Source organism: Clostridium sp. Marseille-Q7071 (assembly GCF_965112025.1).
Map to the genome: position 1 here is coordinate 2285274 of NZ_CBCOPR010000001.1, position 57671 is coordinate 2342944.

The following is a 57671-nucleotide window of genomic DNA, read 5'->3' on the forward strand; positions in this document are numbered from 1 at the left end:
GTAAAAAATGGTGCACAACCAACAGATACAGTAAAAAGACTTTTCAACAATGCTGGAATAAAATAGTAAGTTGTTGATTTGAATGGAGGAGCATTCCATGAAAAAGTTACTTGAAGTTATTGCTAAATCTTTAGTTGACAATCCCGATGCCGTAGTAATAAATGAAGTTGCTAGTGACCATTCTATAATATTAGAATTAAAGGTTGATAAGGCAGATATGGGAAAGGTAATTGGAAAGCAGGGAAGAATAGCAAAGTCTATTAGAACTGTTGTAAAAGCAGCGGCTGTTAAAGAAAATAAAAGAGTTGTTGTAGAAATAATAGAAACATAAGAGTTAGGGTATCCTAACTCTTATTTTATAATTACAATTAATTATGACAATAAATTATAGGGATTTCATATAAAAACTTAAAAGAATATATGCTAAAAAGCTCCGAAGGGCTTGAAAGTGGAGTTTAAATCATAATTTTTAAATTCCCATTTATAGATAAAAATTTTTTTATGAAAATTGAAATATTGTATAAATTAAATTTTGATTTGGGAACCCTATAATAAAATTCTAGGAGGAGCTTTTAAAAATGAAAGAGTTTATGAGCATAGGGCAAATAACTAAACCTCACGGAGTTAGAGGAGAGGTAAAAGTTTTTTCACTGGCAGATAGTTTGGAAGAATTTACAGTGTTAAAAAAAGTATATATAGATGGGGTAGAGAGAGAAATTACTTCTTGCAAGCTGCAAAGTGATAGAGCAATACTTAAAATTGAAGGTATAGACTCTATGGATGAAGCTGAAAAATATAGAAATAAATATTTAAAAATCCATAGAGAAGATGCCAAAGAGCTACCAGAAGACAGTTATTATATAGCAGATTTAATTGATTGTAAAGTCTTTGATACTGAAGGAGAAGAATTAGGCACAATATATGATGTTATTGAAACAGGAAGCAATGATGTATATTGGGTTAAAGGAGAAAAAGAAGTTCTTATTCCCGCTTTAAAAGATATTGTGGTTAAAGTAGATATTGAAAATAATGAAATAACAATAAAGCCTATCAATGTTTGGTCAGAATAATGAAAATACATATATTAACTCTTTTTCCTGAAATGTTTAATGTATTTAATCACAGCATTATAGGAAGAGCACAAAGTGAAAAAATATTAGAAATAAATTGTGTAAATATTAGAGATTATGCAAATAATAAACATAAGAAAGTAGATGACTATCCTTATGGTGGTGGTGCAGGAATGGTAATGACCCCTCAACCTATAGTAGATTGCATAAAGAATGTTAAAGATGTTAATAATGGTAAGGTGATATTTCTAGGACCTAGAGGTAAAACTTTTAATCAAGAAATGGCTAAGGAATTAAGTAATGAAAAAGAATTAATTTTCTTATGTGGTCACTATGAAGGCATAGATGAAAGAGTTTATGATTACATAGATATGGAGCTATCCTTAGGTGATTTTGTGCTAACTGGTGGTGAAATGGCATGTATACCCATTGTAGATAGTATAAGTAGAATGATTCCTAAAGTATTATCTTGCGATGAAAGTTTTATGGACGAATCTTTTTATGATGGATTGCTAGAATACCCCCAATATACAAGACCTTACGACTTTGAAGGAAAAAAAGTTCCAGAGGTTTTAATTTCAGGGCATCATGATAATATAAGAAAATATAGAAGACTTCAATCCTTGCTTATAACTAAAAAAAAGAGAAATGACCTATATAAAAACATTGAACTTACAAAAGAAGATAAAAAATTATTAGAGAATTACTATAAAAGTCAAAAATAGTATTGATATGATATTTTTTATGTGATAAAATGTGTTTTGTGCTAGTACGGGCGGTCCTCTGTCATGATACATGATTATGAACGTCAAATAAAGCTTAGGAGGGAATGCACATGTTAGATATAATAAAAGCTATAGAAGCTGAACAAATTAGAAATGACTTACCAGAATTCAATGTTGGAGACACTGTTAAAGTTCACATCAGAATCAGTGAAGGAAACAAAGAAAGAATTCAGATTTTTGAAGGAACTGTACTTAAAAGACAAAACGGTGGATTAAGAGAAACTTTTACTGTAAGAAGAGTAGCTTCAGGAGTTGGAGTAGAAAAAACTTTCCCAGTTAATGCTCCAGTTATAGAGAAAGTTGACGTTGTAAGAAGAGGTAAAGTAAGAAGAGCTAAGTTATTCTACTTAAGAGATAGAGTAGGAAAAGCTGCTAAAGTTAAAGAATTAATCAAGTAAGAAAATGGGGCTAAAAAGTCCCTTTTTTTATTTTAAAATATAAAAAATAAGTCTTAAAACTCAAAAATATTTTTCAATTATTATAAATTGCTTATTGCCAACTATAAAGAAAAGGAAAGGCGGGTATTTATGAGTATAAATTGGTTTCCGGGACATATGGCAAAGACTAGAAGGCAAATTAAAGAAAGTCTTAAACTAGTAGATGCAGTAATAGAAATAAGAGATGCTAGAATTACAAAATCTAGTGCTAATCCTGATATAGAGGAAATTTGTAAGGATAAACATAGAATTATACTATTGAATAAAAGTGATTTAAGTGAAGACAAAGTAACAAAAGAATGGGTAAAGGCTCTTTCAAATGATTATACTAAGGTACTAACAGTTAATTGTTTAACTGGTACGGGACTTAAAAATATTAAGCCTGCACTAGATGAAATTTTGAAAGAAAAACATGATAGACTTAAAAATAAAGGAGTAGTCAATATTGTTACTCGTGTTATGGTAGTAGGAATACCTAATGTGGGGAAATCTACATTTATTAATAAATTGGCTAAAAATAATATAGCAAAAACTGGAGATAAGCCAGGGGTTACTAAGAGTAAACAGTGGATAAAGACTAAAATAGGTATAGAACTTATGGATACTCCAGGTGTATTATGGCCTAAATTTGAGGATGAAGAAGTAGGACTAAATCTTGCCTTTACAGGAGCCATAAAAGATGAAATTATGGATATAGAAGATTTAGCCTTAAAGCTTATAGAAAGATTGCAGGAGTATTATCCAGAGCGATTAAAAGAAAGATATAAGCTTAATGAATTAAGTGAGAGCGCTCTTGAAAATATGGAGAGTATAGGAAGAAAAAGAGGAGCTGTAATTTCAGGGGGAAATATAGATTATAATAGAGTGGCAGTAATGCTTTTAGATGAATTTAGAGGCGGAAAATTAGGACCTATTTCATTAGAAAGACCTTAAGCCAATTGAGAATTGACGATTGACAACGGGCAATTATGGATACTTCTCTCAAGAGAAGTTTTAAACTTATTTCTTTTAAAGAAATTAATTGTCAATTGTCAATTGTCAATTGTCCATTTTAAATTTTATAAAGAATAGTGGTGATAGTTTTGCATGATTTAAATTTATCTTCTATGAAATATGATGAAATAAAAAACTATGTAAATAAATTTCAATCAGATTATACCATTGATGAATATAATGAATTATTTTTGAAATTAGTAAGCTTATTAGATAGTGATAATAGAAAAAATGTGCAAAAGTTAGGTGAGAAATTAAAAAAATATATAAATGCTTACCATGAAGAAATAATTAGAGTAAAGCATATGTATGATTTTGATAAGAGTTTTGGTGACTATAAATATATTGCAGGTGTGGATGAAGTAGGAAGAGGACCCCTAGCAGGACCTATTGTTTCTGCATCGGTAATATTAGATCTAGATTTTGAAAAAAATAGGGATATGATTTTGTACATTAATGATTCTAAAAAGATATCGCAAAAGTTGAGGGAAGAGTTAGCAGAAAAAATAAAAGAAAATGCATTAAGTTATAATATTTCTATTATTAATAATGAAGAAATAGATGAAAAAGGTATAGGGTGGTGTAATAATGAAGTATTTAAAAAAGCTTGCAATGGGCTTTCTATTACACCAGAGGTAGTTTTATCAGATGGATATTTAATTAAAGGTTTTGATATTAAAAATTATCATGTTATAAAAGGGGACACTAAAAGTGCAAGTATAGCTTGTGCTTCTATACTAGCTAAAGTTTTTAGGGATAAACTTATGGAAGACTATAGCAGAGAATTTTTAAACTATGGCTTTGAAAGAAATGTAGGTTATGGTACAGAAGAACATGTAAAAGCTTTAAAGGTATATGGTGCCACAAAAATACATAGAAAAAGTTTTTTAAAGAATATACTATAAAAAACATGATTTAGGTCATGTTTTTTATAGTTGGCTGTAATTTTTATTAAAAAGTGTTATCTTGCTTATATTAATTGAACAAACTATCATATTCTGAAAGCATCTTTAATTAATTTAATATAAGGAGAATTTTTATTGTTTAATGTAATTTCAATGACATCAAATCTAAAATTAGATTTGTAGAGTTTCTTCTTTAGAATATAAGTTTGAGCAGTTTTATATATTTTATGTTGTTTTAAAGTGGTTATAGATTCGCCAGGAGTTCCGTAGAGGTTTCCATAACGTGTTTTTACTTCTATAAAAGAAATATGATTTTTATCTTTTGCTATTAAATCAATTTCGCCAATTTTGCATACGAAGTTTTTTTCTAATATAACATACCCAATGGATTTTAAATAATCTTCTGCTATGCTTTCACCATAAGATCCAATACTTTTATTTAAAGACTTCATTTAAACATCCTTTCTATAGTTTTAAGTATCTTAATAATTAGTATAATTATTTCCCTTTATAGTATTTCAATTCACAATTCACAATGGAAAATTTACAATTAAGGCTAAAATTAATTCTTTATAAATAATTTTTTTATTAGTAATGTATTACTAGTTCTTTATAAGAAGTGATTATATCACTTTAAAAATAAATAATTTTAAATTTCTCAGCTTTTACTGAGAAATGTCTATAATTGTAAATTGTGAGCTGTACATGGTGAATTCAATAGTTCTAATTATAATACTAAAAAGCACTAATTATTTTTATGTATATTAATTTTAAAATTGGTATATCTATATAGTTAATATATGTTAATTTATTGTCGAATTCAGAATATTACTGAATAATATGGTAATTTAATACAATTAGGATTTAAGCAAAATAATGAATTTAATAAAATAAAATTTATTTATAAGTAAAATTTCTAAAGATAATGTTTATATGAATTTATATTGTCAATAATTACTATATAAAATTATAATAAAGGGTGATTATATGGCAACGCAAATATTATGTGCAACCTTTTTGGGAGTAGAAGGTGTACTTATATCTGTTGAGATTGATATATGTAATGGATTACCTTGCTTTAATATAGTTGGACTAGCAGACACTTCTGTTAAAGAAGCTAAAGATAGGGTAAGAGCAGCTATTGTAAACTCAGGTTATGAATTTCCTGTTAATAAAATTACTATAAATCTAGCTCCAGCAGATATTAAAAAAGAAGGAGCACTATTTGATTTACCTATAGCTATAGGTATATTAATAGGAAGTAATCAAATAAATATACAGGATATACATAAGTATATTCTAATGGGTGAATTATCACTATCTGGAAATTTAAAAAGCGTAAAAGGGGCACTTCCTATAGTAATAGAAGGTGTGAATAGTGGTATTAAAAAATTTATTATGCCCTATAAAAATGCAAAGGAATGCAGCATGATAAAAGATGCAGAAGTTTATCCTATGGATAGCTTAAAACAGGTAGTAGATTTTTTAATATACAAAGATATGTGTCCTTATATTTATAAGAAAGAGGAAAAATCTATTAAAAATGATGTTTTAGATTTTGAAGATGTTATGGGGCAAGAAGCTGCTAAAAGAGCTATAGAAGTAGCTTCATCAGGTGGACATAATTTATTGATGCATGGAGCCCCAGGCTCAGGAAAAACTATGCTAGCTCAAAGGATAAGTTCTATCTTGCCTAAGTTAAATTATGAAGAAGCCTTAGAAGTAACGAAAATTTATAGTGTTTATGGAAGTACAGCATATAAAGGAGGATTAATAGAGGATAGACCCTTTAGAAATCCACATCATACTACTACAGAGGTTGCTCTTGTAGGTGGAGGGAAGTATTTAATGCCAGGTGAAATTTCATTAGCTCATAATGGCGTTTTATTTTTAGATGAAATACTAGAATTTAAAAAGAATTTACTACAGGTTTTAAGGCAACCTTTGGAAGATAGAAAAATTAAAATAACAAGGAATGCAGGAACTGTAATATATCCATCTAGTTTTATGCTTATAGCAGCTTTAAATCCATGTCCTTGTGGATTCTTTGGTACTAATATAAAACCCTGCAAATGCAGTGATTACGAGATTAAGAGGTATTTAGGAAAGCTTTCAGCACCATTATTAGATAGGATAGATATATTCACTTCAGTAAACCCTCTATCATATAAACAGATTAGAAGTACAACGAAAAATGAAAGTTCAGAGGAAATTAGAGAAAGAGTAGAAGCTTGTAGAGAAATTCAAAGAAAAAGGTTTAATAAAGATAATATAAATTGTAATTCAGAGATGAAAGAAAAACACATAAAAAAATACTGTAAAATTGATGAAAATTGTAGTGAAGTCTTAGAAATAGCTTTTAATAAATTTCACATAAGTACTAGGGTTTATAGTAGAATTTTAAAAGTTTCTAGAACTATTGCGGATTTAGATAATAGTGAAAATATAGAAAAAAAACATGTTATGGAAGCGCTTCAATACAGAAAATTTATAAATAATGAAATAATTTAAGGTATATATAGGTGTAAAAATGGATAAGTATAAGTTATGGTTTGCCTCAGTAGAATTGAGTGATCATATAAAAATAAAACTTTTAGAAGAATTAGAAAATGAAAAAAATATATATGATTATGCATTTTCTATGAAAGGGAGCAATAATAAGATTATAGATAGATTATTACATGGTTTTGATCAGAATAAAATAAATTCAATTTATAAAACAATGGAAAGAGATAAGATTAATGCTGTCACTTTTAATGAATCTAAATATCCCCAAAAGCTAATAAATATTGATAATCCACCTTATATACTATTTTATAAAGGAGATATTGAAAGGTTAGAAGATAATAGTAAGAAACTTTCTATAGTAGGATCAAGAAAAGCCACTCACTATGGAAAAAATATAGTTGATATTATTTGTAAAGAACTAAGAAAATATGATGTTCAAATAATAAGTGGCATGGCGAAAGGCATAGATGGTATAGCACATAGGTCATCTTTAGATAATGACATTTATACCTGTGCAATATTAGGAAGTGGCGTAAATGTAATATATCCTAAAGAAAATTTAAAACTATACGAGGACATATTAAATAGAGGAGGATGCATTGTATCAGAGTTTTTACCAGGAAAATCACCAGAAAAACATAATTTTCCTCAAAGAAATAGAATAATTAGTGGTATGAGTGATTTAGTTCTAGTAATAGAAGCTGGAGAAAAAAGTGGATCCCTTATTACTGCTTCTACAGCATTAGAACAGGGAAGAGATGTAATGGCAGTACCAGGTTCGATTTTTTCTATGGAAAGTAAAGGATGTAATAAATTAATTAAAGAAGGAGCATTTATTTTTACATCTGCAGAAGATATAATAAATATACTAAAATTAAATATAATTCGACAAGAAAATGATAAAAAAATTCCTAAGAGTAGTGAAAAAAATGACAAAATATATAATTTATTAGGAGAAAGTCCTATACATATTGATGATATTGTAAGAGCTACTAATATTGACATAAAACAATTATATGGGTTATTATTTGAAATGCAACTAAAAGATGAAATATACTGTTTACATGGTAATTATTATGCTAAAGTAAATAAAAGTATATAGATATCTTATATTAACTTGATTTTAAAATTTAATCTGTGTAGTTAACGTAATAATTAATGACAAGATTACTGGAGGGGATAAGATGGGTCAAAAACTAGTTATAGTTGAGTCACCTGCTAAAGCAAAGACAATAAAAAAATATTTAGGAAAAAATTATATAGTGGAAGCTTCAATGGGACATGTGAGAGATTTGCCAAAAAGCCAATTAGGCGTAGATATAGATAATAATTATGAACCGAAGTATATAACTATTAGGGGAAAAGGAGAGCTTTTAGAAAAGCTTAAAAAAGAGGCAAAAAAAAGTGAGAAAGTTTATTTAGCAACGGACCCTGATAGAGAAGGCGAAGCTATATCATGGCATTTAGCTAAAGCACTTAAAATTTCTGAAGATGAGAAATGTAGAATTGAGTTTAATGAAGTTACGAAAACTGCAGTAAAAGCAGCAATTAAAAACCCAAGACAAATTAATGAAAATGTATTTGATGCTCAACAAGCAAGAAGAGTATTGGATAGACTAGTAGGATATGAAATAAGTCCTATACTATGGAGAAAAATTAAATGGGGATTAAGTGCTGGTAGAGTGCAATCTGTAGCTTTAAAAATAATATGTGATAGAGAAAAAGAAATATCTGAATTTATACCTAAGGAATATTGGACTGTTGAATGTGATGTCTTTAAAGATAGTCAAAAGGAAAGCTTTGTAATAAAATTGCATAGCAAGGATGGAGAGAAGATTGAAATATCTTCAGAAGAAGAAAGTGACAAAATAATTAGTGATTTGCAAAATGGAACCTTTATTGTTAAAAGCATAAAAAATAGTGAAAAAAATAAAAATCCGCTTCCGCCTTTTACTACAAGTACTCTTCAACAGGATGCTTATAGAAAATTAAATTTTCCGACTAAAAAAACTATGTCAATAGCACAACAGCTTTACGAAGGTATTGAAATTAAAGGACATGGATCTATAGGATTAATCACTTATATGAGAACAGATTCTGTTAGAATTTCAGATGAAGCTCAAGAAAATACAAAAAACTTTATCACAGGTAATTTTGGAGAGAAATATTTACCTCAAAGTAAGAGAGTATATAAAGGAAAGAAAAATACTCAGGATGCTCATGAGGCTATTAGACCTACTAATATTGATATAACTCCTGAAATAGCCAAAGAAAATTTAAAAGAACCTCAATATAAATTATATACATTAATTTGGAATAGATTTATGGCAAGTCAAATGGCTTCCTGTATATTAGATAGTACTTCTATAGAAATTAATAATAGAGACTATTCTTTAAAAGCAACTGGCTCTACTGTTAAATTTGATGGATTTACAAAAATTTATAGTAATGAAAACGAGGAAGAAGAAAAGGCTATAAAAATGCCTAAGCTAAATGAAGGTGATGAAATTACACCTAAGAATATAGAAGGTAAGCAGCACTTTACTCAACCTCATGCTAAATTTTCAGAAGCATCTTTAGTTAAGACTTTAGAAGAAAATGGAATAGGCAGACCAAGTACTTATGCACCTACTATATCTACACTTTTAGAAAGAAAGTATGTAGAGAGAAATAAAAAGGTTCTTGAGCCTACAGAGCTTGGTTATATTGTTAATAATTTAATTTGTGAATATTTTAAAGAAATAGTAGATGTAGAGTTTACAGCTGCCATGGAAAATAAGTTAGATAGCATAGAAGAAGGAAAAGAATCTTGGAAAAAAATAGTAGATGAGTTTTTTATACCAGTTAAAAAATCTATAGATATAGCTGAAAAGGAAATTGCTAAAATTACTATTGAAGATGAAGTTACTGATATTGAGTGTGACAAATGTGGAAGAAAGATGGTCATAAAGCATGGAAGATTTGGAGATTTTCTTGCTTGCCCTGGATATCCTGAGTGTAAAAACACTAAACCTTTAGCAGCAGAATTAGATGTACCTTGTCCGAAATGTGGAAGTAAAATATTAGAAAAAAGAAGTAGAAAAGGAAATAAATTTTATGGATGTAGTTCTTATCCAGAATGTGATTTTGTAAGTTGGTTTGAACCTACAAGTGAAAAATGTCCACAGTGCAATGAAATAATGGTTAAAAGATATACAAAAACAAAAGGCGATTATTTAGAATGTATAAATAAAGATTGTAAGTATAAAAAAGAGCAAAATATGCAAAATAATAGTACAGAAGATTAAATTATAAACTCTATTATGTTAAAAAAATGAAGAAATATCCTATGAGCTTCCAAGAATTTTGTCGAATGTGGTAAAAATTTATTGAAATACTAAAAGTTTTATGATATGATAGTCTAGGGAAGAAACAATTCTAAAAATTTAAAATTTTGATGAAAATTTTTAGATAAGTTTTAAAGTGACAACTTTATATCTTTAAATGAGATTTCTTAGGTGTAGTTAGTAACAAGATATATGCTCAATTTAATGTAATGAATTTAGTAAGGAGGAGTAGAAGTGTCGCTATTAGATAAAACAAGAAAACTAAATAGAATATTGCAAAAATCAGGTACTGAGCCAGTAGTATTTGATGATATCTGCAATTTATTAAGCGAAGTATTACAGTGTAATGTATATATAATTAGTAGAAAAGGAAAAATACTAGGCTTTAATTTTGCAGCTGGATTTGAGTGTGATACAGTCAAAGACCAAGTTGTTAAAAATATGAGGTTCCCAGAGGATTACAATGAAAGATTACTGAGCGTTGAAGAAACTAGAGCAAATCTTTCAAGCAAAGGGATATGTGTGTTTGAAGAGCAGAAAGAATGTGGTATAGAAGGAAAGCTTTCCACTATAGTTCCTATAAACGGAAATAGGGAAAGACTAGGAACGTTACTTCTTGCAAGATTTAATAAAGAATTCACAGAGGAAGATTTAGTATTAGCTGAATATAGTGCAACCATAGTTGGTATGGAAATATTAAGAGCTAAAAATGAACAAATTGAAGAAGAAGCTAGAAAAAAAGCTATAGTTCAATTAGCAATAGGAACTTTATCTTACTCAGAGTTAGAAGCAGTTGAACATATATTCAATGAATTAGATGGTACTGAAGGATTGCTTGTAGCATCTAAAATAGCTGATAAAGTTGGTATTACAAGATCAGTTATAGTAAATGCATTAAGAAAGTTTGAAAGTGCTGGAGTTATTGAATCAAGATCATTAGGTATGAAAGGAACACATATAAAGATACTTAATGATAAGTTAATTGAAGAGTTAAATAAACTTAAATAGAGTAATAAAAATAGAGCATATACTTTTGCTCTATTTTTATGTTTTTAAAGAGATAAATGTTTTATAAGTTGTCAGTTAATAAGTATATAGAGTATATATCTTGAATAATGAATTCTATAATATGAATATTACTTATAAAAAATGGAAAACTTAATATTAAAATATAAATTTCCAATTTTGATATATTTTAATATTAAGTATTATTGAAATGAGAAATATATTTTGAAAAGAATTATTAGAATTTTGAATAAAGTTAATATTAATTTATTTACATATAAGATTTATAAGCTGTAAATTTTATATTGAATAGTAATTATAATTATGTTATACTACACAAGTAAGAAAATACACACATTACTGTATTTGTGAAAAGGTGCCTAAATTTAGGTTTTTCATGGACATGAAGGTAATGGAGGTAAAACCAAGGAGGTATATTAAAATGGCAGTTATTTCAATGAAACAATTATTAGAAGCAGGTGTACATTTCGGACACCAAACAAGAAGATGGAACCCTAAAATGGCTCCATATATATTCACAGAAAGAAATGGAATATATATTATCGACTTACAAAAAACAGTTAAGAAAATCGACGAAGCATATGATTTCTTAAAATCTATTGCAGAAGAAGGAAAAGACGTTCTATTTGTAGGAACTAAAAAACAAGCTCAAGAAGCTATACAAGAAGAAGCGGTTAGATCTGGAATGCACTTTGTTAACAATAGATGGTTAGGTGGAATGTTAACTAACTTTACAACTATTAAAAGAAGAATAGGCAGATTAGAAGAATTAGATAAAATGGAAGAGAATGGAATATTTGACGTTCTTCCAAAGAAAGAAGTTATAAAGCTTAAGAATGAAAGAGAAAAACTAGAGAAAAACTTAGGTGGAATCAGAAATATGGATGCAAACAAAATTGGTGCACTATTTGTGGTTGACCCTAGAAAAGAAAGAAATGCTATATCAGAGGCAAAAATATTAGGAATACCAGTTATAGCTATAGTTGACACTAACTGTGACCCAGATGAGGTTGACTATGTAATACCAGGAAATGATGATGCTATAAGAGCTGTAAAATTAATAACTGAAAGATTATCAGATGCTATAATTGAAGCTAGACAAGGTGAGCAATTAGCTGAATAATTTCTATATTTACCTTGACTTTAACATCTGGAATTAAGATGTATGAGCATATAAATTTTTAAGGTAGATGAGAGAAGAAATTCTTTTCATTTACCTTTTAAATTAATTATGAGGAGGAGGAATAACAATGATAACTGCGAGCATGGTTAAAGAGCTTAGAGAAAGAACTGGTGCAGGAATGATGGACTGCAAAAAAGCTCTAAATGAAACAAATGGAGATATGGATAAAGCTATCGAAATATTAAGAGAGAAAGGATTAGCTGCTGCTGCTAAAAAAGCTGGAAGAATAGCTGCAGAAGGACTAGTTGTAACTTATATATCAGAAGATATGAAAAAAGGTGCAGCAGTTGAAGTTAACTGTGAAACAGATTTCGTTGCTGCTAATGAAGAGTTTAAATCATTAGCTAACAATATAGCTAAACAAGTAGTTGAATCAAATGTTAATACAGTAGAAGAACTATTAGAAGAAAAATACATAGCTGATAATGGAAAAACAATTAAAGAAGTATTAACTGCATTAATAGCAAAAATTGGTGAGAATATGTCTGTAAGAAGATTTGAAAAGTTTTCTATAGACAATGGACTAATTCAAAGTTATATCCATGGTGGTGGAAGAATAGGTGTTTTAGTTGAGTTAGCTTGTGAAAAACAAGATGCTGCTTTAGCTCAAATTGCTAAAGATGTTGCAATGCAAGTTGCTGCTGCTAATCCATTATTCTTAGATAAAACATCAGTAGATCAAGACACTTTAGAAAAAGAAAAAGAAATATATAGAGTTCAAGCTTTAAATGAAGGAAAGCCAGAAAATATAGTTGATAAAATGGTTATGGGAAGAGTAAGTAAATACTTAAAAGAAGTTTGTTTAGTAGACCAAATTTGGGTTAAAAACTCTGATTACACTATAACTAAATATCTTCAAGAAGAATCTAAGAAAATTGGAGCAGACATAAAAATTACAAGATTCACTAGATTCGAAAGAGGAGAAGGAATCGAGAAAAAAGAAGATAACTTTGCTGAAGAAGTTCAAAAAATGCAAGGTAAATAATTAAAATTAAAGAGAACCCTGTGTTCTCTTTTTTTCAAATATCTTGTAATTATACAAAATTATGATGTAAATATAATAAATTGGAGGTATAATATATATGGAGGCTGCGAGATACAAAAGGGTTATGCTTAAACTTTCAGGTGAGGCTTTAGCTGCAGATAAAGGATATGGAATAGATTTTGAGGTAGCTAATAAAATAGCATTACAGATTAAGAATTTAGTAGAGATGGGAATAGAAGTTGGTGCAGTTGTTGGTGGCGGAAATATTTGGCGCGGAAGAAGCGGCGAGAGTATGGATAGGACAACAGCGGACTATATGGGAATGCTAGCAACTTGTATAAATGCATTAGCGCTTCAAGATTCCTTGGAAAGCGTAGGAGTACATACTAGAGTTCAAACTGCTATTGAGATGAGAGAGGTTGCAGAACCTTTTATAAGAAGGAGAGCAATGAGACACCTAGAAAAAGGTAGAGTAGTAATATTTGCAGCAGGCACTGGAAATCCATATTTCTCCACAGATACTACAGCAGCGTTAAGAGCAGCTGAGATCGAAGCAGAGGTAATTTTGTTAGCAAAAAAAGTAGATGGTGTATATGATAAGGATCCACATAAGCATTCAGATGCTGTAAAATTTAATAATCTTAATTATATAGATGTACTAGAGAAGGGATTACAAGTTATGGATTCTACAGCTACATCGCTATGTATGGACAATAATATTCCAATATTAGTATTTGGGTTAGATGAACCAGAAAATATAATTAGAGCGATTAAAGGTGAAAAAATTGGTACTCTAGTATCTTCTGATACATGTAAAGGCCAAGTTTAAATGGAGGGAATTCTATGGTAAAAGAAATTGTTAAGACTACTGACGAAAAAATGAACAAGACTATATCAGTATTAAAGAATGAATTAAGTTCAATGAAAGCTGGTAGAGCAAACCCTAAAATGCTTGATAGAATTGAAATTGAATGCTATGGTAGCATGATGCCATTAAATCAAGTTGCTGGTGTATCTGCTCCAGAACCAAGGGTTCTTTTAATTCAACCATGGGATAAAGGTTCAATAAAGGAAATCGAAAAGGCAATCTTAAAGTCAGACTTAGGGTTAAATCCTTCAAGTGATGGGTCTATTATAAGATTAATAATTCCAGAACTTACTGAAGAAACGAGAAAAAATCTTGTTAAATCTATTAAAAAAGTTGGAGAAGAAGCTAAAGTTGCTGTAAGAGCTATTAGAAGAGATGCAAATGATAAGATAAAGGCTCTTAAAAAGGACAATGAGATTAGCGAAGATGAAGCTAAGAAAGCAGAAGAAAATATACAAAAAGAAACTGATAAGTTTGTTAAAGAAATAGATAAAATTCTTCAAGCTAAAGAAAATGAAGTTATGTCAGTTTAATTATATTATTAATAAAACCTGCATTTTTGCAGGTTTTATTAATAATATTAAAAACTTTAAATATATAACTTATTTTATTGTAATACATATGATTTTTACTAATAATAGAATTAGGCATCTTCAAAAAAATAAGTTAGTGTATTAGCCTATTTTGCATAACTAACTGGCTAGTTTCATATTAGATGCCTTAATTGCTAAAGCGAATGGAATGGAGAGATAAGATTGCTAGGATTTTTTAAGAAGAAAAGAAGTGAAAAAGAAAAAGTTAAATTAGATTTAGAGAGAATGCCTGTACATATTGCAATTATAATGGATGGTAATGGAAGATGGGCGAAGCAAAAAGGGCTTCCGAGAGTTATGGGACATAGAGAAGGAATGAAAAGTATAAGAAGAATTGTAGATGAATGTGATAGTTTAGGAGTGAAATTTTTAACACTTTATGCTTTCTCTACGGAAAATTGGAAAAGACCTGAAGAAGAAGTATCTGCACTTATGAATTTAATTGTAGAATTTTTAAATAAAGAATTAGAAGATTTACTTAAAAACAATGTAATTTTTAGGACTATTGGAGATGTGACAAAGTTACCAAAAGTTTGTCAAGATACTATAGATAATGCAAAGATGAAAACCAAAAATAATACTGGATTAACTTTGAACATAGCATTGAATTATGGTGGGCGTGATGAAATAATATTGGCGGTTAAAAACATCTGTAGTAAAGTAAAAAATGAGAAATTAAGTATTTCATCTATAGATGAAGAACTATTTTCAAACTATTTATATACAAAAGGTATGCCAGATCCTGATTTAATAATAAGGCCAAGTGGAGAGCAGAGGCTGAGTAATTATCTTTTATGGCAAAGTGCTTATGCAGAATTTTGGTATTCTGATATAAAATGGCCTGATTTTAAAGAAGAAGATTTACATAAGGCTATATGGGATTTCCAAAATAGAAATAGAAGATTTGGTGGGGTAAAGTAACAAAGGAGGATTTAGAATGGATAAGCGATATATTGGTGCTGCAATAATTGCACCCTCATTATTAATATTCTTTATTGGTGGTATTTACCTTAAATACTTTGTAATGCTTTTAGCCTTACTTGGATTATATGAATTTTATAAGGCATCAAAAAATTGTGGTATAAAACCAATAGCTATAGTAGGTTATGCCCTTTGTTTAGTGCATTTTATTACCTTAAAATCTACATTAGATTTAGAACTATTTTTTTATGTATTAATAATTGCAGTATTTTTACTACTTTGTGTTCCTGTTATCAAAACGGATTATAATTTTATTGATGTAGCAGTGACTGTATTTGGATATTTATATGTAGCTGTATTCTTTAGTTTTATAGTATTAATTGAAAATAAAATACATGGAAGCTACTTAATATGGTTAATATTTATATCATCTTGGGGATGTGATACCTTAGCATATTATAGTGGTAAATATTTAGGAAAACATAAGCTAATTCCTAAAGTTAGTCCTAAAAAGACCATAGAGGGATCTATAGGTGGACTTTTAGGAAGCATAATAGGATGTACCTTATATGGTTATGTGATCAGCAAATATGGGGTTAATATTTCAATATATAATTATGTAATCATAGGAACATTAGGAGGTATATTTGGCCAATTTGGAGATTTAGTGGCATCTTCTATAAAAAGATATGCAAAAGTTAAAGATTATAGTAATCTTATTCCTGGACATGGAGGGATATTAGATAGATTTGATAGCATACTTTTCGTATCAGTTGTAATATACTATTATATAACAATTTTTATGGGGATTTAGGAGTGAAATATAAGGGAATAATTTATTCAGCTATATTACTTATAGTATTTATACTTTTAAGTATACTAATGACTAGTTATATTCAGCCTATAGTAGTAACGGTAGGGCTATTAATACTGTCCTTACCTATACACAAATTAATAACAAAAAATAATATATTTAATTCAAAAACTAGTGCAGTAATTAGCTTGATATTTGTCAATGGATTTTTATTTATAATCATATTGTTTATAGGAAATTTTTTATTTACTCATATAAGAGGTTTTATTAGAAATCAATATGAGGGATTTATCGTGGATTTTGTTAATATGTATAATAGAATTATACCATTTAATAAAATTGATACTTTTACCATAAAAGAGGGATTAAAGGGAGTCTTTCACAATGTATTTAATAGTGGATTTTTAACTAAAGGAGCAGTATATACTACCGAACAGATATTAACATACTTTATAGGTAATATTACTGCTTACTTTATTTTATCTGATACTGTTTCCATTTGTGATTTTATAAAAAAAATAATTACAGAAGAAAATTATTATATACTATCTGAGAAGAGTGTTGAAGTAAAAAAATTATTTAAGATATTATTTTTATCTGTAGGAGTAAATACAATTATAACTATAGCAGGATTCTCAGCATTGTCAGTAGAAAATTCTATAGTTCTTGGAATAGTATGTGGATTATTAGATATAATTCCTTATGTAGGGATATTTATAATTTTTATACCATTGTTTGTATATTATATAACGATAAAGCAATATATTATTGCATTTGGTATAATATTATTATATATTTTGCTTATGGTTAATACTCAAATGATACAAACTAAATTTATGAGTAATAAGCTTCAAATTCATCCTCTTCCTATGGTTCTAGCTCTTTACATAGGAATGAAAAATTTTGGAGTGGTAGGAATGATTATGGGACCATTATATGTTATAACAGTAAATGAATTTATATTGAGGCATCTTCAACAAAATAATAAGCCAGTATGTTAGCCTATTTTCTATCATACTGCGTTGCCAGAACCTGGCCATAGCCCAACTATGATCAGAACCTGACGCCTTGTCTGATATGAGGCATATTCAAAAAAATAACTAGTCAGTATGCTCATCTATTTTGTATCATACTGCGTCGTCAGAACTCCATGATAGCTTAGACTATCATGAAAACCTGTCTCCTTGTCTGATGCAAAATATATGCCCCATCTTTAACTAGCTATTTTATTTCATATGCCTAAAATATGCTAACATCTTTGGGTTATTATTTTATATCAGATGCCTTAAACCTAAATTTGATAAAATTTATGGTGTTAAATAGATTTATGAAGGAGAGATTATTTTGAAGAACATAAGTATATTAGGGGTTACAGGTTCTATAGGAACACAAACCCTAGAAGTAATTAGAAACAGTAATAATGAGTTTAAAGTAGTAGGCATATCTGCTAATACCAGCTGTGATAAAGTAATAGATATAATTAAAGAATTTAATCCTAAATATGTTGCTATGATGGATCATGATAGCTATATAAAAATAAAAGATTATTGTAAAGAAAATAACTTAAAAGTTGAAGTTTGCGAGGGGTTAGAGGGATTAAATAAAATTTCTACTTTAGATGATGTGGAAATGGTAGTTACTTCTGTAGTAGGAATGATAGGTCTCATACCTACAATAAATGCTATAAGAGCTAAGAAGAATATTGCACTTGCTAATAAAGAAACTCTTGTAGTAGCTGGAGAGATTGTAATGAGAGAAGCAAGAGAGAACGGGGTAAAGATATTACCTGTAGATTCTGAACATTGTGCTGTATTTCAATGTATTCAAGGAAATGACCATAAATCATTAAATAAAGTGATATTAACTGGTTCTGGTGGACCTTTTAGAGGAAAAAAAAGAGAGGAACTTAACAACATAAGTCCAGAACAAGCACTAAAACATCCTAAATGGAATATGGGTAGAAAGATATCTATAGATTCTTCTACATTAGTTAATAAAGGATTAGAAGTAATAGAGGCACATTATCTATTTGATATGCCTTATAAAAATATAGAAGTGGTTATACATCCTGAGACCATAATTCATTCAATGGTAGAATATGTAGATGGTAGTGTTATAGCTCAATTAGGTAATACAGATATGAAATTACCTATACAATATGCATTAAATTATCCTGAGAGAAAAACTTCCTTAACAGAAAAGCTAGACTTTTATACTTTAGGAACATTAACTTTTGAAGAACCTGATATGGATACTTTTGGATGCTTGAAACTGGCATATGAAGCAGGAGAAAAAAGTGGTAATATGCCTGCAATCATGAATGCTTCTAATGAAATAGCTGTAGAGCTATTTTTAAAAGGGGATATAGAGTATCTTCAAATAGAAAAAATTATAAGAGAATGTATGAAAACTTTTGAATACATAGAAAAGCCTACTTTGGAAGAAATAATAGACATAGATAGTAAAGTAAGGCATTATGTAATAGAAAAATATAAGTTATAAGGGGTGACTTTTATGGGAGCAATGCTTCAAAATATTTCTTATGTAGTTATGGGGCTTTTAGCCTTTGGACTACTTATAGTAGGCCATGAATTTGGTCATTTTATACTTGCAAAATTAAATGATGTTAGAGTTGATGAATTTTCTATTGGTATGGGACCAAAGCTTTTTGGAATAAAAGGAAAAGAAACTGAGTATATGATAAAAGCTCTTCCGATAGGTGGATATGTAAAAATGTATGGAGAAGATGATGATGTTACCACTTCAGATTCTAGAGCTTATACAAATAAAAGTTCCTGGCAGAAGCTTTCAATAGTATCTGCAGGGCCAATAATGAATATTATTATTGCCATAATATTATTTTCTTTAGTAGGAAAAGTTCAAGGATTTCAAATTCCTACAGTAGATAGAATAGAACAAAATACTCCAGCATATACTGCAGGAATAAGGTCAGGAGATATTATCAAGGAAGTTAATGGTAATAAAATTGTCACATGGGATGATTTTGTAACTAATATTATTACAGGAAAAGGTGAAGAAGTAACTATAACCATTGAGAGAGATGGTATAGTTGAAAATTATCAGGTTAAGCCAGAGTTTAATAAAGAAAAAAATCAGTATTTGGTGGGTATTGGAGGAGCTTTTAAAAAGCCAACTTTTACTGAATCAGTAAAATATGGTGTGGATCAAACTTTAAGTATGGCAAAACAGACTTTTAAATTCTTTGGTCAACTATTTCAAGGGAAAATATCTAAAGATGATGTAGGTGGTCCTATAACCATAATAAAAGTTACAGGAAAGGTTGCAAAAGCAGGTTTAACTACATTAATGTTCTTTATTGCATATTTAAGTGTGCAATTGGCTATATTTAATATAATTCCTTTCCCAGCATTAGATGGTGGATGGATTATGTTATTATTACTTCAAATAATCACTCGAAAGGAATTTAATAAAGAAAAGGTTGCAACAATAAACTATTATGGTTTTATGATATTAATGGCCCTTATGGTGATAGTGCTTATAAAAGATATAGTTAGCCCTATACAGTTTTAGGAGTGAAAGTTATGGATAGAAAAGTTACAAGAAAGATAAAAATAGGAAATACCTATATTGGTGGAGATGCAAAAATATCTGTACAGTCTATGACTAATACAGACACTAGAGATGTTAATTCCACTGTAGAGCAAATTTTAAGATTAGAAAAGGCTGGTTGTGATATTGTTAGATGTGCAGTACCAGATATGGAGGCAGCAGAAGCTATAAAGGAAATAGTAAAGAAAATTAACATACCATTAGTGGCAGATATACATTTCGATTATAGATTAGCTTTAAAATCCATTGAAAATGGAGTTTCTAAGCTTAGAATTAATCCGGGCAACATTGGTAGTGAAAAAAGAGTTAGAGAAGTAGTAAAGGCTTCTAAGGAAAGAGGTATTCCTATAAGGATTGGAGTGAATTCTGGCTCCCTTGAGAAATCTTTGCTTCAAAAATACGGTAAACCATGTCCAGAAGCATTAGTAGAAAGTGCTTTAGGGCATGTAAGAATCCTTGAAGATATGGACTTTCATGATATAGTAATTTCAATTAAGTCTTCTGATGTATTACAAATGATTGAAAGCTACAAAATGATTTCAAGTAAAGTTAACTACCCTCTTCACTTAGGAGTAACAGAGTCAGGAACTCCTTGGAGAGGAACTATAAAATCTAGTGTAGGTATAGGATCATTATTAACTGAAGGAATTGGAGATACTATAAGAGTATCTATAACTGGAGATGTTGAGGAAGAGGTTAAAGTAGGGAGAGAAATTTTAAAATCTTTAGGTTATATAAATGAAGGTGTAAAATTTGTATCTTGTCCTACTTGTGGGAGAACTGAGATTGATTTAATAGGTATTGCAAATGAGGTAGAAAAAAGATTAGCAAATTTAAATAAAAATATTAAGGTAGCAGTAATGGGCTGTGTAGTAAATGGCCCAGGAGAAGCTAGAGAGGCTGATATAGGCATTGCAGGTGGAAAAGGTCAAGGCCTTATATTTAAAAAAGGTGAAGTTATAAAAAAAGTTAAAGAGAGTGAGTTAGTTGAAGAACTCATGAAGGAAATAGAAAAACTTTAAGACTAGGAGGCGAATGAATATGAATTTAAGCCTAGTTGATATTTTAAAAAATCATTTAGATGAAGATGAAGAGATATGCCAATATGATATTAAGGTACTGAGAGTTCAGTACCTTAAAAAAAGCGGAAAATTGAGAATACACATTAAAGGCAATAGCAGCGTAAAAGAAGAAAATAAACCAAGAGTAGAAAAGCTTCTAAAAAACATTTTACCGTCTTTTAATGACTTAGAATTTATATGGTATATAGATATAAAGTCTGCTAATCTTGAAGAGATTTGTTCTATGTATTGGACTGATGTTGTTGCTACTGTAACCTCAAAAAGCCCCGCTCTAAAAACAGTACTTTTGAATTGTAAAAAAACAGTGGAAAATGATACTTTAAATATATTCATTTCAAATAAATTTATTTGTGATTTACTATGTAATAAAAATATGGAACATAATCTTAGGACTACTCTTAAAGAAGTATACGGAATAAATGCTAGTATTAAAGTTCAATATGATACTGATAAAAAATTTGACTATTTTAAAGAAAAAGAAAAAGAAAATATTAACATAATTCAAGAAGTTATGAAAGACAAACCGATGACAGTATCTAAGGAAATTTCAAAGCCTAAACCCTCATCTAACTCAAATCAAGGAGGATACAAAAAAACTAAATTTGAGAGTAGTAAAACAGATATTAAAGACGAAAATGTCATTGTCGGTAGACATGTAAGTGGAGAGATAACTCCTATCGAAGAACTAGATCAAACTTCAGGATTTGTTTCTGTCTGTGGAGATGTATTTAAGGTAGAAATTATTGAAACCAAAACCGGAAGGATAATTCCTACTTTTTATGTAACAGATTATACAAGTTCTATAACTATAAAATGCTTTTTGAAGAATCAAGAACTTGAAAGATTACAGGAAAATTTAAAGGTAGGACTTTATTGTAAGGTCAGTGGTGAAGTTATATATGATACCTATGCTAGAGAGATAGTGATAATGGGTAAGCATATAGTTAAGATGCATAAAATTGAAAGGAATGACACTAGCGAAGAAAAAAGAATAGAATTGCATGCTCATACTACTATGAGTGCCATGGATGGAATAACTTCTGCTTCAAAATTAATCGAAACTGCAGCTAAATGGGGCCATAGTGCTATCGCTATAACAGATCATGGAGTAGCACAAGCTTTTCCAGAAGCTATGGATGCTGCAAAAAAGAATAATATAAAAGTTATATATGGAATGGAAGGCTATTTAGTAGATGATGGAGTTCCAATTGTTTTGAATGGAGAAGGGAAAACGCTAGATGATAGTTTTGTGGTATTCGATATAGAAACTACAGGATTTTCTAGTGAAAATGATAGTATTATAGAAATTGGGGCCGTAAAGATAGAAAATGGGAAAATTATAGATAGATTTAATGAATTCGTAAATCCTAATAGAGCTATCCCCTATGAAATAACAGAACTCACAGGTATTAATAATGATATGGTCAAAGATGCTGAGGATATAGCCTCTATACTTCCTAAGTTTATGAATTTTATAGGTAATAGTATAGTAGCTGCACATAATGCTTCTTTTGATACATCATTTATAATGAAAAATTGTAAAAGATTGGGATTAGAATTTAAAAATCCAATAATGGACACAATACCATTAGCAAAGTTTTTGTTTCCGGATCTGAAAAGATATAAGCTAAACGTGATATGTAAGCATATAGGTATATCTTTAGAAAATCATCACAGGGCAGTAGACGATGCTAAGGCAACTGCGGAGATAGTTTTACATTGCTTTAATATGCTTAGAGAAAGAAATATATTAGATATTAATTCTTTAAATAGCGAATTTTTAGGAAGTTTTGATATAAAAAAAGCAATGACATACCATATAATTATATTGGCTAAAACTCAAGAAGGGCTTAAAAACTTATATAAGCTTATATCCTATTCTAATTTAGAACATTTTTATAGAAGACCAAGGGTACCTAAAAGCCTTATTGAAAAATATAGAGAAGGGCTTATTATAGGTTCTGCCTGTGAAGCTGGTCAAATATATAGAGAAGTACTTCAAGGAAAATCTATAGAGGAAATGGAGAATATAGTAAAGCTTTATGATTATTTAGAAATACAACCCATAGACAATAATAGATTTTTAATACAAAATGGAAATGTTAAAAATGAAGAAGAACTTAGAGATATAAATAAGAAAATTTGTGATTTAGGAGAAAAATATAATAAACCTGTAGTAGCCACAGGAGATGTTCATTTTTTAAATCCTACAGATGAGGTATTTAGAAGAATATTAATGGCAGGTCAAGGATTTTCCGATGCGGATAATCAAGCTCCACTGTATTTAAAAACTACTAATGAGATGATTAAGGAATTTTCCTATTTAGGAGAAGAAAAAGCACGAGAGGTTGTAATAGTAAATCCTAATAAAATATCCGATGAAGTTCAAGCTGTAAAACCTATACCAGATGAAACCTATCCTCCTAAAATAGAAGGTGCGGAAGATGATATAAGAAATATGACTATGAAAAAGGTTCATTCTATATATGGAGAAAATTTACCAGAAGTTATTCAAAAAAGGTTAGATAAAGAACTTAACTCTATAATAAATAATGGGTATGCAGTGCTTTATTTAATTGCCCATAAACTTGTTGCTAAGTCTATAGCTGATGGATATTTGGTTGGTTCTAGAGGATCTGTTGGTTCTTCATTTGTTGCAACTATGACAGATATAACAGAAGTAAATGGTCTTCCACCACATTATGTGTGTCCTAATTGTAAACATAGTGAATTTTTTATGGATGGATCTGTAGCTTCAGGAGTAGACCTTCCAGATAAAAACTGTGAAAAGTGTGGTACTGTCTATAATAAAGATGGCCATGATATACCATTTGAGACCTTCTTAGGATTTGAAGGTGATAAAGAACCAGATATAGACCTTAACTTTTCAGGGGATAACCAAGGTGATATTCATAGATATACAGAAGTTCTTTTTGGTGAAGGATATACCTTTAAAGCAGGTACTATAGGTACTATTGCAGAAAAAACTGCCTATGGATTTGTTAAGAAGTATTTAGACTCAAAAGGAAAGTATGCAACATCAGCTGAAATTGAAAGGTTGACATTAGGATGTACAGGAGTTAAGAGAACTACAGGACAACATCCAGGTGGTATAATGGTTGTACCTAATGATAATGAAATATTTAATTTCTGTCCAATTCAACGTCCAGCAGATGATTCTACATCAGATATAATAACTACTCACTTTGATTATCATTCTATAAGTGGTAGATTATTAAAATTAGATATACTTGGTCACGACGATCCTACAGTGCTTAGAATGCTACAGGATATAACTGGACTTGATCCTAAGACGATACCACTTTCAGATCCTAAAGTTATAAGTATATTTACTTCTACAGAAGCTTTAGGGTTAACCAAAGAAGAACTAGGGTGTGAGGTAGGTAGCTATGGGATACCGGAATTTGGTACAAAATTTGTTAGACAAATGCTTATAGATACGCAGCCTAAGACATTTTCTGATCTAGTGAGAATTTCAGGACTTTCTCACGGAACAGATGTATGGCTTAATAATGCTCAATACTATATCAAAGAAGGATATACAACACTTAAAGATTGTATATCTACAAGAGATGATATTATGGTGTATCTAATATACAAAGGTCTTCCTCCTAAAACTGCATTTACTATAATGGAAAAGGTTAGAAAGGGTAAGGGTCTTTCAGAGGAAAATGAGCAAATAATGAGAGAACATGATGTACCAGATTGGTATATAGGATCTTGTAAAAAAATTAAGTATATGTTTCCTAAAGGCCATGCTGCTGCTTATGTTATGATGGCAGTTAGAATAGCTTATTATAAAGTTTATTATCCTAGAGCTTACTATGCAACTTATTTCACTGTAAGAGCAGATGACTTTGATGGAGATATAGTAATTAAAGGAGAAGAAGCTATAAAAGCTAAAATGGATGAGATAAATGCTTTAGGAAACAATGTAGGACCTAAGGAAAAAGGGCTACTTACTATATTAGAATTATCTTACGAAATGTATAAAAGAGGTATAAAATTCTTACCAGTGGATATATATAAATCTGATGCTACTAAATTTACTATAGAAGGAGAGTCAATTAGAATTCCTATTAGTGGACTTCAAGGTGCTGGGCAGAATGCAGCTAAAAGTATTATGGAAGCTAGAGTTGATGGAGAGTTTATCTCCAAAGAAGATTTACGAATTAGAAGTAAAGTTTCTAAAACAGTAATTGAAGCTTTAGATAATCATGGTGCTTTGGAAGGCTTACCAGAAACTAATCAATTATGCTTATTTTAAGATGGCAATTTGCTTGAAATTAAGCTAGAACTGTGATATAATTTTGGTTAGTTTAGTGAGTTATGACAAATTTAGTTGGAGAGAGTAGGTTTTGCCTACTCTCTATTTATTAAAAACGCAACATCTATTCGTTGCGTTTTATTATATATTTTTAGATTTAAACTAAACAAAAATTAAATAAGGAGGTAGTAGTTATGCAAAATGACCCATTAGTTGAAAGACTTATAGCTCTTGCAAAGCCCATAGTAGAAAAGAATAATTGTGAGCTTTATTATTTAGAGTATATAAGAGAAGCAGGGGAATATATTTTTAGAGTTTATATAGATAACGAAAAAGGAATTTCTCTTTCTGATTGCGAAAAAGTAAGCAGAGAAATTAGTGACATATTAGATATTGAAGATCCAATCTCCGATGAATACAATTTAGAAGTTTCTTCTCCGGGAGTATTTAGAACATTATTTACAGAAGCTCATCTTAAGAAATATTTAAATCAAGATGTAAAAGTTATTTTGAACAGTTTATTAAATGGAAAGAAAAAATATGAAGGAAATTTAAAAGACTTTGATACTTTAAATTTAGTGATTGAAATTGATAATGCTCCAGTAACGATTCCAAGAGACAAAGTATCAGTAGTGAATTTAAATCCGACGTTATAGGAGGATAATGAGATGAATGAAGAATTTATAGACGCACTTAAAGAAATAGTAAGAGAAAAAGGAATAAGTGAAGATGTATTATTTAGCACAATTGAAGATGCATTAGTTGCTGCATATAAAAAAAATTATGCTAATTCTCCGAATAGCGGTCAAAATGTAAAGGTTACAATGAATAGAGAAACTGGTGAAATCCATGTTTACGCACAAAAGGAAGTTGTAGATGAGGTTTATGATGAAAGTTGTGAAATTTTACCAGAAGAGGCTAAAGAAATAAACCCAAGATATACTATAGGAGATATAGCAGAAATAGAAGTTACTCCAAGACAATTTGGTAGAGTGGCAGCACAATCTGCAAAGCAAGTTGTTATACAGAGAATCAAGGAAGCTGAAAGAAATATCATATACAATGAATTTATAGCAAAGGAATATGATATAATTACAGGAACAGTAATAAGAAAAGATAGAGGCAATGTGTTTATCAATTTAGGCAAAATAGAAGCAGTGCTTGGACCTAATGAACAAATGCGTGGAGAAGAGTATGTTTTTAATGAAAAGCTTAGCCTATATATAGTTGAAGTTAGGAATACTACAAAGGGCGCTCAGGTAGTAGTTTCAAGAACTCATCCAGGCTTAGTTAAGAGATTATTTGAAAGAGAAGTGCCAGAGATATATAGTGGTATTGTGGAGATTAAAAGTATATCAAGAGAAGCGGGTTCAAGGACAAAGATAGCTGTACATTCAAAAGACGAAAATGTTGATGCAATGGGTGCTTGTGTTGGTCCTAAGGGAATAAGAGTACAAAGTATTGTAAACGAACTTAAAAATGAAAAAATTGATATTATAAAATACAGCAAGATTCCAGAAGAGTATATTGCTAATTCATTAAGCCCAGCTAAAATTTTAGAAGTTAAAGTAGATGAAGAAAATAAAAGCGCTAAAGTTGTAGTTGATGATAACCAGTTATCACTTGCTATAGGTAAAGAAGGTCAAAACGTAAGGTTAGCTGCAAGATTAACTGGATGGAAAATTGATATAAAAAGCAAATCTCAAGCTTACACAGCTTTAGATGTTACTGACGTTAATAAAGAAACTGAGATAAATGAAATTCTAGAGTAGGTGATATCTATGAAGGTGAAAAAAATACCACAAAGAATGTGCACTGGCTGTATGGAGATGAAGCCTAAAAAAGAGCTTATAAGAGTAGTTAGAAATAAAGAAGGAGAAGTCTTTATTGATACTACTGGGAAAAAGCCAGGACGAGGAGCATATATTTGTAAAAGTATAGAATGCTTAGAAAAGTCTATAAAAGCAAAAAGATTAGAGAGAAATCTTGAGGGTAAAATCAGTGATGATATATTTGAAAGATTAAAGGAAGAGATGAGATATGACCAATAAGTTTTATCAATTTTTAGGACTTACTAAAAAGTCAGGAAATTTGATAGAGGGATATAATAAGTGTGAAGAAACAATAAAGAAAGAAAAGGTTTATCTTGCAATATTATCACTGGAGTGTTCGGAAAATACTAAAGATAAATTTAAAAGATACTGTAGTGATAGAGAAATTCCTTTATTAGAGGATGTACCAAAATTTCAATTAGGTATTTCCTTAGGGCGAGAAGAAATAAATGTATTATGTGTAAAAGATAAAAATATGAGTGAAAAGCTCATTGATTTATGGCAAGAGCATAATAACATATAAATTCGGAGGTGAAAGCTTTGGCGAAAGTAAGAATATACGAATTAGCTAAAGAGTTAGAAGTTTTAAGTAAAGATTTAATCACAGTGCTTTTCGAAGAGTTTGGTATAGAAGCTAAAAATCATATGAGTATGATAGATGAGGAAGATGCTGAGCTTATTAAAGAATTATTTGCAGATCAAAAAGCAAATACAAATGAAACAATAGAGCATTATGAGAATGTTGAAAATGAGAATGTAAATAAGTTAAATAAGAAAAAAAATAGAAACAAGATAAGAAATAGAGATTCTGATGAAGAAGATTTAGAACTGACACAAGATGAAGTTATAGAGATGGAAAAAACTATAATTGTTAAAGATTTAGCAGAAAAGCTTAAAAAACCACCTGTAGAAGTTATTAAACAATTAATTTTCTTAGGCGTTATGGCTAATATGAATCAAGAAATAGATTTTAATATCGCTGAACAAGTTGTTGAAAAGTTCGGCTCAATGGCGGTATTAAAAGAAGAAGAAGCTGGAAAACTTGGTGAAGAAGAGGATATAGAAGACAACTTTGAAGAAGAAAACGATACTGAAAAAAGACCACCTGTAGTTACTGTTATGGGACACGTTGACCATGGTAAGACGTCACTATTAGATGCTATTAAGAAATCTAAAGTTACGGCTACAGAAGCAGGTGGAATTACACAACATATAGGAGCTTATACTGTTGATGTAAATGATGAAAAGATTACTTTTCTTGATACACCAGGACACGAAGCTTTTACTGCAATGAGAGCTAGAGGAGCTCAAATTACGGATGTTGTTATATTAGTTGTTGCAGCTGATGATGGAATAATGCCACAAACTGCTGAAGCTATTAACCACTGTAAAGCAGCTAATGTTCCAATGATAGTTGCTATAAATAAAATGGATAAACCATCAGCAAACCCAGATAAAGTTAAACAAGAGTTAACTGAACATGGATTAATTGTTGAAGATTGGGGTGGAGACACAATATGTGTTCCAGTATCAGCCCATACAAGAGAAGGTATTGATACATTACTAGAAATGGTAGTAATAACTTCAGAAATGTTAGAGCTAACTGCCAATAAAGAAAGAAGAGCTAAAGGAACGGTTATAGAAGCTAAACTTGATAAAGGTAGAGGACCAGTAGCTTCACTACTTGTTCAAAATGGAACGTTAAATGTTGGAGATTCAATAATCGTAGGAACTACTTATGGAAGAATAAGAGCTATGATAGATGATAAAGGTAATAAAATAAAATCTGCTGGACCATCAATACCAGTAGAAGTTTTAGGATTATCTGAAGTTCCAGCAGCTGGAGATAGATTTAATGTTGTTAAAGATGAGAAAACAGCTAGAAACATGGCAGATAAGAGAAAAGAAAAAATAAGACAAGAAAACTTTACTGCATCTAATAAAGTTTCTATGGAAAACTTATATAGTCAAATTCAAGAAGGAAAAGTTAAAGAACTTAGTGTTATAGTAAAAGCAGACGTACAAGGTTCTGTGGAAGCTATAAGACAATCATTAGAAAAACTTTCAACAGATAATGTTAAAGTTAGAGTAATTCATGGTGGTGTTGGAGCTATAACTGAAACAGATGTTACACTAGCATCAGCTTCCAATGCAATTATAATAGGATTTAATGTAAGACCAGATGGAAATGCTATAGCTGCTGGAGAAAAAGAAAGCGTTGAAATTAAAACTTATAGAATAATATATGATGCTATTGAAGATATTAAATCTGCTATGGTGGGAATGCTTGATCCAGAGTATAAAGAAGTTATACAAGGAAGAGTAGAAGTAAGAGCGGTTTATAAAATTTCAAATGTAGGTACAATTGCAGGATGCTATGTTCTAAATGGAAAGATTACTAGACATTCAAGTGTAAGAATTTTAAGAGAAGGTATAGTTATATTTGAATCAACATTAGCATCATTAAAGAGATTTAAAGATGATGTTAAAGAGGCTGCAGCTGGTTTTGAATGTGGTTTAAGTATAGAGAAATTCAATGACATAAAAGAAGGAGATATCCTTGAAGCTTATACTATGGAGGAAATTAAACCTAAACAAATTTAATCATAAGGAGTGAGTTACGTGGCAAAGTATAGAAGCGGTAGAATTAACGAGGAAATAAAAAGAGATGTAAGTAACACAATACAAAATAAAATAAAAGACCCTAGATTAACTGCAATGATAAGCGTAACTGATGTAGATGTAAGCAAAGATTTAAGCTATGCAAAGATATATGTAAGTATTTTTGGTAGTGAAAAGGAAAAAGAAGATAGTTATTTAGCTCTTAAAAGTTCTGTAGGATTTATAAGAAAAGAAATAGCTAAGAATGTTAAAGTAAGACATATACCTGAAGTTATTATAGAGTTAGATAATACCCTTGATAGAGCACAGCACCTAGATTCATTACTTAAACAAATAAAGGAGCAAAATAGCAATGACAATAAATAATGTTATTGAGAAAATTAAAGAAAGTAAAAAAATTGCTATTACCTTTCACACTTCTCCAGATGGTGATTCACTAGGAAGCAGCACAGCACTTACTTTAGCACTTAGGAGTCTAGGAAAAGACTGTACTATTCTTTGTAAAGAAGCTATTCCTCAAACATTTACTTATTTACCTTGTGCAGAAGAAATAACTGGTGAAAATTATAATGTAGAGAAAAATACAGACTTAGTGATTGTATTAGATTGTGGAGATTTTAAAAGAATTAATGCAGAAATTCTTTTAAAAGATAGGGATTATACTTTAATTAATGTGGATCATCATATGTCAAATGAATTATATGGAGATTTAAACTATGTAGATACTAATGCTGCAGCGGTAGGAGAAATTGTATACCAAATATTAAAGCTATTAGATATAAACTTAACTAAGGAAATAGGAACAGCATTATATACTTCACTATTAACTGACACTGGTTCGTTTAGGCATTCTAATACTACTAGTATTACTCATAACATTGCAGGGGATATAATAAATACAGGCATTGATTTTAGTGAGATTCATAGAATTATTTTTGATAATAAAAGCTTTAATAAAGTTAAGCTTTATGGAAAAGTTATAGAAACTATGACTTTGGAATGTAATAAAAAAGTTGTATTTATGGAACTTACTAATAAAATATTAGAAGAACTGAACCTAGATGGCTCTGATACATCTGACTTGATAGCCTTTGGAAGTAAAGTTGAGGGTGCAGAAGTAACAGTGCTGATTAAGGAATCGGAAGATGGTGTTAAAGTTAGCTTACGTTCAAAAAATAAGATTGATGTAAGAAGAGTTGCAGAGGGCTTTAATGGTGGTGGACATATTAGAGCAGCAGGTTTTGTGGCAGAAAGTAATATACAAACTATAAAAGATAAGTTAATAACTATATTAGAAAAAGAGTTGATATAATGAACTTAAATAGAGAAATTAAAGATATTTCTAATAAAAAAAATATTTTTGGTATATTAAATGTTTATAAGCCAACAAAAATCACTTCTTTTGATGTAGTTAGAATTATAAGGAAGCTTACCAATGAAAAAAAAGTTGGTCATTGTGGAACTTTAGATCCTGAAGCTTGCGGGGTTTTACCTATTTGTATAGGTAAAGCCACTAAAGCTATTGATTACATTATGGAAAATAATAAGGTTTATGTTGCAGAGTTAAAGCTAGGAGAAGTAACAGATACTTATGATATTGAGGGAAAAGTAATAAGACAGTGTGATGTGAATGTTACAGCAGAAGAAGTAATGGAAGCTGTCTATTCTTTTAAAGGAAACATAAAACAGGTTCCACCAATGTATTCAGCACTTAAAGTAAATGGTAAAAAGCTTTATGAACTTGCAAGAGAAGGTATAGAAATTGAAAGAGAAGCTAGAAGTATAACTATACATGATATAAAAGTTTTAGAAATTAATCTTCCTTATGTAAAGATGGAAGTAAACTGCTCTAAAGGTACTTATATTAGGAGCCTATGCTATGACATAGGAGAGAAATTAGGCTGTGGTGCTATGATGAGCGCGTTAGAGCGAACAGCTACAGGCAAATTTACTAAAGAAAATAGTATAAATATTGAGTCTTTAAATGAGGAAAATATATATGATTATATTATCCCTATAGAAAATGCTTTTTTAAACTATCCTAAGATAGTAGCTGATATTAAATTTAAAACCCTTCTTCTTAATGGAGTCATATTAAAGGATAAAAGCTTTACATCAAACATATTAAAAGATGAAATTTACAGAGTTTACGATGAAGAAAACAACTTAGTTGGAATAGGCAGAAAAAACGATGTAGGTTTTAAATTGATAAAGATTTTAATCTAGAGGATATAGATATGAAGATAATAAAGGATAATTTTAATGAGAAGTTAAATTTTCCTACCTTTATAGTTTTAGGTAGTTTTGATGGAATTCATCTTGGTCATAAGTCTCTTATAAAAAAATCAATAGAGATGGCTAAGAAGTATAATAAAAATAAAGAAGAAAATTTAAATTTTATTAATGCTAGAACTATGGTATGTACCTTTGAAAATCATCCTTTAACAGTTATAAATGAGGATGTTGCACCAAAACTTATAATGGATAATGCTCATAAAATTGAGATATTAGAAAAATTAGGAGTCGATGTAGTAAATTTTATTACCTTTGATGATAATTTTATGAGAATAACTCCAGAAGATTTTATCAAAAATTTAGTAAATTCCTACAATGCGGTAGGTGTAATTGTAGGTTTTAACTATAGATTTGGATATAAGAATTTAGGGGACGTTGAACTTTTAAGGAAGTATAGTGAAATTTTAGGGTTTAAGCTTTATGTAGCTAAGCCTATTAAATTAAAAGATGAAATAATAAGCAGTTCTAAAATAAGAAACTACATACAAGAGGGAGAAATTGAAAAGGCAAATGTAATGCTAGGAAGACCTTTTATGTTAAGTGGGCAGATTATTAAGGGTAAGCAGATAGGACGAACTATAGGATTTCCCACTATAAACTTAGATTATGATAAAAAATTTGTACTTCCTCAAGGTGGAGTTTATTATAGTTTGGTAAAATATAAAGATAAGCTTTACAAAGCTATGACTAATGTAGGATATAATCCTACAGTAAAAGGAAAAAAACTTTGTGTTGAAACAAATATATTAGATTTTCATGAAGATATATATGGAGAATGTGTAGAAATATTCTTTTTACATAAAATTAGAGAAGAAAAAAGTTTTGATTCTCTAGAAGAATTAATAGCTCAATTGAATAAAGATAAAAAATTTGTTAAAAATCAAAATATGATAGATGTATAAACTATTTCATTTCAAAAAAGAAAGTTATAATAAATAATTTACAAAAAGAAAATTATTTGCTATAATTGGTCTGAACCTTATGCTAAGTTTACTGAATTGCCAACGGTATACTTGGGACAAGGGGATATTACAATCGGAGGTGTTTTTAACATGGATAAGGCTAAAAAACAAGAAATAATGGTAAAATTCGCTAGAACTGAAGGAGATACAGGATCACCAGAGGTTCAAGTTGCTTTATTAACAGAGAGAATAAAAGAGTTAACTGAGCACTTAAAAGTTCACAAAAAAGATCACCATTCAAGAAGAGGTCTTTTAATGATGGTTGGACAAAGAAAAGGACTTTTAAATTACTTAAAGAAGCAAGATATCGAAAGATACCGTGCTTTAATAGCTGAGTTAGGAATAAGAAAATAGTTAGAGCGGCTAAGCCGCTCTATTATTTTAACTTATATTTTTTAGGTAAATATAACTAATTATATTTGACAATACTATTAATAATTATTGAAAGGAGGCAAAACTATGATTAATACATTAGAAACTACTGTAGCAGGAAGAACCATGAAAGTTGAATATGGTAAAGTTGGAATGCTTTCAAACTGTGCAATATTTATGAATTATGGAGACACAGTAGTACTTGTTAATGTAAACGCTTCAGAAACACCAAGAGATGGAATAGATTTTTTCCCTCTAAGTGTTGAATATGAAGAAAGATTATATGCAGTAGGAAAAATTCCAGGAGGATTTATCAAAAGAGAAGGTAAGCCATCTGAGAAAGCAGTATTAAATGGAAGAGCTATAGATAGACCTATAAGACCTCTATTTCCAAAGGGATATAGAAATGATGTTCAAGTAGTTTGTACAGTAGTGTCTGTTGAGCAAGATAATCTTCCAGAAATATTAGCTATGAATGCTGCATCAATGGCATTATGTTTATCTAGCATACCATTTACAGATGCTGTAGGAACAGTATCTGTTGGTCTTGCAGATGGACAATTTATTATAAACCCAACAGTAGCTCAAAGAGAAAAAAGTACATTATCATTAACTATCTGTGCAACTAAAGAAAGAATTATGATGATAGAAGCTGGTGGAGATGAAATTCCAGAAGAAACAATGATAGAAGCTATAAACTTTGGATTTGAAGAGTGTAAAAAAATAGTTGCATTCCAAGAAGAGGCTGTGGCGAAGTTTGGAAAGGAAAAAATAACTCCAGAGATACACAAAGTTGATGAAAATGTAGAAGAAGACATAAGAAATTTTGCATATGATATGTTAAAAGATGCAATGTATACTACTGACAAAGATGAAAGAAATAACAAAGTTTCAGAAATTAAAGAGAAAATCAGTGAAGCCTTTGGCGAAAAATATGAGGATAGGATGTCTGATGTATCAGAAACAATTTATAGTCTTCAAAAAGAAATAGTTAGACATATGCTTCTTCATGACAGGAGAAGACCAGATGGCAGAGGTTTTGATGAAATAAGAAAAATTAGCTGTGAAACAGGATTACTTCCAAGAACACATGGTACAGGATTATTTACAAGAGGATTAACTCAGGTAATGACTGTTGCTACTCTAGGCGCACTTGGGGATGTTCAAATAATTGATGGTCTTGGAGAAGAAGAATTTAAAAGATATATGCATCATTATAATTTCCCAGCTTATAGTGTAGGGGAGGTTAAACCACTTCGTGGACCAGGAAGAAGAGAAATAGGACATGGTGCTTTAGCAGAAAGAGCATTAGAACCTTTAATTCCTTCAATCGAAGATTTCCCATATACTATAAGATTAGTATCTGAAGTATTAAGTTCAAATGGATCTACATCTCAAGCAAGTGTGTGCGGTAGTACATTAGCGTTATTAGATGCAGGAGTTCCTATAAAAAGACCAGCAGCAGGTATAGCTATGGGATTAATAACTAGTGAAGATTTATCAGAAGAAGAGGTATTAACTGATATTCAAGGTATTGAAGACTTCTTTGGAGATATGGACTTTAAAGTTGCAGGAACTGAAAAAGGTATAACTTCTATACAAGTAGATACAAAAATAAAAGGATTATCTGACTATTGTATAAGAACTTCTATAGAAAATGCTAGAAAAGCTAGATTATACATTTTAGATAAAATAAAAGAATGTATACCAGAAGTAAGACAAGAATTATCACCATATGCACCAAGACTATATACAGTAAATGTTAATCCAGATAAAATTAGAGACATCATAGGACCAGGTGGAAAAACTATAAAGAAAATTATAGCTGAAACTGGTGTTAAGATAGATACTAATGATGATGGTAAAGTTGTTATTATGTCTAATGACAGTGTTGGAGCAAATATGGCTTTAAAAATGATAAAAGAACTTACTAAAGAAGTTGAAGTAGGAGAAATTTATCTTGGTAAAGTAACTAAGATTGCTACTTTTGGAGCCTTTGTAGAATTATTACCTGGAAAAGAAGGTTTAGTTCATATATCTAAACTAGATACTGCAAGGGTAAATAAGGTAGAAGATATTGTTTCAGTAGGAGATGAAATATTAGTTAAGGTAACAGAGATAGATAATCAAGGAAGAGTTAATCTTTCAAGAAAAGATGCTATTAAAGAAACAGAAGAAGATAAAATTGATAATTAATAACAAATAGAAGGGCATAATGCCTTTTTATTTTTTTAATTTGGGTATTTATAAAGTTAAAAATAAATAATTAAGGATTATGATAGAAGCTCTTTTTTACAATCACATTCAAGAACCTATAGTTTAAGTTTTTATATACTTTTAAAGTGCTTTTTACATTTGGATATTTTTTACTGTACTTTTTAATAAATAATTGATATTATACTAATATTTATATGAAAAATTGAAAAAGATATATAAATAAGTATTATTATTTTAGAAACTTAATCTAAAAACTAAAATAAATGTTACTTTTTAGATTTAAATTTAAAACATATTCAATTTGTAATGAATAGTTCATAATATATAATTAAAGAAATAATTAATTCTATAATAGATTTTAAAAAAATTATAGCTATCTTAAAAAGAATAATTAGCCATTATAGTAGATTATTTTGTGTTATACTGCGTCTACCAGCCAATGAACCATACGTAGAATCAGTTTTATTGTTTAGCATAAAATATCCACCCCATATTTGACTAGTTATTTTATTTTAGAGGTTTTATGTTATTTTTAGTTACTTTTATAATAAGTGATATAATTACTCAAAAATAAAATTTAAATGTTAAATCTATAGTTAGGAATATTTTTAATTGTGAATTTTACATTGTGAATTGAAATATTAAAAGAAATATCTTCAATAAGGAGAGCGAAAATGTATAATTTGTTTACTTTAAATAATGGATTAAAAGTGGTAGTAGAAAATATAGAGCATTTTAACTCTGTATCAGTGGGATTATGGGTGGAAAATGGTTCTAGAAATGAAAACAGTATTAATAATGGAGTATCTCATTTTATAGAACATATGCTTTTTAAAGGTACGGCTAATAGAAACTCCAAGCAAATAGCAGAGGAAATTGAAAATGTAGGTGGTCAAATCAATGCATTTACAGGTAAAGAAGCTACTTGTTATTATATTAAAACTTTAGATTCTCACTTAGAATTAGGACTTGAATTATTATCTGATATGCTTTTTAATAGTCTATTTAATGAAGAAGATATTGAAAAGGAAAAAGGTGTTATAATTGAAGAAATAAATATGAGTGAGGATAGTGCAGAAGATGTATTGATGGACTTACATGCTGAAGCTGTTTGGGGAAAGGATGGGCTTTCACTTCCTATACTGGGAACTGAGAATACGGTAAAATCCTTTAATAAGGAGATGATAGTTTCATATTTAAAATCTTATTACATACCAGAAAACTGTGTCATATCTATATGTGGAAAAATAGATATGAAGAATATAGAAAAAATTGTAGAGAAGTATTTTGGAAATTGGCAATATGATAATAAAAATATAACTATGTATTCCACGCCAGAGATATTAAATAATAATTATTTCAGACGTAAAGACATAGAGCAACTTCACATAAATTTAGGAATGCCGGGACTAAAAATAGGTGATAATGATTTATATACATTAATATTATTATCTAATATGTTAGGTGGAGGAGCTGCCTCTATTCTCTTTCAGAAGATAAGAGAAGAATTAGGAATTTGTTATTCTATATATTTATATATGTCTTCTCATATAAACAATGGACTTGTAAATGTATATGCAGGATTAAATCCTAAGTATATTAAAGAGGCAATTGATGTTATACTTAATGAAGTTAATAAATTTTCAAAAGAGAATATCACCAATGAAAAACTTCAAAAAAGTAAAGAGCAGTTAAAAGGAAATTATATTTTAGGACTTGAAAGTACTAGCAGCAGAATGTTTAGTAATGGAAAATCCGTATTATTTTTAAATAAGATAAATACTCCAAGTGATGTAATTAAGAAAATAGATAAAATTGACATGGAGAGTGTGGAAAGAGTTAAGGAGCTTACTTTTAGAAAAGGCATACAAAGCAGTGCTTTTGTAGGTAAGGATACAAGACTTTTAAAAGAAATTTACAAAGATAATCTAACTGAGATAAAAAAATAATAACTTTAGTTTTATGTAAATGCTTTTTTCTTGCATAACTTCAGCTTAATTCTCATAATTATTTCTATGGGAATTATAATAAGAGGTGATATTATGGAAGATAATATTAAGTATTTAAGCGAAATGGAAAGATACGAGATTATAAATATTAATGACGGCGATAAATACAATTTTTTAGGCAATAATGATATTGTAATAGATGAACGTGGTGTATTAAAATTATTAATATTAAACGATAGTAAAGCTACTTTTAGTTTTTTTAAAAATAGTGAGCTCATCGAAGTACCTTGGGAGTATGTGAAGAAAATTGGCTCTCGAACTATTATAATAGATGTAGACAATGAGGTACTAAAAAAATCTCGTATTTAAGTGGGGGAGAAGTAATGAAGATACTCATACAAAAATTTGGAGGAACTTCTGTTTCAAGTGAAAGAAATAGAAAGTTAGTAGCAAAGAAAATAATTAGTGCCATAGAACAAGGATATAAGACGGTTGTTGTAGTATCTGCCATGGGAAGAAAAGGAGAACCTTATGCTACAGACACATTATTAGGTTTATTGAGTGAGAATTTTAAAAGAAATAACCTATTAGCTACAGATTTAATGGTAGGGTGTGGGGAAATTATAAGCACTGCTGTAATATCTAATGAGTTATACAATAATAATCTTAATGCCATACCACTAACAGGAGGACTTGCAGGAATTAAAACAGATAATAATTATGGAAATGCTACAATAATGGATGTAGATACTGAGAGATTACTAAAACTTCTAAATGAAGATAAGATACCAGTAGTAGCAGGATTTCAAGGGACTTGTGAAGAAGGGTATTTAACTACTCTTGGAAGAGGGGGAAGTGATGTTACTGCTGCTATATTAGGAGCTGCGCTAAAGGCGGAAGAAATCCATATTTATACAGATGTAGATGGTATAATGACTGCTGATCCTAGAATAGTATCTCATGCCACTTTGATTAAAGCTATAAGCTATGATGAGGTATGTCAATTTGCATATCAGGGGGCTAAAGTTATTCATCCTAGGGCTGTTGAGATATCTAAAAAGTATAATATACCATTAGTTATTAAAAACACTCTTAGTGACTGTGATGGAACCTTCATTACTAATCATATAGAAGATGATTCACAAAGTATTATTACTGGAATTACTCATGTAAAAGATAGAGTGCAAATTACTGTTGCGGATAATAATAGTGATAGTTATGTTGAATTGTTTGACATAATAGCAGAAAAAGGTATAAGTATTGATCTTATTAATGTCTTTCCTAAACAAAAAATATTTACTATAGCATTAAATGATTTAGATAAGTTTAAGGAGATTACAAATGAGATAAATTTACAATGCTCATATATTGAAAATTGTAGTAAGATTGCTATAATAGGTTCTAAGATGAGGGGAATGCCGGGAGTTATGGCTAGAATTTTAAAAACATTAACGAAAGAAAAAATAGAAGTACTACAAACAGCAGACTCTCATATGACCATATGGTGCTTAGTAGAAGCTCCATATACAGAATTGGCTATTAATGTACTTCATAAAGAATTTAATTTATGATAATTAAGTATATGATTTCCTCTAAATGTACAAAATAGAAATGTATATTTAGGAGGAATGATTATGGCAGATAAAAATACTGAAAAGAAAATAAAAAGTGAAGAGATAACTAAAAATGAAGAAGAATCAAAGCCCAATGAAGGAGTTCAAAATATTAAGGAGTTAGGAGTACTTAATGTGGCTAGTGGCGATGACAGTATACAAATACTACCTATAATAGGACAAATAGAAGGTCATAGTATGGGGTCACCTCAAACAAAAGTAACTAAATATGAACATGTTATACCTCAATTAGTAGCAATGGAAAGAGATGAAAAAGTTAAGGGTATACTTGTAATATTAAACACTGTTGGGGGAGATGTAGAGGCAGGGCTGGCAATTGCGGAAATGATAAATAGTCTGTCAAAACCAACAGTGTCTTTGGTAATTGGGGGAGGTCATTCCATAGGAGTTCCGCTAGCAACTTCATCGAGCTATTCATTTATTTCGCCTAGTGCTACTATGATTGTTCATCCCATAAGAATGAATGGTTTAGTAATAGGTGTACCTCAAACTTTTGACTATTTTAGAAAAATGCAAGAACGAATTATTGAATTTATAACAAGAACTTCTAAAATAAGTGCAGAGGAATTAAGAGGCATGATGGCTGAAACTGACGAATTATTAAACGATATGGGAACTATATTAATAGGGAAACAAGCAGTTGAATGCGGAATTATTGATGAAGTTGGAGGAATATCTCAAGCGTTGCACAAATTAAATGAACTTATTGATGAGAAATAGGTCGATTTTGACCTATTTTTTATTGAATTTATTTAAAAGGAAATATTATCATATTTGTAGAAATAATTAATTTGGAGGTGATACGGTGGCTAAAAATAACATTGATAAAGAAAAGAGCAAAAAATCTCAAAAAAGAAGTAGGTCTAAAGATAATGGAAAATCTGATAAGAGATATACTAATGAAAAAGGCCACTCGGAGGTTTCGGGAATTATACTTATAACTATAGGCATATTAATGTTACTTAGTTTAGGCTCTACTATATTTTCCAATCAATCATCATTATCTGGTATGATAGGATTATTTATTTATAAATTATTTGTAGGACTAATAGGCTTAGGTGCATATGTAATGCCTGCCTTTTGTATATTTATAGGAGCTAGTTATATAATTAAAAGTGGTAATATTGCTTTTACTAAGAGGTTTTATGGAATAGTTTTATTCATTATTAATAGCTTATTGTTTATACAAATGACTGTTTTATCTAATTATTATGTAAAAGATAATATTATGGTAGGAGTAGAAAAGATTTATAATTCTAGTAGTATACTTCATGGTGGAATTATAGGGTACTTTTTATCAGTTCCACTATATAAGCTTTTTGGAAAACTAGGAAGTTACATAATTTTTATTGCAGTATATATAATTTCTATAACTTTAATCAAGGACATAACTATCAAAGATATGATTTCAGAGATTGTGAATAAAAAAGATAGCTCAAGAGAAAATAAATTAAAAACTGATGGAAAGATACTTGTGAATGAGGAGTTAAAAGAAAACATCATCGAAGAAAATTCTATATCAAAAGTTGATACAAACCATAAAATAAAAATTATAGATTTCTTAAAATCTACAGAGATAGATGATAATAGTAAAAGTGAAAAGGATTCTATACAAAATAACATTAGAGAAGAAAAAAAAGAAAAGTCCTCTATTACTGATAAAGCTTTTACTAATGAATTAGAGGAAGAAATTCATATTAGCACTTTAAATAGTAATAAAAACTTTGAATATAAATCTCCTGATGTGGATTTACTTTATAAAAATGAACATAATCAACTTAAAAAAGGAGATAAAAAGGATTTATTAAATAGCGCAAGTAAGTTACAAGAAACTCTTTTAAGTTTTGGAGTAGAGGCAAAGGTTATACAAGTTACAAAAGGTCCATCTGTAACTAGATTTGAGCTTCAACCTAGTGCTGGAGTAAAAGTAAGTAAAATTGTTAATTTATCTGATGATATAGCTTTAAACTTAGCATCCTCAGGAGTTAGAATAGAAGCACCAATTCCAGGTAAGGCAGCAGTAGGAATAGAGGTACCTAATAGAGAATTAACACCAGTATATTTAAGAGAAGTTATTGAGTCTGAAGAATTTATAAGTTCTAATAAGAACTTAGCCTTTTGTCTAGGTAAGGATATAGGTGGACATTCTATTGTTTCTGACTTAACAAAAATGCCTCATATGCTAGTAGCAGGGGCAACAGGATCAGGTAAAAGTGTGTGTATAAATACCTTACTTATGAGTTTACTATATAAGTATTCTCCAGATGAGGTTAAATTATTACTTATAGATCCTAAAGTTGTTGAACTTAATATTTATAACGGAATACCACATTTATTAATTCCTGTAGTTACAGATCCTAAAAAAGCAGCTAGTGCATTAAGTTGGGCAGTAAATGAAATGACAAGAAGATATAAGATATTTGCAGATAATAACGTAAGAAACATTGAAGGTTACAATGAAATGGCAAATAAGGGTATTATTGAAGAAAAGCTACCTTGGATAGTAATTATAATTGATGAGCTTGCAGATCTTATGATGGTTTGTCCTAATGATGTTGAGGACTATATAGGCAGATTAGCACAGATGGCTAGAGCAGCGGGTATGCATTTAGTTATAGCTACTCAAAGACCGTCTGTAGACGTAATTACTGGAGTTATTAAAGCAAATATACCTTCAAGAATTTCTTTTGCCGTATCAAGCCAAATAGACTCAAGAACTATACTTGATTCATCGGGAGCAGAAAAATTACTTGGTAAAGGAGACATGCTATTTTATCCTGTAGGAGAAGCAAAGCCTGTTAGGATACAGGGAGCATTTGTGTCTGAAGAGGAAGTAGAGAGAGTAGTAACATTTATTAAAAATCAAGTAGAAGAACATCAATATGAAGATCACATTATTGAAGAGATAGAAGAAGGGGCTAGGCCTAAAAGTGATGATTGTGATGAGCTTTTAAATGAGGCTATAAAAATAGTTATAGATACGGAACAGGCATCTACCTCTCTATTGCAGAGAAGATTAAAAATAGGATATAATAGAGCAGCGAGAATAATAGAGCAGATGGAGGAAAGAGGTATTATTTCTGGAAAGAATGGAAGTAAGCCAAGACAGGTTCTTTTAAGTAAAGAGGAATATGAAGAGTGATAACCTTATACTATAAAGAAAAATATAGGAGGAAAACTAGTGGATAAATTGAAAGTTGGAGTAGTAAACTTAGGTTGTGATAAAAATAGAATTGACTCGGAAATTATTATAGGAAATATAAAAGAAAAATTTGAAGTTATAAATGAACCTAATAATGCAGATATTATAATAATAAACACTTGTGGATTCATTGAGAGCTCTAAGCAGGAATCTATAGATACTATACTTGAAATGGCAAAATATAAAGAAGATCATAATTGCAAAGTACTTATAGCTACAGGATGTTTAACTCAGAGATATGGGAGTGAACTTTTAAAGCTTATACCTGAGCTTGATATAATATTAGGGGTAAATGATTATGATAAATTAAATGACAGTATAGAAGATGTATTAAAAAATAATAAAAAAGTAGCCTATACAAGCTATAGTGATTCTAATATTAACATTGGAAAAAGAGTAGTTACAACGGGAGGAACTACAGCTTATATAAGGATATCCGAAGGCTGCAATAACCAATGTGCTTATTGTGCTATACCTAATATAAGAGGTAAGTATAGGAGTAGGACTATAGAAGATATTTTAAAGGAAGCATCAGTACTTGCTATAAATGGTTATAAAGAATTAATTTTAGTTGCACAAGATACTACAAGTTATGGCATAGATATATATGGTGAAAAGAAACTACACATATTATTAAATCAGTTATCTCAGATAAAAAGCATCAAATGGATTCGTATATTATATTGTTATGCTGAAGAGTTAACAGATGAAATAATAGATGAAATAGCAAGCAATGATAAAGTTTGTAAATATATTGATATACCTATACAACATATAAGTGATAAGATACTAAAAAGTATGAGAAGAAAAGGAAGAAATAAAACTATAACTGATAATATAAACAAATTAAGGGCTAAGGTTCCTAACGTAGTTTTAAGAACATCGCTTATAGTAGGATTTCCAGGAGAAAGGGAAGAAGACTTTGAAGAGCTTAAAGATTTTATTAAAAAAATCAAATTTGATAAGCTAGGCGTATTTACTTATTCACAGGAAGAGGGAACTGCTGCGGCTGATATGGATGAACAAATTGATAATGAAATAAAGGAAATGAGATATCATGAGCTTATGGCTCTTCAACAACAGATTTCTAAGGAGTTAAATAAAAATAGGGTAGGTAAAATATACACTGTATTGATAGAAAATAAAGAAGATAAAATGTATATTGGAAGAAGTTATGAAATGGCTCCTGAAATAGATGGTGAAATTTTTATTGAAAATGATAATAATATAAAGATAGGTCAATTTATTGACGTGGAGATTATAAGGGCATTAGAATATGATTTAATAGGAGTTGTTCTACAGTAAAGATATTCATATTTATTCTATAAAATTTTGTTTAAATAGGAGTTGTGTCATATGAATCTTGCAAATAAACTTACAGTGATAAGAATATTATTGGTTCCTATATTCTTAGTGTTTATAGCATTAAATACTTCTTTAGGAACAATTTTGGCTACCATAGTCTTTGTAGTAGCATCATTAACAGATAAGCTTGATGGATACATAGCTAGAAGCAGAAATCAAGTAACTACCTTTGGAAAGTTTATGGATCCTTTAGCAGACAAGTTACTAGTAACTTCTGCACTGGTTTCTTTAGTTGAGTTACAAGTAATACCAGGATGGGTAGCTATGATAATAATTGCAAGAGAATTTGCTGTATCCGGCCTTAGAACATTAGCTGCATCAGAAGGTATAGTAATTGCAGCTAGCAACTGGGGAAAGGCTAAAACTGTAATACAAATAATAGCAATAATAGCAGGATTAATAACATTAAGCTATAATAGTTGGATTATTAAAATAATAACAGTGATATCAATGACGTTAGCGGTTATAATAACTATAGTATCTGGTATAGATTATTTCTACAAAAATGTAGATGTGATTAAAATGGATAAGTGATTAAAAATATTTAAAATGGCAATTATAAAAAAGGAGTTCCTGCCTGTAGAGTAGGAACTTCTTACTATATTCTTTTAGTTGACCTATCAAATAATATATTGTATAATATAAATAGAACAAATGTTCGGTAAGTGAAAGGATGGTGGACCCTTAAGGGGAGATATATGAATAGTGAAAAGTTAAAAGCCTTAGAAGCAGCTATGGGACAGATAGAAAAACAATTTGGTAAAGGTTCAGTAATGAAGCTTGGAGAAAACAGTGTACTTAATTTAGATTCAATATCTACAGGATGTCTAGGATTAGATATAGGATTAGGAATAGGCGGAGTACCTAGAGGAAGAATTGTAGAGATATTCGGACCAGAGTCTTCAGGTAAAACAACAGTAGCGCTACATATTGTTGCAGAGGCTCAAAAAGCTGGAGGTGTGGCAGCTTTTATAGATGCAGAGCACGCATTAGATCCAGTATATGCCAAAGCTTTAGGCGTTGATATAGATAATTTAATAGTTTCTCAACCTGACACTGGAGAACAAGGACTTGAAATAACTGAGGCATTGGTTCGTTCAGGTGCAGTAGATGTTGTAGTTGTAGACTCCGTTGCAGCTCTTGTACCAAAAGCAGAAATTGAAGGAGAAATGGGAGATTCTCATGTTGGACTTCAAGCTAGACTTATGTCACAAGCACTTAGAAAATTAGCAGGATCTATAAATAAATCAAAATGTGTCACTATATTTATAAATCAACTTAGAGAAAAAGTTGGAGTAATGTTTGGAAATCCTGAAACTACTCCAGGTGGAAGAGCACTTAAATTCTATGCATCAGTTAGAATGGATGTAAGAAAAATTGATACTATTAAACAAGGTGATGAATTTTTAGGAAATAGAACTAGGGTTAAAATAACTAAAAATAAAGTTGCGCCTCCATTTAAACAAGCAGAATTCGATATCATGTATGGTGAGGGAATCTCAAGAGAAGGAGACGTTCTAGATATAGCAGTTAAAGAGGAAATAGTTCAGAAAAGTGGTGCATGGTTCTCTTATGGTGATACAAGATTAGGTCAAGGTAGAGAAAATGCTAAGAACTATTTTAAAGAAAATCCTGAATTAAGATTAGAGATAGAAAATAGAATAAGAGAAAAGTATACCTTACCTTTATATAAAGAAGAAATTTTAGTAGAAAAAAAAGATGGTGAAAAGTAGCAAGTGTTTCTTGCTACTTTTGTTTTTTAAAAAATTTTATAATGATATCAGCTTAAAAATTAATGTATGTCAAAATAATTATAATTATTTAATAGAATATATAATTTTTTAAAAGATAATATTTTCTATGCATTAAAATGTTGTATAATTAGGTTAAAAGATAGCAAAAATAGCTGGTCAATAACAAAGAAGAAATACCCATAAATGTACAATAAAAAATATGTAATTATTTGGTTATTTTTCTTTTATCTTTCAATAGTTTTGAATATATATATGAATAATTGGATATAATTTTAATATTATAAAAAAGTATATATTTTACCTGTTTGTAGCATACCAAGCAACTTGACATTATATAGAAAGTAATATAAAATAAATACAAATACTGGTTTAGCATAAATGTAATTGCTACCAATTGAATAAAATATGACACCTTTTCTAGCTTTCATTTTCAATCCAAATAGATATTAAAATGAGCAAAGGAGGTGTTAACATACAATGGATACAAACATAAACATGTTATTAGGGATAGGTATTGTATTAATTGTTATTTTCATTGGAATTTTTGTTGTTGTTTATACTAGAAAAAATATATCACAAGCTAATATTGCAAAGTCAGAAGAAGAAGCTAGAAAAATTATAGAAGAAGCTAAAAAAGATGCCGAATCTAAAAAGAAAGAAGCTATACTTGAGGCTAAAGAGGAAGTTCACAGATTGAGAACTGATCTTGAAAAAGAATCTAGAGAGAGAAGAAATGAAGTTCAGAGACTTGAAAGAAGAACTATTCAAAGAGAAGAATCTTTAGATAAAAAGAATGCAGTATTAGAGAAAAAAGAGGAAAATCTAAATAAAAAACAACAAGAAGTTGAAATATTAGAGTCAAGTATACAAGATTTGTATACTAAGCAGAGAGAGGAATTAGAGAGATTATCAGGTCTTACATCTGATGAGGCAAAGCAGATTTTACTAGACGAAGTAAGAAAAGAAGTTAAGCATGAAGCAGCAGTTATGATTAAAGAAGTTGAACAAAAAGCTAAAGAAGAGGCTGATAAAAAAGCTAGAGAAATCATAACATATGCTATTCAAAGATGTGCTGCAGATCATGTTGCAGAGTCTACTGTGCACGTGGTTTCTCTTCCAAATGATGAGATGAAAGGAAGAATAATAGGTAGAGAGGGTAGAAATATTAGAGCTCTTGAAACCCTTACAGGAGTAGATTTAATTATTGATGATACTCCAGAAGCGGTAATTCTTTCAGGATTTGATCCAATAAGAAGAGAAGTTGCAAGAATAGCTTTAGAGAAGCTTATAGTAGATGGAAGGATACATCCAGCAAGAATTGAAGAAATGGTAGAAAAAGCTAAGAAAGATGTTGATAATGATATTAAGGAAGAAGGAGAACAAGCTACCTTTGAAACAGGTGTACACGGTCTACATATTGAAATATTAAAATTATTAGGAAGACTGAAGTACAGAACAAGTTATGGTCAAAATGTATTAAAGCATTCCGTTGAGGTTGCTTATTTAGCAGGACTTATGGCATCAGAACTTGGCATGGATCCGACATTGGCAAAAAGATGCGGATTGTTACATGACATTGGTAAAGCTGTAGACCATGAAGTTGAAGGACCACATGCATTAATAGGTGCAGAACTTGCTAAGAAATATCATGAATCGCCAATAGTTGTAAATGCTATAGCAGCTCATCATGGTGATGTAGAATCTCAATCTTTAGAAGCCGTATTAGTTCAAGCAGCTGATGCTATTTCTGCTGCAAGGCCAGGTGCGAGAAGAGAAACATTGGAAGCTTATATTAAGAGATTAGAAAAACTTGAAGAAATTGCAAATTCTTATGAAGGCGTTGAAAAGTCATATGCCATTCAGGCTGGAAGAGAAATTAGAATTATGATTAAACCAGAAGAAATTGATGATGCAGGAGCTATTGAAGTGGCTAGGGATATTGTTAAGAAAATAGAGAGTGAACTTGAATATCCAGGTCAAATTAAAGTTAATGTAATCAGAGAAACCCGTGCTATTGAGTATGCAAAATAGTAAAAAGTAGAAATTTAAAATAAAAATGAAAAAAATAATCTTCTTAAATTTTGGAAATTTTAATTTTATTCAAAATTTAAGAGGATTTTTTTGATTATTGTAGAATTATATATTATCACAATAGAATGTTTACTTATAGGAGGTTAATCATGGAGGTATTAAAAGTTTCAGCAAAATCAAGTCCAAATTCAGTAGCAGGAGCATTAGCAGGTGTTTTAAGAGAAAAAGGTGTGGCTGAAATCCAAGCTATCGGTGCAGGAGCTCTTAACCAAGCTATAAAATCAGTAGCAATAGCTAGAGGGTTTGTAGCACCAAGTGGAGTAGATTTAGTTTGTATTCCAGCATTTACAGATATAGAGATTGAAGGAGAAGAAAGAACAGCAATAAGATTAATTGTTCAGCCTAGATAAAATTAATTAATTTACATAAAAGAAAGACATGAATTATAAAGCCATGTCTTTTTTGTTTGAACCATATTATATATACTATTTCTAAGATTAACATATATGTGAAAATAATTGGTGATTTTTAGTATTATAATTAAAACTATTAAATTCACAATTATCGATATTTCTCAGCAGAAGCCGAGAAATTTAGAATTGATTTGTTTTTGAAGTGATGTGGTCACTTCTTATAAAGAACATCAAGTGTATTACTAGTAAAAAATCCATTAAAGAAATTAGTTTGATTAAAACTAATTTCAACGTTAATTGTGAATTGTTTTAAGTTATGAATTGAAATATTTAAGGGCGTAACTAAATTTGAATATACATTAGCTTTTCAAGTAGTACATCCCTATATAATAACTTTAGATTAAAAAGTAATTTACATAATATTTTAAATTTCATGTTAAAATTCTTTTATTATTTTTGTGAAATATATTTATATATAAATTTAATTTTAAAATATAATCTTTATTTTGATAAATAGTCAAAATATGCCTTATAAAATTATTTACACTGAGTATAATAAATGATATATTATAGATGATATGACGTATATCCTTCATTTTATTGAAATATGAAGGGGAGTATGCAAATAACTTATAAAATTATGAAAATTTTGGGGGTAGTAACTATGAAATTATCAAATAAAGCTATGCAAATTTCTCCATCATTAACTTTAGCAATAACAGCTAAAGCTAAAAAAATGAAAGCAGATGGCATAGATGTAATAGGCTTTGGTGCAGGAGAGCCAGATTTTAATACTCCAAAAAACATTCAAGAGGCTGGCATAAAAGCTATGCAAGAGGGATTAACAAGATATACAGCTGCTTCAGGAATAACAGAGCTTAAAGATGCTATAGTAAACAAATTTAAAGTAGATAATAATTTAATTTACAAACCTTCTCAAATAGTAATTTCAACTGGAGCTAAACAATGTTTAGCAAACGCATTACAAGCAATACTAAATCCTGGAGATGAAGTATTAGTAGGAGCACCATACTGGGTAAGTTATCCTGAACTTATTCAATTAGCTGACGGTAAAGCTGTATTCGTAGACACTAAAGAAGAAAACGCTTTCAAATTAACAGTTGAAGCATTAGAAAAAGCTACAACAAATAAAACAAAAGCGTTTATATTAAATAGTCCTAATAATCCAACAGGAACTGTTTATACTAAAGAAGAATTAGTAAAACTTGCTGAGTTTGCCAAAGAAAAAGATATATTAATAATATCAGATGAAATATACGAAAAATTATTATATGGAGTAGAAGGACATATTTCAATTGCAAGTATCTCAGAAGACGCGTATAATAGAACAATAGTTATTAACGGAGTTTCTAAAGCATATGCTATGACTGGTTGGAGAATAGGATACGTTGCAACTAGCGAAGAGATAACTAAGCTTATGTCTAATATTCAAAGTCATACAACTTCAAATCCTTGTTCAATATCTCAATATGCTTCAGTAGAAGCTTTAAATGGAGATCAAAGTGAAGTTGAAAACATGAAAAAACAATTTAAAGCAAGAAGAGATTTTATGGTTGATAGAATTAACTCAATAAACAACTTATCTTGTGTTAAACCAGAAGGAGCTTTCTATGTTATGGTTAACATAAGCAAAATTTTAGGTAAGGAATTTGATGGAAAAATAATTAAAGATTCCTTAACTTTCTCCGATTTATTATTAGAGAAAGAAAAAGTTGCAGTTGTACCAGGAATAGCTTTTGGAGTTGATAACTTTATAAGATTATCTTATGCAACATCTATGGATAACATTAAAAATGGATTAGATAGAATTGAAAAATTTGTAAATAGCATAGGGTAGTTTTAAATAAACTATAGAGGTGATGCTAGTGATATCAAAGGATGTTATTGTAAAAAACCCACAAGGGTTACATGCAAGACCAGCTACACTGTTAGTTAGAGTAGCTTCATCTTTCAAATCAAATATAAATATTGAGTACAATGGAAAAAGCGCTAACGCCAAAAGCTTGATAGGAATACTATCTTTAGGTATAAATAAAGATTATAAGATTACTGTTTCAGCTAAAGGTAGTGATAAAGAAAAGGCGCTAGGAAGCATTTGTGACTTAATAGAGAGCTTCGAATAATTAACACAATAAAAGCTGCTGACGTTTGTTAGCAGTTTTTATTAAGTTATAGACATTAGGTGATAGATATGAATAACGATATTATTATTAAAAATGAGCAGAGAATAACTAATTTATTTAATGATAAAAATTTTATAAGATATTTTTTAGATTTAAAAGCCAATAAAAGCAAATATACTGCTAAAAGTTACGAGAGAGATATTAAAGATTTTTTTAAAGTAGAATATGTTGAAGATATAACAATTAATCACATTAGAGCAGTAACTATATTTGATGCTCAAAATTATATTTTAGAATTAAGTTCTAAGAAATTTTCTTCTGCTACTATAAATAGAAAAATTTCATCATTAAGTGCACTTTATAAATGGTTATTAAAATTTCAAGATAATAGTACAAGAAGTGAACTTATAAAATATAATCCTTTTGGCAATTTAAAAGAAGAAAAGCCAGTCATAAACAATAAGGACACAGAATTTTTAACAAAAGAAGAATGTAAAATTTTGCTTCAAAGTATAGATACTACTAATATAATAGGAATTAGGAATAAAGCTATAATGTCATTAGCATTGACTACAGCCTTAAGAAAATCAGAAATTATAAACATAAAACTAAAAGATGTAACTACCTATGGAGGTTATGATGTTATTAACATAACTAGAAAAGGTAATATTAAAGATATAATAAAAATTCAAAAAGGGGTATTAAATCTAATAAAACGATATGTTGAAGAGAGTAATAGAGATTTTAAAAAAAATTGGGATGAATATCTGTTCTTAGGTCATTCTAAAAATAGTTTAAAAAAGGAAAAATTAAATCCTAGCAGCTTAAATTATATAATTAAGCAAATTTGCAAAAATGCAAATATAAATAAAGATTTAAAAGTTCACTCTACGAGACATACTGCTATAACACTAGCTATAACAGAAGGTGCAACTATAGAAAAAGTAAGGGAATTTGCAGGACATAAAAATTTAGCAACTACAAATAGATATATTCACTCCATAGATAAATTAAAAAATAATGCAGGGGATATTATAGATATTCTTTAAAGCTAATATACAATTAAAGTATATTAGCTTTAATTGTATATAAAAATAATATAATAACTTCTTTCTCTTCACTAACAAAAAACTTCAAAATTACAACATAATCCTAATAGAAGTAAATTTCATGTATTTTAAAGGAACAAATTAAATATAATGTATTAAAGCGTCTAAAATAGAGTGATTAGTCATATGCAAAATTAAATAATATTAATTAATGATTAATTGTTTATTTGTTGATGCATAAAGTAATAATTTAGGAGAGTGTATAATGGAGGAGAAATTAAGTCCTAAAACTTTTAATTTTAAAAGTATTAAAGGAATAAGCCTAAATCAATTAGAACAACATTATAAATTATACGAAGGATATGTAACGAATGTTAACAAAATATGGAGTGGTATAAGGGAGCAAAGGGATTTTGAAGGAACAAATGCTACTTTCAGCCCCTATAGAAGTCTTTTAGTAGCTCAGAGTTTTGCATTAGATGGAGTTAAGCTTCACGAGCTTTATTTTGAAAACATGAATGGAGAAGTAAAGGGTATATCATCATGTGTTTATGAGGCAATAATCGAAAGTTTTGGTAGTTATGATTTTTTTGAAAAATTGTTTAAAAATGCAGGTTTAGCAGTTAGGGGATGGGTAGTACTTGCATATGAGCCTATAGATAAAAAACTTCATGTATATGGACTGGATAGTCATGATTGTGGACCTATATGGAATGCTTATCCATTACTTGTTTTAGATGTTTACGAGCATGCATATATGATTGATTTTGGAATTGATAGAAAGAAATATATTGAAGTTTTTATGAATAACATTGATTGGAGAGTTGTGAATAATAGGATGGTTGCATTAAGAAAAATGTTGAATTAATTTATAGGATTGCACATAGATTTTAATGTAAGGAGTCTGAAATGGAATAACTAGTGAAGGAACATAAAATGAATGTTTTATATCAAATATGTGGGGAAGCGTCCTTAATAGTCTTGATATCAGGAAATTTTGTTGAGGTACCATTCACAAAATAGAGTGGTCTATTTACTAGTTATTTATTTTTTGATCTCTAATATAAATATGGGGGTATCATAATGTATTCAAATAATGAAAGAAATCTTGATGGGGATGGAGTTCAGGAATATGAGTTTGTTCCTATAGAGCCTATGAATAATACGAGCATGTCTAAAGAGATGGAAGAATTTGCTGCTATGTATTGTATGATGGGAATTATGCCAATGCAAAGAAGTAATCCTATAGGATTTATAACACCTATGCCATGGATTATGGATGAAGAAGATAACGAATTTAAAGTTTTTGATGAAGAAGAAGATTTAAGAGGAAATGTAAATGAAAATTTAGATTTTTTAGATAATAATCTAAAAACAGCACAAGGATATCCTGGATATAATTATTTGAAAATTGATAGAATAGTTAATAGAATAGAAAGAAATAATCCAGGTATATTTAGATTCTTAGAGTCTAAAGGAGTTCCATATATGAGAGCAAGAAATTTTGTGAGAAGAATAGTAAGATTAACTCTCATGTATAGTTAAAATAATGAGTAGCATTATGCTACTCATTATTTTTTTACATATTTAAAAGTGTAACTGCACCCTTGAGTATTTCAATTTACAACTTTAATCAATTGAGAATTGAAAATAGACAATTATGATGGAAATTAATTTTATAAATTAGTTTCTTCAAATAGATTTTTTAATAAAAGTGGCTCTGTCACTTTAAAAATAAATAAACTTAAAACTTCTCTTATAAAAGAGAAGTATCAATAATTCTCCATTGTCAATAGCCAATTCGTGTTATATAAGGTGGAAATTCAAATAATCAATAACATAATTATATAGATATATAGATTGAATTTGAAAGGAGTAAATCTATAAATATATGCTTTTATAGATTAAAATATAACAACATTATTTTGAAATATATACTTATTTAGGAATATTTGTCTTAATAAAAAAGTTGACTAGATATAGTTTAATAATTTATAATGTCTTTAAGTTAAAATTTACTAAATATAATATATATTATACAGTAATTAACCTTAGAACATTATATGATAACGTTATATATTGATTTAGAGGCATTTATTTTAAGGTTATTAATGTATATAGCTATTAGTCTTTAGGGGGAAAGTTTATGCTAAATATGAAGAAAACCTGTGGGTTGTTATTGAATTTAATGTTGTTTATATTTGCAATTACTTTAATAAATTGCAAAAGTGTACAAGCTACTGAAACACCTAAAAAGAAAAATGAAATAATATTACGTTCAGCTAATTTATCAACAGATAAAACAATAAAAGTTCCAAATAGAACATTAGAAAGCAAGAGGCTATCCAGAGGCGGGAGTGAATCTACACCAGAGGTTGCTTATGATATAGTAGATTTAGCTTCTACTAAGCTTGGAAGTCCATATGTTTGGGCAGCAACTGGACCAGAAGTTTTTGATTGTTCAGGATTTACAAAGTATGTTTTTAGTAATTATGGTATAGACTTACCACATTATACTGGTTCACAGATAAGATATGGTAAGGGCGTTTCAAGGTCAGTTTTAGAACCAGGAGATTTAGTATTTTTTAATACTGATGGATACTCTGTATCTCATGTAGGAATATATATGGGTAATGGCCAATTTATACATGCAGCTTCAGGAACTGGAAGAGTAATAATAAGCGATTTAGGAGAAGAGTATTATTCCACTAGATATGTAGGTGCAAGAAGAATCTTTTAGAATTTAAACCGACAGTGATGTCGGTTTTTTATCATAATCCCCATAAACTATGAATATAAATTAAGGACAAGTATTTATAGGTTATAGGAGGGTAATAAAATGAAATACACAAGATATAATATAAAACCTAAGAAAAAAAATAATAATTTACTTTATCTTTTAATTATAATGTTAATCGCATTGTTATTAACTATTATGCTCTTTAATAAGTTTACTTCTAGGGATGATTTAAAAAAAGGTAATAAAGAGATTACAGAAACAAAAAAAGAAAAGAAAAATGAAGAAACTAAAGGTGCAGAGAAAAATATTAAAAGTAGTGACTTTATACTAGTTCAATGTGGTGTATTTAAAGTAAAAGAAAATGCTGATAAATTAAAAAGTCAGTTAAACTCTTTTGGTAGCCCTTTCGTTGTAGAACAAGATAATACTTATAAAGTGTATCAAGGTATATATACTGGAAATGATTGTGATAAAGTTATAGAAAAATTAAATGGAAATAAGATTCCAAATGCTAAAATAGTAATAACTTTGCCTTATGAGGATTTATCTATAGTTGAACTAAGTAAAATTGTAGAGGCTGAATTAAAGGTAATAAATAAAACATCAGATGCACAAGTTAAATCTATAAAAACTACTGAATTAAAAAAGTGGGTGTCTTCTTTAGAAAATTTGAAGGAGGATACTCGTTCATATAATGATGTTAAAGAAATAAAAAGTTATATAGCTTCTCTTCCAGAGGAAGTGGACAAGAAAAAATCAGAAGAGATGAATATATATATATATAATAAACTAATAAAATTTAAAAATAACTAGTTAAATGGTAGAACAGGTATAGCCTGTTCTATTTTTATATTTGTAAATGTAAAAATAGAAAAACTAATATATAGTTTAATATAGCTATTTCTTTGAGTATTTCAATTTACAACTTAAATAATAGAGAATTGCAATTATGGTTAAAATTAATTTTTTACTAATTAATTTTTTAATATATTTTTTACTAGGAACTTCATTGTCAGTCTTTTATAAGAAATGACCCTATGGATTCAAAAAACAAATTAATTTTAAACTTCTCTTATATAGGGAGAAGTTTCCATAATTGCGAACTGCCCATTGTGAATTATGAATTGACAAAACATGACTTTTAGTCATTTTTAATCTGTCCTATTTGATACCTTAAAAACCAAATTAAGGAACAGAAAATTTTTCTAAAAACTATATTATAGACTTGTTAATCATTTTATTAAATGATACACTATATAAGATAAAGAAATAAATGGGGGATATAAATTGAAAAATTCAGAAAGGAAAACCAGAGAATACATTTTTGTTATACTACTGGCAGCCATTTCTGGTAGTTTTATTGGGGAAGTGTTATCTAAAAGCGTTAGGTTTTTAGATATATTAGGAAGATCTTATTCCATTGGACTAAGTGATCCTTTTTTGTTAGACTTAAAGGTAATAGGGATAACTTTTGGTATCTATTTTAATATTAATTTAATGTCTATTATTTGTGTAATATTGGCAATAATATTATTTAGAAAATATTAGGAGTGAACAATTATGAAGATTATACTGGCATCAGCTTCAGAAAGAAGAAAAGAACTTTTAACTAGAATTATAGAGAATTTTGAAGTGATTGTTAGTGACTTTGATGAAAGCACTATAAGCTTTGATAATAATTGCGAAGAGTATGTTATTAACTTAGCAAAAGGAAAGGCTTTTAATATACTTAAAAAGCTAAATGAACATTCTCTTGTAATTGCTTGTGACACTATAGTGTATAGTGATGGCAAGGTATTGGGAAAACCAAAAAATGAAGAGGATGCTATTATCATGCTTAAAATGCTTAGTAACAAAACTCATAAAGTATACTCCGGTATAATAGTTTTAGATACAAAAACTAATAATATGAAATTTGATGCTGTTTGTACAGAAGTTAAATTTTCAAAACTAAGTAATGAAGCTATAGAGAAATATGTAAAAACTGGAGACCCTCTAGACAAAGCAGGGGCTTATGGTATACAAGGTAGAGCAGCAACATTTGTAGAAGGCATTAATGGCTGTTATTATAATGTGGTAGGCTTACCTTTAAATAGGTTGAATACTTTACTTATGGAGATGGGGGTAAATCTTTAAAAGGAAGTGTTATATTTGAACAACTTTAAACTTACAGATTTACCTAAAAATGAAAGACCTCGTGAGAGACTTTTTAGATATGGTGCATATGCACTATCTAATGCAGAACTTTTAGCAATTATTTTGCGCACAGGAAGTCAGAAAGAAGATGTTTTAAGTTTATGCAATAGAATAATATCAGACTGTAATGGATTAAATGGACTCCTTAGTTGCGATACTCAAGACTTTTTAAGTTTGTGTGGTATAGGGGAAGCTAAGGCAGCACAACTTATAGCGCTATCAGAAATTTCAAAGCGTTTTAAAACCTTTAAGTCTGGTGATGAATATAGAATAACCAGTGCTAAATCAGCAGCAGAATATGTCATGGAAGATATGAGATATTTAAAAAAAGAATATCTCAAGTTAATAATGCTTAATAGCAAAAATGTAGTTATATCTGTAAAGCATATATCTGTTGGTAGCTTAAATAGTTCTATTGTTCATCCTAGGGAAGTATTTTTAGAAGCTATAAAAAATAGTAGCGCTTCAATAATTATTTGTCACAACCATCCATCAGGAGATCCTACTCCAAGTAAAGAAGATATCAGTATTACAAATAGACTTAAAGAATGTGGAAAGATACTAGGCATAGAGGTTTTAGACCATATTATAATTGGGAATGGTATTTATGTTAGCTTAAAAGAAAGAGCATTTTTATAGAAACGAAAGGAGAAAAAAGTATATGGGATTTTTTGCTAAATCAAGAGATATGGGAATAGATTTAGGGACTGCTAATACGTTAGTTTATGTAAAAGGAAAAGGAATAGTGTTAAGAGAGCCATCAGTTGTGGCTATAAATAAAAAGACGAACAGGGTTTTAGCTGTAGGAAATGAAGCTAAACAAATGATCGGAAGAACTCCAGGTAACATTGTGGCTATAAGACCAATGCGAGATGGAGTTATTGCTGACTTTGACGTTACTGAAAAAATGTTAAGAAGCTTTATTGAAAAAGCGGGGGCAAAAAATGGATTTAAAAGCCCAAGAATAGTAGTTTCTTTTCCTTCAGGAGTAACTGAAGTAGAAAAAAGAGCTATAGAAGAAGCAACAAAAAGTGCAGGTGCTAGATTTGCTTGTCTTTTAGAAGAACCAATGGCGGCAGCTATAGGTGCTGGACTTCCAGTTGATGAACCAACAGGTAGTATGATTGTAGATATTGGTGGAGGAACTACAGAAGTAGCTATTATTTCTCTTGGCGGAATAGTAACTAGTAAATCTCTAAGAGTTGCTGGTGATGAGTTAGATAAGGCAATAATAGCTTACATAAAAAAACAGTATAGTTTAATGATAGGTGAACGTACAGCTGAAGCAATAAAAATAGAATTAGGTTCTGCCTTCGATTTAGGTGAAGAAGAAAGAACTATGGAGATTAAAGGAAGAGATTTAATTTCTGGATTGCCAAAAGTGACAGAAATCAATGAAAGTGAAGTTAGAGAAGCATTAAAAGAACCCGTATACTCTATAATTGACTCAATAAAAACTACACTTGAAAAAACACCACCGGAGCTTGCAGCAGATATTATGGACAAAGGCATAATGTTA

At 29.5% G+C, this 57671-nt stretch carries 55 protein-coding genes (2 of these 55 cut by a window edge); 54 read left to right on the plus strand and 1 reads right to left on the minus strand.

Features of this window, described 5'->3' with window-relative positions; translation table 11 throughout:
* The 7 genes from rpsP to ACWPW7_RS10715 all read left to right on the plus strand — a co-directional run.
* Positions 1-66, plus strand: partial view of a 30S ribosomal protein S16 gene (gene rpsP / locus ACWPW7_RS10685; protein ID WP_039631837.1) — the 3' portion only. The gene continues 177 nt to the left of window position 1, outside the view; only the last 66 of its 243 coding nucleotides appear in the window; the start codon falls outside the window, past its left edge; its stop codon occupies positions 64-66.
* 31 nt (positions 67-97) lie between these two features.
* Positions 98-331: a KH domain-containing protein gene (locus ACWPW7_RS10690; RefSeq protein WP_039631839.1), complete on the plus strand. Its 234-nt coding sequence runs from the start codon at positions 98-100 to the stop codon at positions 329-331.
* Between the two features lie 247 nt (positions 332-578).
* A complete protein-coding gene (rimM, locus tag ACWPW7_RS10695; RefSeq protein WP_454053500.1) occupies positions 579-1070 on the plus strand; it encodes a ribosome maturation factor RimM in 492 nt (163 codons plus the stop codon).
* Positions 1070-1795, plus strand: a complete 726-nt coding sequence (trmD, locus tag ACWPW7_RS10700) for a tRNA (guanosine(37)-N1)-methyltransferase TrmD (protein ID WP_454053501.1) — start codon at positions 1070-1072, stop codon at positions 1793-1795. The genes rimM and trmD overlap by 1 nt, the downstream gene beginning before the upstream one ends.
* A 110-nt stretch (positions 1796-1905) precedes the next feature.
* Positions 1906-2253, plus strand: coding sequence for a 50S ribosomal protein L19 (rplS, locus tag ACWPW7_RS10705; RefSeq protein WP_312575854.1), 348 nt, complete (start codon positions 1906-1908; stop codon positions 2251-2253).
* A gap of 129 nt (positions 2254-2382) precedes the next feature.
* Positions 2383-3225, plus strand: coding sequence for a ribosome biogenesis GTPase YlqF (gene ylqF / locus ACWPW7_RS10710; RefSeq protein WP_291560252.1), 843 nt, complete (start codon positions 2383-2385; stop codon positions 3223-3225).
* 173 nt (positions 3226-3398) lie between these two features.
* Complete coding sequence (locus tag ACWPW7_RS10715; RefSeq protein WP_454055495.1) at positions 3399-4190, plus strand: ribonuclease HII; 792 nt, start codon at positions 3399-3401, stop codon at positions 4188-4190.
* A gap of 86 nt (positions 4191-4276) precedes the next feature.
* Here ACWPW7_RS10715 and ACWPW7_RS10720 read toward each other — a convergent pair whose 3' ends face one another.
* Positions 4277-4642 carry a YraN family protein gene (locus tag ACWPW7_RS10720; RefSeq protein ID WP_291560248.1) on the minus strand — a complete coding sequence of 122 codons (366 nt, stop codon included), beginning with the start codon at positions 4640-4642 and terminating at the stop codon, positions 4277-4279.
* A gap of 535 nt (positions 4643-5177) precedes the next feature.
* Between ACWPW7_RS10720 and ACWPW7_RS10725 the strand changes: the two genes are divergently transcribed.
* The 47 genes from ACWPW7_RS10725 to ACWPW7_RS10955 all read left to right on the plus strand — a co-directional run.
* Positions 5178-6701 (plus strand): YifB family Mg chelatase-like AAA ATPase, encoded by a 1524-nt coding sequence (locus ACWPW7_RS10725; protein ID WP_454053502.1) that lies wholly within the window; start codon positions 5178-5180, stop codon positions 6699-6701.
* 19 nt (positions 6702-6720) lie between these two features.
* Positions 6721-7800 carry a DNA-processing protein DprA gene (gene dprA / locus ACWPW7_RS10730; protein ID WP_454053503.1) on the plus strand — a complete coding sequence of 360 codons (1080 nt, stop codon included), beginning with the start codon at positions 6721-6723 and terminating at the stop codon, positions 7798-7800.
* Positions 7801-7882: 82 nt separating this feature from the next.
* Entirely contained in the window at positions 7883-9985 is a 2103-nt protein-coding gene (topA, locus tag ACWPW7_RS10735; protein WP_454053504.1) for a type I DNA topoisomerase, read from the plus strand.
* Between the two features lie 273 nt (positions 9986-10258).
* Complete coding sequence (codY, locus tag ACWPW7_RS10740) at positions 10259-11032, plus strand: GTP-sensing pleiotropic transcriptional regulator CodY (protein ID WP_454053505.1); 774 nt, start codon at positions 10259-10261, stop codon at positions 11030-11032.
* 439 nt (positions 11033-11471) lie between these two features.
* Complete coding sequence (rpsB, locus tag ACWPW7_RS10745) at positions 11472-12173, plus strand: 30S ribosomal protein S2 (RefSeq protein ID WP_454053506.1); 702 nt, start codon at positions 11472-11474, stop codon at positions 12171-12173.
* A gap of 127 nt (positions 12174-12300) precedes the next feature.
* On the plus strand, positions 12301-13218 hold the full coding sequence (gene tsf, locus ACWPW7_RS10750) for a translation elongation factor Ts (protein WP_291560237.1): 918 nt from the start codon (positions 12301-12303) through the stop codon (positions 13216-13218).
* A 97-nt stretch (positions 13219-13315) separates the two neighbouring features.
* The gene (gene pyrH, locus ACWPW7_RS10755) at positions 13316-14047 is read left to right on the plus strand and encodes a UMP kinase (RefSeq protein ID WP_454053507.1); all 732 of its coding nucleotides are present in this window, start codon (positions 13316-13318) and stop codon (positions 14045-14047) included.
* A gap of 14 nt (positions 14048-14061) precedes the next feature.
* Positions 14062-14619, plus strand: coding sequence for a ribosome recycling factor (gene frr / locus ACWPW7_RS10760; protein ID WP_454053508.1), 558 nt, complete (start codon positions 14062-14064; stop codon positions 14617-14619).
* 222 nt (positions 14620-14841) lie between these two features.
* Positions 14842-15600 (plus strand): isoprenyl transferase, encoded by a 759-nt coding sequence (locus tag ACWPW7_RS10765; RefSeq protein ID WP_454053509.1) that lies wholly within the window; start codon positions 14842-14844, stop codon positions 15598-15600.
* 16 nt (positions 15601-15616) lie between these two features.
* Positions 15617-16414, plus strand: a complete 798-nt coding sequence (locus ACWPW7_RS10770; protein ID WP_291560228.1) for a phosphatidate cytidylyltransferase — start codon at positions 15617-15619, stop codon at positions 16412-16414.
* Between the two features lie 2 nt (positions 16415-16416).
* Complete coding sequence (locus ACWPW7_RS10775; RefSeq protein ID WP_291560226.1) at positions 16417-17415, plus strand: AI-2E family transporter; 999 nt, start codon at positions 16417-16419, stop codon at positions 17413-17415.
* 343 nt (positions 17416-17758) lie between these two features.
* Positions 17759-18916, plus strand: coding sequence for a 1-deoxy-D-xylulose-5-phosphate reductoisomerase (locus ACWPW7_RS10780; RefSeq protein WP_454053510.1), 1158 nt, complete (start codon positions 17759-17761; stop codon positions 18914-18916).
* Positions 18917-18928: 12 nt separating this feature from the next.
* Positions 18929-19966, plus strand: coding sequence for an RIP metalloprotease RseP (gene rseP / locus ACWPW7_RS10785; protein ID WP_454053511.1), 1038 nt, complete (start codon positions 18929-18931; stop codon positions 19964-19966).
* An 11-nt stretch (positions 19967-19977) separates the two neighbouring features.
* Positions 19978-21027: a flavodoxin-dependent (E)-4-hydroxy-3-methylbut-2-enyl-diphosphate synthase gene (gene ispG / locus ACWPW7_RS10790; protein WP_454053512.1), complete on the plus strand. Its 1050-nt coding sequence runs from the start codon at positions 19978-19980 to the stop codon at positions 21025-21027.
* A 19-nt stretch (positions 21028-21046) separates the two neighbouring features.
* Positions 21047-25375 (plus strand): PolC-type DNA polymerase III, encoded by a 4329-nt coding sequence (locus tag ACWPW7_RS10795; RefSeq protein WP_454053513.1) that lies wholly within the window; start codon positions 21047-21049, stop codon positions 25373-25375.
* Between the two features lie 194 nt (positions 25376-25569).
* Complete coding sequence (gene rimP / locus ACWPW7_RS10800) at positions 25570-26031, plus strand: ribosome maturation factor RimP (RefSeq protein ID WP_454053514.1); 462 nt, start codon at positions 25570-25572, stop codon at positions 26029-26031.
* A 12-nt stretch (positions 26032-26043) separates the two neighbouring features.
* Positions 26044-27147, plus strand: a complete 1104-nt coding sequence (gene nusA, locus ACWPW7_RS10805) for a transcription termination factor NusA (protein WP_454053515.1) — start codon at positions 26044-26046, stop codon at positions 27145-27147.
* 9 nt (positions 27148-27156) lie between these two features.
* On the plus strand, positions 27157-27426 hold the full coding sequence (rnpM, locus tag ACWPW7_RS10810) for an RNase P modulator RnpM (protein ID WP_291560209.1): 270 nt from the start codon (positions 27157-27159) through the stop codon (positions 27424-27426).
* On the plus strand, positions 27416-27730 hold the full coding sequence (locus tag ACWPW7_RS10815; protein WP_454053516.1) for a ribosomal L7Ae/L30e/S12e/Gadd45 family protein: 315 nt from the start codon (positions 27416-27418) through the stop codon (positions 27728-27730). The genes rnpM and ACWPW7_RS10815 overlap by 11 nt, the downstream gene beginning before the upstream one ends.
* A 17-nt stretch (positions 27731-27747) precedes the next feature.
* The gene (gene infB, locus ACWPW7_RS10820; protein WP_291560205.1) at positions 27748-29811 is read left to right on the plus strand and encodes a translation initiation factor IF-2; all 2064 of its coding nucleotides are present in this window, start codon (positions 27748-27750) and stop codon (positions 29809-29811) included.
* Positions 29812-29829: 18 nt separating this feature from the next.
* Entirely contained in the window at positions 29830-30195 is a 366-nt protein-coding gene (gene rbfA, locus ACWPW7_RS10825) for a 30S ribosome-binding factor RbfA (protein ID WP_454053517.1), read from the plus strand.
* Positions 30182-31141 carry a DHH family phosphoesterase gene (locus ACWPW7_RS10830; protein WP_454053518.1) on the plus strand — a complete coding sequence of 320 codons (960 nt, stop codon included), beginning with the start codon at positions 30182-30184 and terminating at the stop codon, positions 31139-31141. The genes rbfA and ACWPW7_RS10830 overlap by 14 nt, the downstream gene beginning before the upstream one ends.
* 44 nt (positions 31142-31185) lie before the next feature.
* On the plus strand, positions 31186-32055 hold the full coding sequence (gene truB, locus ACWPW7_RS10835) for a tRNA pseudouridine(55) synthase TruB (protein ID WP_454055496.1): 870 nt from the start codon (positions 31186-31188) through the stop codon (positions 32053-32055).
* Positions 32056-32066: 11 nt separating this feature from the next.
* Positions 32067-33026 carry a bifunctional riboflavin kinase/FAD synthetase gene (locus ACWPW7_RS10840; RefSeq protein ID WP_454053519.1) on the plus strand — a complete coding sequence of 320 codons (960 nt, stop codon included), beginning with the start codon at positions 32067-32069 and terminating at the stop codon, positions 33024-33026.
* A 150-nt stretch (positions 33027-33176) separates the two neighbouring features.
* Complete coding sequence (rpsO, locus tag ACWPW7_RS10845) at positions 33177-33440, plus strand: 30S ribosomal protein S15 (protein ID WP_039631981.1); 264 nt, start codon at positions 33177-33179, stop codon at positions 33438-33440.
* A gap of 105 nt (positions 33441-33545) precedes the next feature.
* Positions 33546-35654, plus strand: coding sequence for a polyribonucleotide nucleotidyltransferase (locus ACWPW7_RS10850; protein ID WP_454053520.1), 2109 nt, complete (start codon positions 33546-33548; stop codon positions 35652-35654).
* 695 nt (positions 35655-36349) lie between these two features.
* A complete protein-coding gene (locus ACWPW7_RS10855) occupies positions 36350-37624 on the plus strand; it encodes a M16 family metallopeptidase (RefSeq protein ID WP_454053521.1) in 1275 nt (424 codons plus the stop codon).
* A gap of 93 nt (positions 37625-37717) precedes the next feature.
* Complete coding sequence (locus ACWPW7_RS10860; RefSeq protein ID WP_039631987.1) at positions 37718-37993, plus strand: YlmC/YmxH family sporulation protein; 276 nt, start codon at positions 37718-37720, stop codon at positions 37991-37993.
* Between the two features lie 14 nt (positions 37994-38007).
* Positions 38008-39195 carry an aspartate kinase gene (gene dapG / locus ACWPW7_RS10865; protein WP_454053522.1) on the plus strand — a complete coding sequence of 396 codons (1188 nt, stop codon included), beginning with the start codon at positions 38008-38010 and terminating at the stop codon, positions 39193-39195.
* A 57-nt stretch (positions 39196-39252) separates the two neighbouring features.
* Entirely contained in the window at positions 39253-39978 is a 726-nt protein-coding gene (locus tag ACWPW7_RS10870) for a ClpP family protease (RefSeq protein ID WP_396152799.1), read from the plus strand.
* Between the two features lie 85 nt (positions 39979-40063).
* On the plus strand, positions 40064-42400 hold the full coding sequence (locus tag ACWPW7_RS10875; RefSeq protein ID WP_454053523.1) for a DNA translocase FtsK 4TM domain-containing protein: 2337 nt from the start codon (positions 40064-40066) through the stop codon (positions 42398-42400).
* A gap of 39 nt (positions 42401-42439) precedes the next feature.
* Positions 42440-43765 (plus strand): 30S ribosomal protein S12 methylthiotransferase RimO, encoded by a 1326-nt coding sequence (gene rimO / locus ACWPW7_RS10880; protein ID WP_454053524.1) that lies wholly within the window; start codon positions 42440-42442, stop codon positions 43763-43765.
* A 51-nt stretch (positions 43766-43816) separates the two neighbouring features.
* Positions 43817-44359: a CDP-diacylglycerol--glycerol-3-phosphate 3-phosphatidyltransferase gene (gene pgsA, locus ACWPW7_RS10885; RefSeq protein WP_454053525.1), complete on the plus strand. Its 543-nt coding sequence runs from the start codon at positions 43817-43819 to the stop codon at positions 44357-44359.
* A 164-nt stretch (positions 44360-44523) separates the two neighbouring features.
* Complete coding sequence (gene recA, locus ACWPW7_RS10890) at positions 44524-45558, plus strand: recombinase RecA (RefSeq protein WP_454053526.1); 1035 nt, start codon at positions 44524-44526, stop codon at positions 45556-45558.
* 498 nt (positions 45559-46056) lie between these two features.
* Positions 46057-47610 (plus strand): ribonuclease Y, encoded by a 1554-nt coding sequence (gene rny / locus ACWPW7_RS10895; RefSeq protein WP_291560178.1) that lies wholly within the window; start codon positions 46057-46059, stop codon positions 47608-47610.
* Positions 47611-47759: 149 nt separating this feature from the next.
* Positions 47760-48020 (plus strand): stage V sporulation protein S, encoded by a 261-nt coding sequence (locus tag ACWPW7_RS10900; protein ID WP_291560176.1) that lies wholly within the window; start codon positions 47760-47762, stop codon positions 48018-48020.
* A 667-nt stretch (positions 48021-48687) separates the two neighbouring features.
* Positions 48688-49881 (plus strand): pyridoxal phosphate-dependent aminotransferase, encoded by a 1194-nt coding sequence (locus ACWPW7_RS10905; RefSeq protein ID WP_454053527.1) that lies wholly within the window; start codon positions 48688-48690, stop codon positions 49879-49881.
* Between the two features lie 28 nt (positions 49882-49909).
* Positions 49910-50167 carry an HPr family phosphocarrier protein gene (locus ACWPW7_RS10910; protein ID WP_454053528.1) on the plus strand — a complete coding sequence of 86 codons (258 nt, stop codon included), beginning with the start codon at positions 49910-49912 and terminating at the stop codon, positions 50165-50167.
* A gap of 68 nt (positions 50168-50235) precedes the next feature.
* Positions 50236-51216, plus strand: coding sequence for a tyrosine-type recombinase/integrase (locus tag ACWPW7_RS10915; RefSeq protein WP_454053529.1), 981 nt, complete (start codon positions 50236-50238; stop codon positions 51214-51216).
* A 265-nt stretch (positions 51217-51481) separates the two neighbouring features.
* Positions 51482-52084, plus strand: a complete 603-nt coding sequence (locus ACWPW7_RS10920) for a superoxide dismutase (RefSeq protein WP_291560168.1) — start codon at positions 51482-51484, stop codon at positions 52082-52084.
* Between the two features lie 215 nt (positions 52085-52299).
* A complete protein-coding gene (locus ACWPW7_RS10925; RefSeq protein WP_291560166.1) occupies positions 52300-52761 on the plus strand; it encodes a hypothetical protein in 462 nt (153 codons plus the stop codon).
* 601 nt (positions 52762-53362) lie between these two features.
* Positions 53363-53956 carry a C40 family peptidase gene (locus ACWPW7_RS10930; protein ID WP_454053530.1) on the plus strand — a complete coding sequence of 198 codons (594 nt, stop codon included), beginning with the start codon at positions 53363-53365 and terminating at the stop codon, positions 53954-53956.
* A 99-nt stretch (positions 53957-54055) separates the two neighbouring features.
* Positions 54056-54769, plus strand: coding sequence for an SPOR domain-containing protein (locus ACWPW7_RS10935; protein ID WP_454053531.1), 714 nt, complete (start codon positions 54056-54058; stop codon positions 54767-54769).
* Between the two features lie 474 nt (positions 54770-55243).
* Positions 55244-55504 carry a DUF4321 domain-containing protein gene (locus tag ACWPW7_RS10940; RefSeq protein WP_291560160.1) on the plus strand — a complete coding sequence of 87 codons (261 nt, stop codon included), beginning with the start codon at positions 55244-55246 and terminating at the stop codon, positions 55502-55504.
* A 9-nt stretch (positions 55505-55513) separates the two neighbouring features.
* Positions 55514-56092 (plus strand): Maf-like protein, encoded by a 579-nt coding sequence (locus ACWPW7_RS10945; protein ID WP_454055497.1) that lies wholly within the window; start codon positions 55514-55516, stop codon positions 56090-56092.
* Between the two features lie 15 nt (positions 56093-56107).
* A complete protein-coding gene (radC, locus tag ACWPW7_RS10950; RefSeq protein ID WP_291560156.1) occupies positions 56108-56791 on the plus strand; it encodes a RadC family protein in 684 nt (227 codons plus the stop codon).
* A 22-nt stretch (positions 56792-56813) separates the two neighbouring features.
* Positions 56814-57671, plus strand: partial view of a rod shape-determining protein gene (locus tag ACWPW7_RS10955; protein ID WP_039632012.1) — the 5' portion only. The gene runs 153 nt beyond the window's last position; the window shows 858 of its 1011 coding nt (coding positions 1-858); its start codon is at positions 56814-56816; its stop codon lies beyond the right edge, outside the window.

Excerpts from the sequence above, each read along its gene's own strand:
- ACWPW7_RS10690 (WP_039631839.1), top strand. The coding sequence starts at position 98 with ATGAAAAAGTTACTTGAAGTTATTGCTAAATCTTTAGTTGACAATCCC.
- rimM (WP_454053500.1), top strand. The coding sequence starts at position 579 with ATGAAAGAGTTTATGAGCATAGGGCAAATAACTAAACCTCACGGAGTT.
- trmD (WP_454053501.1), top strand. The coding sequence starts at position 1,070 with ATGAAAATACATATATTAACTCTTTTTCCTGAAATGTTTAATGTATTT.
- rplS (WP_312575854.1), top strand. The coding sequence starts at position 1,906 with ATGTTAGATATAATAAAAGCTATAGAAGCTGAACAAATTAGAAATGAC.
- ylqF (WP_291560252.1), top strand. The coding sequence starts at position 2,383 with ATGAGTATAAATTGGTTTCCGGGACATATGGCAAAGACTAGAAGGCAA.
- ACWPW7_RS10715 (WP_454055495.1), top strand. The coding sequence starts at position 3,399 with ATGAAATATGATGAAATAAAAAACTATGTAAATAAATTTCAATCAGAT.
- ACWPW7_RS10720 (WP_291560248.1), bottom strand. The coding sequence starts at position 4,642 with ATGAAGTCTTTAAATAAAAGTATTGGATCTTATGGTGAAAGCATAGCA.
- ACWPW7_RS10725 (WP_454053502.1), top strand. The coding sequence starts at position 5,178 with ATGGCAACGCAAATATTATGTGCAACCTTTTTGGGAGTAGAAGGTGTA.
- dprA (WP_454053503.1), top strand. The coding sequence starts at position 6,721 with ATGGATAAGTATAAGTTATGGTTTGCCTCAGTAGAATTGAGTGATCAT.
- topA (WP_454053504.1), top strand. The coding sequence starts at position 7,883 with ATGGGTCAAAAACTAGTTATAGTTGAGTCACCTGCTAAAGCAAAGACA.
- rpsB (WP_454053506.1), top strand. The coding sequence starts at position 11,472 with ATGGCAGTTATTTCAATGAAACAATTATTAGAAGCAGGTGTACATTTC.
- tsf (WP_291560237.1), top strand. The coding sequence starts at position 12,301 with ATGATAACTGCGAGCATGGTTAAAGAGCTTAGAGAAAGAACTGGTGCA.
- pyrH (WP_454053507.1), top strand. The coding sequence starts at position 13,316 with ATGGAGGCTGCGAGATACAAAAGGGTTATGCTTAAACTTTCAGGTGAG.
- frr (WP_454053508.1), top strand. The coding sequence starts at position 14,062 with ATGGTAAAAGAAATTGTTAAGACTACTGACGAAAAAATGAACAAGACT.
- ACWPW7_RS10770 (WP_291560228.1), top strand. The coding sequence starts at position 15,617 with ATGGATAAGCGATATATTGGTGCTGCAATAATTGCACCCTCATTATTA.
- rseP (WP_454053511.1), top strand. The coding sequence starts at position 18,929 with ATGGGAGCAATGCTTCAAAATATTTCTTATGTAGTTATGGGGCTTTTA.
- ispG (WP_454053512.1), top strand. The coding sequence starts at position 19,978 with ATGGATAGAAAAGTTACAAGAAAGATAAAAATAGGAAATACCTATATT.
- ACWPW7_RS10795 (WP_454053513.1), top strand. The coding sequence starts at position 21,047 with ATGAATTTAAGCCTAGTTGATATTTTAAAAAATCATTTAGATGAAGAT.
- rimP (WP_454053514.1), top strand. The coding sequence starts at position 25,570 with ATGCAAAATGACCCATTAGTTGAAAGACTTATAGCTCTTGCAAAGCCC.
- nusA (WP_454053515.1), top strand. The coding sequence starts at position 26,044 with ATGAATGAAGAATTTATAGACGCACTTAAAGAAATAGTAAGAGAAAAA.
- rnpM (WP_291560209.1), top strand. The coding sequence starts at position 27,157 with ATGAAGGTGAAAAAAATACCACAAAGAATGTGCACTGGCTGTATGGAG.
- ACWPW7_RS10815 (WP_454053516.1), top strand. The coding sequence starts at position 27,416 with ATGACCAATAAGTTTTATCAATTTTTAGGACTTACTAAAAAGTCAGGA.
- ACWPW7_RS10830 (WP_454053518.1), top strand. The coding sequence starts at position 30,182 with ATGACAATAAATAATGTTATTGAGAAAATTAAAGAAAGTAAAAAAATT.
- ACWPW7_RS10840 (WP_454053519.1), top strand. The coding sequence starts at position 32,067 with ATGAAGATAATAAAGGATAATTTTAATGAGAAGTTAAATTTTCCTACC.
- rpsO (WP_039631981.1), top strand. The coding sequence starts at position 33,177 with ATGGATAAGGCTAAAAAACAAGAAATAATGGTAAAATTCGCTAGAACT.
- ACWPW7_RS10850 (WP_454053520.1), top strand. The coding sequence starts at position 33,546 with ATGATTAATACATTAGAAACTACTGTAGCAGGAAGAACCATGAAAGTT.
- ACWPW7_RS10855 (WP_454053521.1), top strand. The coding sequence starts at position 36,350 with ATGTATAATTTGTTTACTTTAAATAATGGATTAAAAGTGGTAGTAGAA.
- ACWPW7_RS10860 (WP_039631987.1), top strand. The coding sequence starts at position 37,718 with ATGGAAGATAATATTAAGTATTTAAGCGAAATGGAAAGATACGAGATT.
- dapG (WP_454053522.1), top strand. The coding sequence starts at position 38,008 with ATGAAGATACTCATACAAAAATTTGGAGGAACTTCTGTTTCAAGTGAA.
- ACWPW7_RS10870 (WP_396152799.1), top strand. The coding sequence starts at position 39,253 with ATGATTATGGCAGATAAAAATACTGAAAAGAAAATAAAAAGTGAAGAG.
- pgsA (WP_454053525.1), top strand. The coding sequence starts at position 43,817 with ATGAATCTTGCAAATAAACTTACAGTGATAAGAATATTATTGGTTCCT.
- recA (WP_454053526.1), top strand. The coding sequence starts at position 44,524 with ATGAATAGTGAAAAGTTAAAAGCCTTAGAAGCAGCTATGGGACAGATA.
- rny (WP_291560178.1), top strand. The coding sequence starts at position 46,057 with ATGGATACAAACATAAACATGTTATTAGGGATAGGTATTGTATTAATT.
- ACWPW7_RS10900 (WP_291560176.1), top strand. The coding sequence starts at position 47,760 with ATGGAGGTATTAAAAGTTTCAGCAAAATCAAGTCCAAATTCAGTAGCA.
- ACWPW7_RS10905 (WP_454053527.1), top strand. The coding sequence starts at position 48,688 with ATGAAATTATCAAATAAAGCTATGCAAATTTCTCCATCATTAACTTTA.
- ACWPW7_RS10915 (WP_454053529.1), top strand. The coding sequence starts at position 50,236 with ATGAATAACGATATTATTATTAAAAATGAGCAGAGAATAACTAATTTA.
- ACWPW7_RS10920 (WP_291560168.1), top strand. The coding sequence starts at position 51,482 with ATGGAGGAGAAATTAAGTCCTAAAACTTTTAATTTTAAAAGTATTAAA.
- ACWPW7_RS10925 (WP_291560166.1), top strand. The coding sequence starts at position 52,300 with ATGTATTCAAATAATGAAAGAAATCTTGATGGGGATGGAGTTCAGGAA.
- ACWPW7_RS10930 (WP_454053530.1), top strand. The coding sequence starts at position 53,363 with ATGCTAAATATGAAGAAAACCTGTGGGTTGTTATTGAATTTAATGTTG.
- ACWPW7_RS10935 (WP_454053531.1), top strand. The coding sequence starts at position 54,056 with ATGAAATACACAAGATATAATATAAAACCTAAGAAAAAAAATAATAAT.